The organism is Lyngbya confervoides BDU141951 (genome assembly GCF_000817775.3).
Classification (GTDB): Bacteria; Cyanobacteriota; Cyanobacteriia; order Thermosynechococcales; family Thermosynechococcaceae; genus Lyngbya; species Lyngbya confervoides.
This window is the reverse complement of sequence record NZ_JTHE03000039.1, coordinates 11,492-52,883: the sequence shown is the minus strand read 5'-3', so window position 1 is coordinate 52,883 and position 41,392 is coordinate 11,492. Positions and strand designations below refer to the sequence as shown.

The 41,392-nt window shown below is 53.4% G+C and carries 46 protein-coding genes and 1 pseudogene; 20 read left to right on the top strand and 27 right to left on the bottom strand.

Annotation, left to right across the window (positions count from 1 at the left end):
- Positions 1 to 58 precede the first annotated feature (58 nt).
- The 8 genes from feoB to QQ91_RS06335 all read right to left on the bottom strand — a co-directional run bounded on the left by feoB (position 59) and on the right by QQ91_RS06335 (position 6,602).
- Positions 59 to 1,897, bottom strand: coding sequence for a ferrous iron transport protein B (gene feoB / locus QQ91_RS06370; RefSeq protein WP_166281198.1), 1,839 nt, complete (start codon positions 1,895 to 1,897; stop codon positions 59 to 61).
- 2 nt (positions 1,898 to 1,899) lie between these two features.
- The gene (locus QQ91_RS06365; protein WP_236096096.1) at positions 1,900 to 2,142 is read right to left on the bottom strand and encodes a FeoA family protein; all 243 of its coding nucleotides are present in this window, start codon (positions 2,140 to 2,142) and stop codon (positions 1,900 to 1,902) included.
- Positions 2,143 to 2,278: 136 nt separating this feature from the next.
- Complete coding sequence (locus QQ91_RS06360) at positions 2,279 to 2,818, bottom strand: DUF3122 domain-containing protein (RefSeq protein WP_166281196.1); 540 nt, start codon at positions 2,816 to 2,818, stop codon at positions 2,279 to 2,281.
- Entirely contained in the window at positions 2,818 to 3,441 is a 624-nt protein-coding gene (locus QQ91_RS06355; RefSeq protein WP_166281194.1) for a Tll0287-like domain-containing protein, read from the bottom strand. Before QQ91_RS06355 ends, QQ91_RS06360 begins: the two co-directional genes overlap by 1 nt.
- Positions 3,434 to 3,793 (bottom strand): ArsR/SmtB family transcription factor, encoded by a 360-nt coding sequence (locus QQ91_RS06350; RefSeq protein ID WP_166281192.1) that lies wholly within the window; start codon positions 3,791 to 3,793, stop codon positions 3,434 to 3,436. Before QQ91_RS06350 ends, QQ91_RS06355 begins: the two co-directional genes overlap by 8 nt.
- A gap of 39 nt (positions 3,794 to 3,832) precedes the next feature.
- On the bottom strand, positions 3,833 to 5,170 hold the full coding sequence (locus QQ91_RS06345; RefSeq protein WP_166281190.1) for an NAD(P)/FAD-dependent oxidoreductase: 1,338 nt from the start codon (positions 5,168 to 5,170) through the stop codon (positions 3,833 to 3,835).
- A 224-nt stretch (positions 5,171 to 5,394) separates the two neighbouring features.
- Complete coding sequence (locus QQ91_RS06340) at positions 5,395 to 6,261, bottom strand: CoB--CoM heterodisulfide reductase iron-sulfur subunit B family protein (protein ID WP_166281188.1); 867 nt, start codon at positions 6,259 to 6,261, stop codon at positions 5,395 to 5,397.
- Complete coding sequence (locus QQ91_RS06335; protein WP_201277359.1) at positions 6,258 to 6,602, bottom strand: hypothetical protein; 345 nt, start codon at positions 6,600 to 6,602, stop codon at positions 6,258 to 6,260. Before QQ91_RS06335 ends, QQ91_RS06340 begins: the two co-directional genes overlap by 4 nt.
- Before the next feature lie 236 nt (positions 6,603 to 6,838).
- Here QQ91_RS06335 and QQ91_RS21615 point away from each other — a divergent pair, with 236 nt between their 5' ends.
- Positions 6,839 to 7,897, top strand: coding sequence for a CAP domain-containing protein (locus tag QQ91_RS21615; RefSeq protein WP_284707161.1), 1,059 nt, complete (start codon positions 6,839 to 6,841; stop codon positions 7,895 to 7,897).
- 126 nt (positions 7,898 to 8,023) lie between these two features.
- Here QQ91_RS21615 and QQ91_RS06320 read toward each other — a convergent pair whose 3' ends face one another.
- On the bottom strand, positions 8,024 to 9,145 hold the full coding sequence (locus tag QQ91_RS06320; RefSeq protein WP_166281186.1) for a zinc-binding metallopeptidase family protein: 1,122 nt from the start codon (positions 9,143 to 9,145) through the stop codon (positions 8,024 to 8,026).
- A gap of 121 nt (positions 9,146 to 9,266) precedes the next feature.
- Here QQ91_RS06320 and QQ91_RS06315 point away from each other — a divergent pair, with 121 nt between their 5' ends.
- Both QQ91_RS06315 and bioA read left to right on the top strand, forming a co-directional pair.
- Positions 9,267 to 9,467 carry a hypothetical protein gene (locus tag QQ91_RS06315; protein WP_166281184.1) on the top strand — a complete coding sequence of 67 codons (201 nt, stop codon included), beginning with the start codon at positions 9,267 to 9,269 and terminating at the stop codon, positions 9,465 to 9,467.
- Between the two features lie 43 nt (positions 9,468 to 9,510).
- Positions 9,511 to 10,782, top strand: a complete 1,272-nt coding sequence (gene bioA, locus QQ91_RS06310; protein ID WP_166281182.1) for an adenosylmethionine--8-amino-7-oxononanoate transaminase — start codon at positions 9,511 to 9,513, stop codon at positions 10,780 to 10,782.
- A gap of 20 nt (positions 10,783 to 10,802) precedes the next feature.
- Here bioA and QQ91_RS06305 read toward each other — a convergent pair whose 3' ends face one another.
- Positions 10,803 to 11,270 (bottom strand): nucleoside 2-deoxyribosyltransferase, encoded by a 468-nt coding sequence (locus tag QQ91_RS06305; RefSeq protein ID WP_166281180.1) that lies wholly within the window; start codon positions 11,268 to 11,270, stop codon positions 10,803 to 10,805.
- Between the two features lie 51 nt (positions 11,271 to 11,321).
- Positions 11,322 to 12,494 (bottom strand): aromatic ring-hydroxylating oxygenase subunit alpha, encoded by a 1,173-nt coding sequence (locus tag QQ91_RS06300; protein ID WP_166281178.1) that lies wholly within the window; start codon positions 12,492 to 12,494, stop codon positions 11,322 to 11,324.
- A gap of 393 nt (positions 12,495 to 12,887) precedes the next feature.
- Here QQ91_RS06300 and QQ91_RS06295 point away from each other — a divergent pair, with 393 nt between their 5' ends.
- Positions 12,888 to 14,999, top strand: coding sequence for a caspase family protein (locus tag QQ91_RS06295; RefSeq protein ID WP_166281176.1), 2,112 nt, complete (start codon positions 12,888 to 12,890; stop codon positions 14,997 to 14,999).
- Here QQ91_RS06295 and QQ91_RS06290 read toward each other — a convergent pair.
- Positions 14,988 to 15,377, bottom strand: a complete 390-nt coding sequence (locus QQ91_RS06290) for an MAPEG family protein (protein WP_166281174.1) — start codon at positions 15,375 to 15,377, stop codon at positions 14,988 to 14,990. The genes QQ91_RS06295 and QQ91_RS06290 overlap by 12 nt on opposite strands.
- 126 nt (positions 15,378 to 15,503) lie before the next feature.
- Positions 15,504 to 17,534, bottom strand: a complete 2,031-nt coding sequence (locus QQ91_RS06285) for an ABC1 kinase family protein (protein ID WP_166281172.1) — start codon at positions 17,532 to 17,534, stop codon at positions 15,504 to 15,506.
- A gap of 275 nt (positions 17,535 to 17,809) precedes the next feature.
- On the opposite strand from QQ91_RS06285, the gene petP reads away from it, so the two are divergent.
- The 6 genes from petP (at position 17,810) to QQ91_RS06255 (ending at position 23,005) form a co-directional block, all read left to right on the top strand.
- Positions 17,810 to 18,004: a cytochrome b6f subunit PetP gene (gene petP, locus QQ91_RS06280; RefSeq protein ID WP_166281170.1), complete on the top strand. Its 195-nt coding sequence runs from the start codon at positions 17,810 to 17,812 to the stop codon at positions 18,002 to 18,004.
- Between the two features lie 159 nt (positions 18,005 to 18,163).
- A complete protein-coding gene (locus QQ91_RS06275; RefSeq protein WP_166281168.1) occupies positions 18,164 to 19,267 on the top strand; it encodes a Get3/ArsA fold putative tail anchor-mediating ATPase NosAFP in 1,104 nt (367 codons plus the stop codon).
- Between the two features lie 110 nt (positions 19,268 to 19,377).
- A complete protein-coding gene (locus QQ91_RS06270) occupies positions 19,378 to 20,670 on the top strand; it encodes a dihydrolipoamide acetyltransferase family protein (RefSeq protein ID WP_166281166.1) in 1,293 nt (430 codons plus the stop codon).
- Positions 20,671 to 20,752: 82 nt separating this feature from the next.
- Positions 20,753 to 21,304: an NUDIX hydrolase gene (locus QQ91_RS06265; RefSeq protein WP_166281164.1), complete on the top strand. Its 552-nt coding sequence runs from the start codon at positions 20,753 to 20,755 to the stop codon at positions 21,302 to 21,304.
- A 43-nt stretch (positions 21,305 to 21,347) separates the two neighbouring features.
- Positions 21,348 to 22,304: an MDR/zinc-dependent alcohol dehydrogenase-like family protein gene (locus QQ91_RS06260; RefSeq protein WP_166281162.1), complete on the top strand. Its 957-nt coding sequence runs from the start codon at positions 21,348 to 21,350 to the stop codon at positions 22,302 to 22,304.
- A 32-nt stretch (positions 22,305 to 22,336) separates the two neighbouring features.
- On the top strand, positions 22,337 to 23,005 hold the full coding sequence (locus QQ91_RS06255; protein ID WP_166281160.1) for a serine/threonine protein kinase: 669 nt from the start codon (positions 22,337 to 22,339) through the stop codon (positions 23,003 to 23,005).
- A gap of 65 nt (positions 23,006 to 23,070) precedes the next feature.
- On the opposite strand, the gene QQ91_RS06250 is transcribed toward QQ91_RS06255, so the two are convergent.
- Positions 23,071 to 23,586: a gluconokinase gene (locus QQ91_RS06250; RefSeq protein ID WP_236096095.1), complete on the bottom strand. Its 516-nt coding sequence runs from the start codon at positions 23,584 to 23,586 to the stop codon at positions 23,071 to 23,073.
- Positions 23,587 to 23,595: 9 nt separating this feature from the next.
- Entirely contained in the window at positions 23,596 to 23,787 is a 192-nt protein-coding gene (locus QQ91_RS06245; RefSeq protein WP_166281158.1) for a heavy-metal-associated domain-containing protein, read from the bottom strand.
- Positions 23,788 to 23,801: 14 nt separating this feature from the next.
- On the opposite strand from QQ91_RS06245, the gene QQ91_RS21610 reads away from it, so the two are divergent.
- On the top strand, positions 23,802 to 23,930 hold the full coding sequence (locus QQ91_RS21610) for a hypothetical protein (protein ID WP_284707160.1): 129 nt from the start codon (positions 23,802 to 23,804) through the stop codon (positions 23,928 to 23,930).
- A 5-nt stretch (positions 23,931 to 23,935) separates the two neighbouring features.
- Here QQ91_RS21610 and QQ91_RS06240 read toward each other — a convergent pair whose 3' ends face one another.
- Both QQ91_RS06240 and QQ91_RS06235 read right to left on the bottom strand, forming a co-directional pair.
- On the bottom strand, positions 23,936 to 24,733 hold the full coding sequence (locus QQ91_RS06240) for an SDR family NAD(P)-dependent oxidoreductase (RefSeq protein WP_166281156.1): 798 nt from the start codon (positions 24,731 to 24,733) through the stop codon (positions 23,936 to 23,938).
- Between the two features lie 104 nt (positions 24,734 to 24,837).
- Entirely contained in the window at positions 24,838 to 25,359 is a 522-nt protein-coding gene (locus tag QQ91_RS06235) for a hypothetical protein (protein ID WP_166281154.1), read from the bottom strand.
- A gap of 342 nt (positions 25,360 to 25,701) precedes the next feature.
- On the opposite strand from QQ91_RS06235, the gene QQ91_RS06230 reads away from it, so the two are divergent.
- The 3 genes from QQ91_RS06230 to QQ91_RS06220 all read left to right on the top strand — a co-directional run bounded on the left by QQ91_RS06230 (position 25,702) and on the right by QQ91_RS06220 (position 27,986).
- Positions 25,702 to 26,106 (top strand): hypothetical protein, encoded by a 405-nt coding sequence (locus tag QQ91_RS06230; RefSeq protein WP_201277358.1) that lies wholly within the window; start codon positions 25,702 to 25,704, stop codon positions 26,104 to 26,106.
- Between the two features lie 26 nt (positions 26,107 to 26,132).
- Complete coding sequence (locus QQ91_RS06225; protein WP_166281152.1) at positions 26,133 to 26,945, top strand: TrkA C-terminal domain-containing protein; 813 nt, start codon at positions 26,133 to 26,135, stop codon at positions 26,943 to 26,945.
- Positions 26,946 to 27,155: 210 nt separating this feature from the next.
- A complete protein-coding gene (locus QQ91_RS06220; RefSeq protein ID WP_166281150.1) occupies positions 27,156 to 27,986 on the top strand; it encodes a DUF1206 domain-containing protein in 831 nt (276 codons plus the stop codon).
- Between the two features lie 334 nt (positions 27,987 to 28,320).
- Here the strand turns inward: QQ91_RS06220 and QQ91_RS06215 are convergent, their stop codons facing one another.
- Both QQ91_RS06215 and QQ91_RS06210 read right to left on the bottom strand, forming a co-directional pair.
- The gene (locus QQ91_RS06215; RefSeq protein WP_166281148.1) at positions 28,321 to 28,719 is read right to left on the bottom strand and encodes a helix-turn-helix domain-containing protein; all 399 of its coding nucleotides are present in this window, start codon (positions 28,717 to 28,719) and stop codon (positions 28,321 to 28,323) included.
- Positions 28,703 to 29,002, bottom strand: a complete 300-nt coding sequence (locus tag QQ91_RS06210) for a type II toxin-antitoxin system HigB family toxin (RefSeq protein WP_166281208.1) — start codon at positions 29,000 to 29,002, stop codon at positions 28,703 to 28,705. Before QQ91_RS06210 ends, QQ91_RS06215 begins: the two co-directional genes overlap by 17 nt.
- 109 nt (positions 29,003 to 29,111) lie before the next feature.
- On the opposite strand from QQ91_RS06210, the gene QQ91_RS06205 reads away from it, so the two are divergent.
- Entirely contained in the window at positions 29,112 to 29,480 is a 369-nt protein-coding gene (locus QQ91_RS06205; protein ID WP_166281146.1) for a DUF2834 domain-containing protein, read from the top strand.
- 7 nt (positions 29,481 to 29,487) lie between these two features.
- On the opposite strand, the gene QQ91_RS06200 is transcribed toward QQ91_RS06205, so the two are convergent.
- Positions 29,488 to 30,620, bottom strand: a protein-coding gene (locus tag QQ91_RS06200; protein WP_201277356.1) for an IS630 family transposase whose coding sequence is annotated in 2 segments (ribosomal slippage) — positions 29,488 to 30,194 and positions 30,194 to 30,620 — 1,134 coding nt in all. Because the reading frame shifts where the segments join, the coding sequence is not laid out codon by codon here.
- Between the two features lie 89 nt (positions 30,621 to 30,709).
- On the opposite strand from QQ91_RS06200, the gene QQ91_RS06195 reads away from it, so the two are divergent.
- Positions 30,710 to 30,871 (top strand): hypothetical protein, encoded by a 162-nt coding sequence (locus QQ91_RS06195; protein WP_166281144.1) that lies wholly within the window; start codon positions 30,710 to 30,712, stop codon positions 30,869 to 30,871.
- Positions 30,872 to 31,050: 179 nt separating this feature from the next.
- Here QQ91_RS06195 and QQ91_RS21810 read toward each other — a convergent pair whose 3' ends face one another.
- From QQ91_RS21810 to QQ91_RS06180, 4 genes and pseudogenes are all read right to left on the bottom strand, one after another.
- Positions 31,051 to 31,269, bottom strand: a complete 219-nt coding sequence (locus QQ91_RS21810; RefSeq protein WP_375340940.1) for an Arc family DNA-binding protein — start codon at positions 31,267 to 31,269, stop codon at positions 31,051 to 31,053.
- Between the two features lie 345 nt (positions 31,270 to 31,614).
- Positions 31,615 to 31,729: pseudogene (locus tag QQ91_RS06190) on the bottom strand (IS1 family transposase); the annotation flags it as partial.
- Positions 31,730 to 31,776: 47 nt separating this feature from the next.
- Positions 31,777 to 32,106, bottom strand: a complete 330-nt coding sequence (locus QQ91_RS06185; protein WP_166281142.1) for a type II toxin-antitoxin system PemK/MazF family toxin — start codon at positions 32,104 to 32,106, stop codon at positions 31,777 to 31,779.
- Positions 32,107 to 32,349, bottom strand: a complete 243-nt coding sequence (locus QQ91_RS06180; RefSeq protein ID WP_166281140.1) for an AbrB/MazE/SpoVT family DNA-binding domain-containing protein — start codon at positions 32,347 to 32,349, stop codon at positions 32,107 to 32,109.
- Positions 32,350 to 32,473: 124 nt separating this feature from the next.
- Here QQ91_RS06180 and QQ91_RS06175 point away from each other — a divergent pair, with 124 nt between their 5' ends.
- Positions 32,474 to 32,887, top strand: coding sequence for a Uma2 family endonuclease (locus tag QQ91_RS06175; protein WP_166281138.1), 414 nt, complete (start codon positions 32,474 to 32,476; stop codon positions 32,885 to 32,887).
- A 3-nt stretch (positions 32,888 to 32,890) separates the two neighbouring features.
- Here the strand turns inward: QQ91_RS06175 and QQ91_RS06170 are convergent, their stop codons facing one another.
- Positions 32,891 to 33,733, bottom strand: a complete 843-nt coding sequence (locus QQ91_RS06170; protein WP_166281136.1) for an SWIM zinc finger family protein — start codon at positions 33,731 to 33,733, stop codon at positions 32,891 to 32,893.
- Between the two features lie 12 nt (positions 33,734 to 33,745).
- Positions 33,746 to 36,985, bottom strand: coding sequence for a DEAD/DEAH box helicase (locus QQ91_RS06165; RefSeq protein ID WP_250833273.1), 3,240 nt, complete (start codon positions 36,983 to 36,985; stop codon positions 33,746 to 33,748).
- Between the two features lie 185 nt (positions 36,986 to 37,170).
- Here QQ91_RS06165 and QQ91_RS06160 point away from each other — a divergent pair, with 185 nt between their 5' ends.
- Positions 37,171 to 37,356 (top strand): hypothetical protein, encoded by a 186-nt coding sequence (locus QQ91_RS06160; protein WP_201277354.1) that lies wholly within the window; start codon positions 37,171 to 37,173, stop codon positions 37,354 to 37,356.
- 213 nt (positions 37,357 to 37,569) lie between these two features.
- On the opposite strand, the gene QQ91_RS06155 is transcribed toward QQ91_RS06160, so the two are convergent.
- Positions 37,570 to 38,223 carry a hypothetical protein gene (locus QQ91_RS06155; protein ID WP_166281134.1) on the bottom strand — a complete coding sequence of 218 codons (654 nt, stop codon included), beginning with the start codon at positions 38,221 to 38,223 and terminating at the stop codon, positions 37,570 to 37,572.
- 210 nt (positions 38,224 to 38,433) lie between these two features.
- Here QQ91_RS06155 and QQ91_RS06150 point away from each other — a divergent pair, with 210 nt between their 5' ends.
- Both QQ91_RS06150 and QQ91_RS06145 read left to right on the top strand, forming a co-directional pair.
- The gene (locus QQ91_RS06150) at positions 38,434 to 39,537 is read left to right on the top strand and encodes a DUF4062 domain-containing protein (RefSeq protein WP_166281132.1); all 1,104 of its coding nucleotides are present in this window, start codon (positions 38,434 to 38,436) and stop codon (positions 39,535 to 39,537) included.
- Positions 39,534 to 41,392 (top strand): NACHT and WD repeat domain-containing protein (locus QQ91_RS06145; protein WP_236096094.1); only part of this gene is annotated, 1,859 nt, incomplete at its 3' end. The genes QQ91_RS06150 and QQ91_RS06145, both read left to right, overlap by 4 nt.

Genomic DNA, 41,392 nt, shown 5'->3' with positions numbered 1-41,392 from the left:
ACCCAATCTCCTCCAACAGAAGCCTACCCCTAAAGAATATCAGGTCTGATGACTCACATCAAATCTTGGTCACACCCCCCTGATAAAATAAAAAGCTGGCAATCCATGCCGTACAGAGAGGGATAGCAATGGTTAATAGCGTGTAGCGGATGGATTTAGATTCTCTCCAAATCGCCCCAAGGGTTGTAAGACAGGGCAGATAAATCAGGCTGAACAGACAATAGCTAAACCCCTGCGAAAAGGTAAGACTTGTCCCCAATTCTTGCGTGGTAGCCGCATTGCTGAGTCCATAGAGAACGCTCAGAGCGGCGATTTGAACTTCCTTTGCCACAAATCCAAACACCAGAGACACCGTCAGCAAGGGATTGAGTCCCAGGGGGGTCATGAAGGGTTGGAAGAGGCTGCCAAACTGTCCTGCCCAGCTGTCTAGCCCCACACTTCCTCGGGGAAAGGCAGTTAAAAACCAAATGAGACTACTGCCAATGACCATGAAGAGGGAGAGACGCAGCACAAATTCCTTCATCTCGCCCCAAACTCTGAGAACAATCTGGCGAAGGGTGGGCCATCGGTAGGGGGGAAGTTCCAGGACGAAGGGATCGCGAACTTCAAAGTATTTTAGGCGACTCAAAAGAGCTGCCACGGTAAACGCCGTCACGAAGCTCACGATGTAGAGGAGAAATAGGGCGATCGCTCCCTGATAACCGGGCAGAACTGCCGCCAAAATAAAGATAAAAACCTGTAGCCTTGCCGAACACAGAGAAAAGGGAATCACCAGCATGGCCAAAAGCCGCATACTCCGACTGCGCATTATCCGGGTTCCCATGATTGCAGGGACATTACAACCAAAGCCCATCATTTGCAGCACAAAGGTTCGTCCATCCAAGCCCAACCGTCCCATCAGCGCATCCATGAGATAGGCGGCCCGCGAGAGGTAGCCGCTTCCCTCTAAGCAGCTCATGATCATGAAAAAAATTGCCACTAACGGCACAAAGGAGATCAGCGCAGCAAAACCGGTCCATACCCCATCGAGCAGCAAATCATGCAGCACCACGGGCAGTGGAGAAAGGAGGGGCTCCCATAGGACCCGTTGCAGCCAGCCAGTCACGGCATCAACGACATCTGCACTGGGTAAGCCCACGCTCCAAATTAACCTGAAAATTCCAAACATGGAGGCGAAAAAGATGGGCATTCCCCAAAGGGGATGCAGGAGAATCCCATCAATTGTGTGGGTAAAGGTTTTGGCCGTAACAGAGGGCATGTTCACCACTCCCTGAAGCATGGCTGCAACCTCTGCTGCTTGAAGATTTTGTTCAGCGAGGCCCTGGCGGAGATGAGAAACCTGATAGGCGACGGTTTGTTTTTGAACGCTTTGTGTAATGCCTTGCAAGGCAAGGTGACAGCCCTCGCCATACTTGGCGCTGATGGGATAAATCGGCACCCCGACCCGTTTGCTCAAGGTGCGGGCATCAACCTGCACGCCATAGCGTTTCGCTTCGTCAGCACAGTTTAAGATGGCGATCGCCGGCAATCCCAGGGCTTTAATTTGCAGGAGTAGGCCGAATTGGCGGTCGATTTGGGTGGCATTCAGCACCACTACCACTAAGTTGACGGCATTGCGCTCTAAAAAATGGCAAACCACCCGCTCATCATCGGAATAGCTGTTAAGGTCGTAAATTCCCGGTAAATCCACACATTCGACCACCTCTTGATCTAGTTTAACCACCGCAACCTGGAGGTCGATGGTTAAGCCGGGCCAGTTCGCAATGGCCGAATTTGCCTTCGTGACTCGATTAAAGAAGGTTGACTTACCCGTATTGGGATGACCGATAAAAGCAATCCGTCGGGTCACATCGGATCCTTGGGCACGGATGGGTCTGGGTTGGCAATGCTTGACCATTCTTAACCATCTAAGGTGACCAAAATGTGTTGAGCCTCACTGCGGCGCATCGCCACCTCCGTGGTACTCCCAATTCGTAAATGTAAGGGCCCCCCCAGGATGGCTTTGCGTAGAATTTGAATGGGTTTCTCAGGAATAATCCCCAAGGCCTCTAGCCGGGTAATCAAATTCTGATTCTGGTAATCTCGAAGGATTTCATGCACCGAAGCGATCTGTCCAATCTCCAAATCTAGCAGTGTCATCATTCCCTGCTCCTGATGCAGTATAAATGAGAATAACTCCTACTTGGATCGTTGCATGATTTAAGCCCTGCTGGCAAGAACTTCAGCCATTGAACCTGGGGCAAAATTTCCATCGGGAATTGAAACCATCGGGTAAGGGCTACGCAGCCAATAAATCCTGCCACTCTTGAATGACAAAAGCTGGAATGGGCAAGGTTAAGATTTCTCCGGTTTGGGTAGCAAGTTCCAGTTCCAGGGGGAGTTCTGGACGGAGGTCGGCCACAATCGGCAGAAGATCATATTGCCCCACATAGGGTTCTGGTTGATCGGACTCGGAAAATAGAGTGGCAGAGGTATCTTGGGCGATCAGAGTTTCACCCTGGGGTTGCTTGAGTAGCAGGGGATGATCCCGCAAAATAGACGCAGCGCCAGGAAAGCCTACCAATCTTAACTGAATACTAAGAGCACCTAGGGGGGTAACCCGCTTATAGGCGATGGCTTGCCATTGCTGTCCGCCAGCAGCTTGTAGGGTGCTGCGAGACTGGTAAAGCCATTGACCCGGTTGTTCTTCAAAGGATCGAATGGCCGCATGGGCCTGGGGACTTACCGGGACCGCGAGTCCTAAACCGATCAGCAACATCAGGAGTGCCATCATCAGAACTTGCAAGGGCGATCGCCTTGCCGATTGAGTCAACACCATCAGTTGGCAACTCCTGTATATGCGGGAACTCGATTGGGCTCAAGATCGGGCATAAAGACTGCGTACATCCCCCTCAAGTCCCCCTCTTGAAAGCCAAAGGCCAAGTCCTGGGGATAACGATCTTGAATAAACTGGGGGTGACTGTCCTTGCTGCCATGACAGGCCAGACAACTTGCCTCGACGTTGATGCGGCGATAGTAACGGGTGCCGGACTGATCTGCAACGGTCTCGGGCTCCCAGAACCCCATCAGGTCGGGGTTTGCCCTGAATTTGGCCAGCGCTTTTTTTTCGGCCAGCAGGGTGGGCGCGTGCTCAGGATTTCGGTACTGGCGGGAGATTTGTTTCACCTGCCAGCCATGCTCCTGGCTGATCTGTTTGGCCTTCATCCCCACCGGTTTACAGACCTCCTGCATGGTTTCGGGTGTGGGAGGTTCTGTGGCATCTTTTAGGGTTGCAGCCAAACCACTGCGAAGGACATCCAACTGCTCAATTTCTTGCACCGCCTGGGCTAGACTCTCCGATGGAGCAAGGGCGATCGCTGGGCGGAATAGGCCACTGCTCATGAACCAAGCACTGGCTACCACCAGCAGTCCGAAGAGAAGACTTTGTACTCGCCTAAACATCACGATCCTCCCACTGAAGATTTTGTCCCTTAAGGTGTTCACAGTTCGCGAAGGATTGATGGCAGAGGGCCAATAAATCCTGGTCGATAATTCGGTAGTAATGACAAATACCAACCTTGCGACAGGCAACAATATTGGCAATTTTGAGGATACTCAAATGCCTGGAGACATTCGCCTGCTGCAATCCCGTATATTCACAAATATCACTCACCTTCCGTTCCTGTTGACACAGAGCCGCAAGGATTTGTAACCGACTCGGTTCTCCGAGGAGCTTAAATCGTTCCGCAAGATGTCTAAACGCTGCTTCCTCAAAATAGTTTTGGCCTTTGGGGGGGGAGGGGAGACGGTTCATAAAAGGATGGCTTGGATGTATCAAGTGCTTTTGGAAGAATTAGGTTTTGGAGGAGACTTCGCTTGCCTGGTAAGGGCTGGAAGGGGATAACACTTGTTCGGCCTCGGTAAGATCCCGCTGCAGTCTCAACCCAAAGAAGATCCAAAGACCCAATTTTTCATACCAGGGCATCCCAATTCCCCAACGAATTTTAGCCATGAAATATTTCTCAAACATGGCCTTGACCCACACCACCCAGGCTCCCTGTAAAGCGTAAGAACGATTGCGCTTGCCGGTTTTAGGATCAGGTAGGACAGGAGCGGCGATGTAGGCAATGCCCGTGGGGCCAAATTCTGCAAAACAGAGCGCATCCAGAGTAGGGACCTTCAGACAATCCCGTAGCACGCCCAGGTCAACGCAAATATTGTGGGCTGCTGCAATGGCCATCGATTCTGCCATTTGCCCTGTTTTAGGAATACCAATGGGAACAAGGTTTTTTTCAGGTTGCTCGACATGGGTGACGACCCCTGCGGCATAAATTTCAGGAAAACGGGGATGGCGCTGGCTGGGTAAAACGGGAATAAATCCTTGCTCGTTGGTCAATCCAGGCACCGTTCGAAGAAAGGCCGCACCTCGAAAGGCCGGCAAAATCATGGCATAGGAAAAGGCATAAGTGCGTCCATCGGCCAAAATAATCTGGTGGGGCGCAACCGAGGTGATTGCCGCATTGTCTACGATGGCAATGTTGTGATGCTCTAAAAGGCTTGTCGTCAGGGACTGGGAATGACTAAGGCCAGAGACTCCCAGATGTCCCACGTAGGGCTCAGGCGTGATCAAGGTCATCGGGACCTGGTCTCGAATTCCGTGGCGGCGAAGCTCGTGATCAGCAAGGAGGGCAAATTCATAGGCTGGTCCGAAGCATCCGGCCCCAGGAGCTGCTCCAATCACGAGGGGACCCGGATGGGCTAGAAACTCTGACCAAGCCTGACAGGCTTCGACAGCATGATTCGGCTTACAGACGGAATGGGTAAAGCCCCTCTCAGGGCCAAGACCGGGAACGAGATCAAAGGCTAGGGAGGCACCCGTGGCAATGACCAGATAGTCATAGGGAACAATCTGGCGACTTGCCACGGTGATTTGCCGATGGATGGGGTCAAGGGAGATCACCTTTTCTCCGACCCAGTTTAGTTTTTGTCGCTGCGCCAGGGGCGCTAAATCCTCCTGAAGCTGATCCAAGGGTTTTAAGCCCAAGGCCACCTGAATTAGCCCCGGAATGAAGGTAAACTTTGGCTGATCGCAGATGAGTGTCACTGAATGTCGAGACGGCAGAGCGTGGCGGAGTTCATAAACCGCTGGCATCCCTGCAAGACCCGCCCCGATTACCACAATGTTAGCCATGGACCGGGCCTCTGTGCTGAGCTACCTTGACAGAAGCGATGGAGGCCCAGTGACTGTTCCCTTGCTTCATTCTGTTTGCTTTTCCCATGCCGAACATTTTTACAGACATCTCATTATATAATTATAAAGCCATAAACTAAACTTTAAAATGGAGTCAAGCAGGATCATCCCCAAACCTGGGAAGAGCAAAGTCTAGGGGGCCTTAATCTCGCTAAGGCCGGACTTCAACGTTTAAGCTTTTTTAAAAGGGGCTGGGTAGAAACGAGATGCTTGTCCAGACCCAAATGGATGGGTTGAATCCCTAAGGCCAATCCGATCAGTTCAGTGATGTAAATGACTGGTAGCTTATAGTCCTTGCGGTATTTCACCTCAATATCGGGCTGCCGCAATTCCAAATTGGTTGAGCATAGCGGACAAGCCAGGACAATACAGTCTGCCTCCAGTGCCTGGGCCTCGTCTAGAATCTGTTTGGTGAGTTCCAGCGCCACTGCTTCCTGGGGAACCAAGATTGGCCCACCGCAGCATTTGGTCTTGGAATGAAAATCCGCCACCTCTGCCCCGCAAATTTGCGCGATGCGGTCCATGGCCATGGGAAACCGGGGGGAGTCCCATCCCGTGATATCTGCAGGACGGGTCAGTAGACATCCGTAGTAACAAACAACTCTTAGCCCCGTGAGTGGGGTTTTAATGTGATGGGCCAGGTCGAGGTCATTGGCCAGGACATCCACAATATTTCGCACTTGAATCGGATGATCGGGAATAGAGAGTCCCATGTCTTCTAGGATGGGTTCAATTTTACGGCGCTCTTTTTCATTCCCGAGAGCGTTTGCGGCCCTAGCTGACTTGTTGTAGCATCCTGAACAGGCTGCTAGAAGATCATTTTTTTGCTGTTGGGCCAGTACTACATTGCGTGCTGACAAGGCCATCCCCACCTCATGGGAGACGCTACCTGCCACTGAGCCCCCGCAGCAAGACCAGTCCTGAAGTTCTTCTAATTCAATTCCCAGGGCCTCCATGACGGCCTGGGTGGATAAATCGAACTCTTTGGCAGTGGAATGTAGACTGCACCCTGGATAGTAGGAATATTTCATGGTTTACTTGCCTTGTCTAGTGCTTGTCGAAAGGTGTCAGCATTCTTAATCTGGCTGGGGAAAGGAGACAGCTTCCCCCGCAGGGCTAGTTGTGCGCCTAATTTTGCTTGCTTAACCAGGGCGATCGCGCCGCCATACTGCTGCATTAGTTCTGGTTCAAACAAAATGCCTCGCTTTTTAACGAGTTCAACAAATATCTGGTTAAACCGGGTTGAATCGTTCTGAATTCCCTCGCGGATCGCTTGCGGGATAACGGAACGTCGTAAGGAGCAGCACTCTGAACAGTGTTTAATCGCAAGCAGTTTTTGGGGCGGACACAGGACAAGCCCGAGAGGCCCCAAAGCTTACCTCCCTATCCCCAGTGTTCTGATGACAGTGATTAAAGAGCGATATGGAGTTCAAGCAGATTCTCCTAGAGTTCTAGGAAACTCAGTAAGAAAATGACAGTCCGGCCCAGTGATTTTTCTAGAAGGGAAGCAGCTTGTTAAGATTTTTACGAGTTTCATCACCTCCTGATAATTCCCTAGATAATCGTAGAATTCCCTGGACAATCCGAGGGGAAGGAGAATGTGCAACTATGGCGATCGCCGCAAGAGATCAATTCGACCAAGCTCTGTTGAACCGCGTGAATCAGGCGCGCAGGCAAGCCGGACTGGCTCCGGTTCTCCTGAGTCAAAAGATAGACACCGCCGCTGATCAATTTTCTAGGCGCATGGCAGTGGGTGATTTCTTTGACCTGACCGATCCCGGATCCGGCGAAACCATTCTCGATCAGGTGAAGGACACTAGCTATCGTCCCAGCCAGATCTGGGCCTTGCTGGCAGGCGTATCAAATGCCGCTGATCAGGTTTTCTCTCGCTGGATGGGCAGCCAACAGGGCAGGGACTCGATCTTAGCCCCGAGGGCACAACACCTGGGGGTCGGGTATTACTTTCTGAAATCAGATCCTGGACAGGTCCAGTTTCAGCATTATTGGACTCTCGTGCTGGCAGTGGGCGATCCGAATCCAGGGGTCTATCGACCCGATGGCGAGGATCCCCCAAGCTCCATAATCCTTGGAACCCCACGCCCAGACACCCTCTTGGGAGATGCGGCAGCCAATACTCTTCGCGGACTCGCTGGCAATGATGTGCTCAGAGGAGGCATTGGGCCAGACAAACTATGGGGGGATGGGGGTCAAGATCGCTTATTTGGGGACAGCGGTGCCGACATATTAGTCGGCGGCAGGGGGAATGATGTGCTGAAGGGGGGCGGTGGCCCGGATGTCTTGATGGGGGTTCAACCCAGTGCCAGTCAACCCTGGGTGGGGCAGGGAGAAATTGACCAGCTGACGGGGAATGCGGGTCCCGATCTGTTTCAGCTGGGCGATCGCAACGGCGCTTATTATCAGGATGGTCAAGTTAAAACGCTTGGAGTCACCGATTACGCCTTGATTTTAGATTTTAACGCCCAGGCCGGCGATCGCATTCAGCTTCACGGGCAGCCGGATGATTACCTGCTGGGGTCGAGCACGGGCGGCTTACCCTCGGGAACAGCGATTTACTATCTTTCCTCCCAAGGCAAGGAACTCATTGGGGTATTAAGCCAGATCCCACCGACCAATCTGGGCAACAATGCCTTTAGCTTCGTGATCTGAGGATCGGGTCATCTTTAGGGTCAACCCCTCGAGGGGACCTGACTCTGGGGATCCAGGCAAAGCCAGGTTAGGCATCGGGACACAGCCGAAAACCCAATAACCCCTTTGATCGGAGCAGGGGTGGCCTTACCAGCTCTGCAGGTCAGTCACATAGGACATCAATAGACGGATCACAGCATCCACCGAGGAGAGAGAGGCCGTTTCGTTGGGAGTGTGATAGTCCGTTGTGGGAATTTGGAGAGTTGTACCATTAATCATCCCCGATGTGGCAGTCACGAGTTTGCCCAATTCGGTCCGGCCCAGGGAGTAGGGGCGAGGACGGGTACGATTTTGCTCTTCGATGTAAATATCTTTAAAACTGTAATGAATATCAAGCTGCTGACACCGATCCACGAGTTCGCGGGTCATGTCCGGGGCAAAGGATCCGCTGGCATCGCGATTTCGCAGAACGACCTGCTGGGCATCGGCGGCTTCGCGGGTCGGATAGGGACTGGTATCTAAAACAATCAAGCGCTGGGTTGAGATTTGATGTCTTTGAAACCAAGAGAGAGCATACCGCCAACTCCGTCCAGCCTCCTCCTGGGCCGTGAACAGGGCCGTGCCTTCAAAGCCATTTTGAAACAGATAGACCAAGAGCGCTGCGCTGATCACATTATCAAGCTGCGCTGAAATGTATCCCGCTTCTGTCCGGAGTCGGTCTAAAAAAGCAATGGGGGTGCCCGGTTGCAGAAACTCCAGGCCATCCACTTCAAAGATTAAGTTGCGCCGTTCTGCACAGATATAGGACTTGGTGATCAAGCCTTGGCCAAGGTAGGTGCCCGTGTAGGGAAGATGGGCTTGAACGCGCTGGTTTTGGAAGCGGTGCTCAATCGTTTTTAGCATTTGTTCGGAGACAGAATCTCCGTTGAGTTCGCTTTGATTGCCAGAAATGAAGGCGGCATACTGAAACTCGTTGGGACCGGTGCAGAGCAATCCATGGCGATCAATATGGGCAGAGAGGATAAGGTCATGGGGACGGCTCCCTTGGGCCACCAGCACCCCCTGGTAATACTGCACCGTCGCTCCGGCTTCCTCTAACTCCCGGCTGAGGACTCTAAAGAAGGAATCTTCACATCCCACAACGGCAGGTTCTCGGATAAGGAGCTTGAGAATATCTAGAAAACGCTCTAAATCTGATTCATATTCTGTCTGAGAATTGAGGGGGGTCCATTCAGCCCGTCGATCCGCCACCCATGCACTCGCAACCATTCAGAATACCTCCATAAACGGTCACCCCGACTTGAGGCAGGGGTGAATCAGGATAGGAGTTTAGTGTACTGAAGTTAACGAGCCAAAATCGCTATTCACGATACCAAATCCAGGACATTCAATGCCGTGGGTTCAGGCTATTGGCCTGCACAGCCTTCAGGTTCTCTCGGGGATTGAGGACTCGCCCCCTTCCCCTAGCGCCGTCACCCATCGTTTGGCCCTCCACCCTCGACGCGACTTTTTTGCTACCGCCCAGGCAAATCCGCCTGCGAGGGTTTCCGAGGGAAAGACTGGATTGAGATCCGGCAGCAGTAACCGCTAAACTAGCGGTCTTGTGCCTGATTTTTATTGCTCGGACTGAATTGATGCATCCTAACATTTGGCCCCCCTACACCCAGGTCAAAACCGCCCCGGCACCACTTAAGGTCAAATCTGCCCAGGGCGTTTGGCTTGAACTGGAGGACGGACGCAAAATTATTGACTGTATTTCTAGCTGGTGGGTGAATAACCACGGCCATGCCCACCCTAAAATTGCTGCAGCGATCGCCACCCAGGCCCAGACCCTGGAGCAGGTCATTTTTTCCGGCTTTACCCATGACCCCGCAGAGCAGTTGGCCGAGCGCCTGGTTCAGCATCTGCCCGGCGATCTCAGTCGGGTCTTTTTCTCCGACAACGGATCCACGGCGGTGGAGGTGGGACTGAAGATGGCCTACCAATATTGGGCCAATTGCGGCCAGCCGCGATCGCGGTTTTTAGCCTTTAGCGGTGCTTACCACGGAGATACCTTTGGGGCAATGGCCGTGGGCGATCGCTCGGTGTTTACGGCTCGCTTTGCCGATCTGCTGTTTGAGGTGGAGTTTGTACCCTTTCCAGGAACCTATGTTGGGGATGAAGCCGCAGATCAGCGAGACGCTGAGGTTCTCGCTAAAATCCAGGCCCAGCTGGCAACAGGGCAGTACGCGGGGGTGATTATTGAGCCCTTGATCCAGGGCGCTGGGGGCATGCAGATGTGTCGGGCCTCGTTTCTCCAGGCCCTGCGGCAATTGGCCGATCACGCTCAAGTGCTGCTGATTTTTGATGAGGTGATGACCGGTTTCGGGCGCACGGGTGCCTGGTTTGCCAGCGATCGCGCCGGGGTTGCCCCGGATATCATCTGTTTGTCCAAGGGGATTACCGGTGGGTTTTTGCCCTTTGCGGTCACCGTTTGTACCGAACAAATCTACCAGGCCTTTTACAGCCACGACCCCCTGAAAACGCTTTACCACGGCCATAGCTACACGGCCAACCCCCTGGGATGCGCCGCGGCACTGGCAGGACTGGAGCTGATGCGGGAAAACGAACCCAAATTTCAGGCCATGGAAGCGATCCATCTGCACCATTTGCAGCCGCTGCAATCCCATCCGCGCTGTGAAAAAATACGGGTGACGGGAACTGTGGCCGCCTTGGATGTGGTCAATCCTCAAGCGCCAGGGTACCTCAATCAAGTCGGGCTGGTGATTCGACAAAAAGCCCTGGATCGGGGGCTGCTGCTGCGTCCCCTTGGAAACGTGCTGTACCTGTTGCCGCCGTTTTGTATCACTCCGGCAGAACTGGCCCAGGTCTATGCAGGAATTGTCGAGATTTTAGACTGTCTCTAGGCGATCGCCGGATCTTCCCGTTACGCCTGCAGCCAGGGGACTAAGGCCTTTTGCGGGTTGGCCAGATCGCTCACCTCGGTGTAGTAATACCGCTGCCAGCCCGTTTCCGGCAGGGCTGCAAAGATCATGAGGTTCAGGGGATAGTCTTCACTGTCCGTGCAGCGGCGAAAGTCGTCGCGGAACAGGAATACGGCTTTGTGGAGAGCCATGGCCATGCCCAGTTCCACCATCACCCCCTCATCGGGAGGGGTGCCGTTCACCACCGCAAAAATTCCATCGCTGTTCTCCACATCTTGCCGATCGGCTTGGGCGACGCGGTAGGCCCACCCTGGAGTCGCCAGGTCCATTTGATTATTGCGCTCAAAGGGTTCCCAGACCTGCGCTCCTAGATCCTCAAGGGCCTGCCTCAAGGGCGGCAGCAGTAAGTGACGCTGTTGCGTTGAAAATCCATAGGGATTAGCTAGGTACAGAATTTTGCGCTGACTCACCGGGCACTCCTCTCCAAGATTGGCCACGTTCAGTTTAAAAGCTGAAGGTGCTTAAAAGCTGAAGGTGCGGATTTGCGCCGCAAGATATTGCTGAAACTGCCACACTGGCATTTCCAGGTGGCTCAAGGGACCGGGGCGATAGAAGCTGCTGTTCAATCCAGCCTGGACAGCACTGCACATTTCCAGATCCTCCCGATGAAATTCCTGCAGGCCGGCGATCGCGCTTTGGATCGCACTGTCATAGTGATCCAGGGCCTTGCTCTCCGGACGGACGAGCATTGTGGTGGTTAATTTCATGCGATCCGGCCCTTGGGGCTGCACCTGATACCAATACACGCGATCAGGACCAATAAAGAGCAAAAACGTCGGAACCCCGAGGCAAACCCTGTACTCCCGCAGATCCGGGGGGGCCAGGTGGGGGCTTAAACTAAAGGGAAACAGGGCTTCACGGGCAGCGGCGTCCGCCAAGACGCGATCGGCAATGGGTAAATGGCCCACAATCACATTGCGGAGCTGAACTTCTGTCCAGGTGCGGGCCGCTGGCATCAAGGGCTCAAAGGTGCGATGGTGGGCGCCCAAGTGATGGTAGGACTCCATGAAGTTTTCCACCAGCACCTTCCAGTTGAACGGGCAGTCCCAGTCCAAACTCACCACCAGATCCAGTTCAGCCATGGCCTGTGGGCCTAGAAAGGGTTTTAAATCTGCGTATTGCGTTTCCACAGGATCGAGATCGAGATCAAAGGTGATAAAAATAAATCCTTCCCAAACCTCGGTTCGCACCTGGGGAAGACCCAGGTTCTGGAGGGCAAAGTCGGAGTGCCGGTGCATTTCTGGCGCAGCCTTGAGGCCACCGTCCAGGCGATAGCTCCAATGGTGGTAGGGGCACACCAACGTGCGACAGTTCCCCTGGGAGGCGTGCGCAAACTCTGGCGGCATCACATCCATTCCCCGGTGGACACACACCCGCGAGAGAACCCGCACGCTATCGGCTTCATCGCGAAGGATCACCAAACGTTCCCCCAAAAGCTCTAGATTACGGTAGTCGCCCACCTGGGGAATTTGAGCGACGTGACCCACACAGAGCCACTGCTGCTTGAGCCAATGGTCCACCTCCCAGGCGTAAAAGTCGGGATCGGTGTAGGCGGCAGCCGGAAGGGCGATCGCTCGTTCTAGCGGCCGGTCAGCCGTTTCTATAATTTGGCGCTGAATTGCTGGCAGCGACATGGGGGAAAAACTCGCCGGGGGCATTGATTATTGGGATTGCAACAGTTCTCTTCAAAAACTATAAAGCAAGCGTTGGGTTTTCCTGAGCATGAGGCCAGTGAGGCCAGAGGGATCAGAACCGCTGTCCTGCTTCCGCCTGATTTCCCTATTCCGGCAACATCTTTGGAACTACTGATTTTGGGCTCGGGAGAGCGGGCCGCAGGGGGAGGGGATCTGCAATATTTACTGAAAAGCAATTTAATGGATTTTTCTCGCACAGTATAATTGCCTCTGATAGCTGTGATGCCGTGCCGAGGTACGGCTGCCCCTGCGCCCTGACTCTGGGTCAGGTCCGCCGGGGGCTCCGGGTCAGCGGCTTGAGTTTTGATATCCCCTTGTTGTTCAGAGCCAGTTATGTCCCTTACCGTCGGTCAGCTCCTATACGCTAGCTTTCCCGGAATGGGATGTCGGGTGGTGGCCAGTCGTCAGGTGCCAGCCAACGTTAAGCAAGCCTTTGTGGAAGATGTGGTGCATCAGCATTGGGATGCCGATCGATCGTTTCTGCCCGGCTATCGCGCTGCTTATCTTCACCAGGTTTCGCCGGAGCACACCCTGTTTGGCTGGATGTATCAAGACGACATCCCCACTGAGGTGGGGCGATCTTCCTTTCCCTACTTCGTCTGCTATCACTGTAGCGGCGTCCTTGACGGGGAATCCCTGGAAACTATTTTTCATTGCTTAGAGAAAGGCCCGGTGGACTCGCTGGATACCACCCAGGTGGCTGTGGACCTGGCTCGGGTTGCCATTCCCGATACCCTGGACTACCGTCCTGCCCAGCAGGGGGTGAAGCTACCTTCAAGCAGCTACGCCCGCTGTCGCCTGTTGCTCTATAAGGGGGTTGCGCTGAACTTTTTCTATGCGGTAGAACCGGATTTGAGCAATCTCCATGGGGCACAAGACCCGGCGACCTCAGAGTTCCAGGGGGCCATACCAGACTCTGATCCCGCTCAAGAGAGAGCCTTGGCACTCCGGCAGGAGCAATCGGCGCTGGATCTGTCTCCCGCCGCCGCCCTGATTCCGGCCTCTCAACAAAAGGTGGCGCTTGTCATTGGCGTGAGCGACTACGGGGAAGGATTTAATCCCCTGCCGGGGGTGCTGCAGGATGTGGCAGCCATTCAATCGGTGCTGGAGCATCCGGACATGGGAGGATTTGACCAGGTGCAGGTTTTGATCAATCCGGATCCCCAGGCCATGGCCGAAGCGATCGAAGGGCTCTTTGCCAACCGGGAGTCTGATCATTTGGCGCTGCTTTACTTTTCCGGTTACGGAGCCATCGTTGACGAGCAGGGCAAGTTTTCCCTGGCCACCGGAATTACGCGCAGTAGCGATCAAGGACGTGTGATTCGATCCACTGTCATCACCACGGATTTTTTAGACGACGTGATGCGTTCGAGTCACTCTGAACAGCAGTTGGTGATTCTCGACTGCGCACTACAGCCCTCTGGGGCTGGGGTGGCCCAGGGGTCTTTGCTCGGGCCAGGGCAAATTGCCAAGCAGCTCGGAGGGCCAAAGCGAACCATCTTAACCTCCTCAGCCTTTAGCCATCCCCCGGAGGTCGATAAGGGGAGCGAGGAGATGTCCGCCTACACGTTTTATCTGGTGGAGGGACTCCAGACGGGGATGGCAGACCTCAATAGCGATGGGCACATTTCAGTGCGAGAGTGGCATGAATATGCCAAGTACCGCGTGCGTCAGGCCTCCCCCGCGCTCACGCCCTCCATTTATGGCGATCGCAGTATTGGCCTGATTCAGATTGCCACGGCCCCCACCCACAGCCCTCTACTGCGCTACCGGCGAGAAGTGGACCGCCTGAACCGGCGCGGTCAGCTGCCTCCGGCCCATCGCACGGTCCTGGATGTGCTCAAGGAAACCCTGGGACTGTCGACCTTGGAAGCCGAGCAGATCGAGGTGGAGGTGTTTAAGCCCCATCGGGAATATCACCAAAAGCTCCAGCAATATGCCATCGCCTTTGCCCAGATTACGAAGCAAGGCACGGTGTTGACGGAGCAAACCTATCGTCAATGTCAACAGGCCCAGCGGCGCTTGGGCCTCACCTATGGGGATAAATCTCCCATTGAGGCCGACATGGTGCAGGAGCTGGAAATGATTCGCTGGCCCCAAACTCGGCCTGCCCTACCCACGCAAGATCCAGAAGAGGTGCCCCAAACAGCGGTGAGTAGCCCCTTCGAAAAGCTGCGCCACCAGCTTGAGCCCATTCTGCGTCTGAGTCAGGTGAAGTTGCTGACAAGGGCAAAGCAGCTGACCCAGGCTCGCAGCTTCAGTGCGCAGGATTTACTGCGCCAGCCCTGGATGCTGGTCGGGATGGGGCTGCTGGGCCTGGGCCTGATCCTGCTCATCCTGCTGCGTCCCTGGGAGGGATCACCCCAGCCCTCAGAACCGACGACAAGGGGATCTGAATCTCTTGGCCACCTCGATCAAACAGCCCCGATCCCCCTAGGTCCATAGCCGCCACACCACCGTCAAGAGGGCCGCGATGGAGATCGCATAGGCCCCAGATCGCAAGAGGCCAATGCCCGCTAGATAAAATAGTCCATGGGCAAGGCGGGCAATTAAAATCACCAGGGCCGCAATCTGGGTCACCTGATCGCGCTGACCGGTCACCACGGCGGTGATCAAGACAATGGCAATCAGGGGCAAGTTATCGTGGTGGTTGCGCTGGGCGCGGTCGGCTCGTCCAACCCAGGAGGCTGTTTCAGGCAAGCTTTCGCGGTTGCCCAATCCCCAGGCTACTCCCCCCTTGGCAATGCGGGCGATCGCCGGGAGATGATTGAGCACCAGGCTCCAGAGGGCCAAAATCATCAGACAAGTCAGTTCAGGGGGCATTGGGGCTTCCGTAAAATCACTTCCATAAAATCAACCCGGTAATTGTTCGGTCAAACAACGCCCTGACAAGGATCTCCTTAGCCCATCTCCAGCGGCTGAGGGACAGATCTGGCGAGAAGGGACATCCTAGGTGGCGGGCGGCAGGAGGCGATGGGCCGTCGGCGTCGATTCCACCGGGTCGGGGGCCAGCCATTCCCGCACCAAGCGAGCAATGGCCTTTTGGGCTAGACCGCTGGCCACGCGCTGGCCCAGGCGCTGGGTTTCAGGCCGGTTCATCACCTGCATAAAGGCATTGAGCAGCTTCATGGCGTCAAATCCAGGCGTGTCCTGCAGGAGTTTCCAAATTCTCTTCAGGTGATCCATGTCTTGGGTCTTCATGCCCGCCGGTTGCGAGGAGGGGTGACCCGAATGCTCAGCGATGGGACTCTGAAGCGCGGGGAGGGGAAGGGGAAACTGCTCTAGAAAATTAGACACGGCTCGATATCCCACCTGATCAAGAACCTTAATCAGCTCCTCGGCAATGCGATCGCGGATAAACTCTCCCCGCTCCGAGAACAGAAAATCCATGGCCTGATTCAGGGTGGCGCCAAGATCGTAGTCTTGAATGTTCTGAGCGTTCCGCAGCAGATTCTCCAATCGATTCCAGCGAAAACTGCCATCCTTAAGGAGCAGATCCCGCAGACTCTCGCGCAGCTCTGGCGAGGAATCGGTGAGCAATCGCTTGGCCACGTAGGGATAGGCAGCACTGAGCACCTTAAAATCTGGGTCAACGCCGATGGCAATGCCCTCCATGGACAGCAACGATCGCACAATGAGGGCATAGTAGGCCGGCACCCGGAAGGGATACTCGTACATAATGTCCGAGAGCTGCTCAAAAATGCTGTTAATGTTCAGCTCCGCAACGCTGGCTCCCAGGGCATTATTAAAGACCTGGCTCAAGGCCGGAATAATCGGGGTCAGGTCCACCTCTGGGGTCAGGAACCCCAGCTTGACGTAGTCCTGAGCCAGGGCATCGAACTCACGGTTCACGATGTGCACAATGGCGTTAATGAGGCTGTAGCGTTGCTGAACGCTAATTTCACTCATCATTCCAAAGTCTAAATAGGCCAGCTTGCCATTGGGCATAGCCAGCAAGTTGCCTGGGTGGGGGTCAGCGTGGAAAAACCCATGCTCTAGAAGCTGTCGCAGGGAACACTGAATGCCCGAATCAATCAGCTCGCTTGCATTGATCCCTTGTTCGAGAATCCTTTGGGGGGAGCTCAGCTTGGTCCCTGTGATCCACTCCATGGTCAAGACCCGAGTATGGGTATAGTCCCAATAAATCCGGGGGACATAGATGTTGCGCAGCTGTCCATAGAGCTGGTTAAAGCGCTCTGCGTTACGGCCCTCCTGGGTATAGTCCATTTCCTCAAACAGCCGCCCAGCAAACTCATCCAGGATGCCAACAATGTCGGTGCGGATGCTGTCGTAAAACGTATTTTGAATCCAGACCGCCAATCCCCGCAGCAAGAAAATATCCAGGGCGATTTGCTCAGCCAATCCAGGCCGCTGCACCTTAATCGCCACGGTTTCGCCACTGTGGAGCTTTCCCCGGTAAACCTGACCCAGAGAAGCGGCGGCAATCGGGTGGTCGGAAATTTCGGCAAACAGATGCTCCGGAGGAGCGCCGAGTTCTTCTTCAATGAAGCGATAGGCCACCTCATTGGGGAAGGGTGGGAGCTGATCTTGGAGTTTGGCTAACTCGTCGAGATAGGCACCCTGGAGGATATCAGGCCGGGTTGAAAGGGCCTGACCAATTTTAATAAAGGCCGGACCAAGATGGGTCAGGGTTTCCCGCAGCTGCACCGCTCGCAAATGCTCGTTTTCTTTCTCCTTTCCCCGCTTTTTATCCCACCAGCGTCCCCAAAACAAGGCCAGCAGAGGGCGGGTAATGTCGTACCAGCGGCGTACGCTCTTGCGGCGCTGGTCGCGGTAGGTTTCCCGAATTTTGTCTGGGTCGTAGCGTTCTAACAGGGTGTCTTCCTCGGAGGGTTTTTGGGGCAAAACCCTGGGCATCTCCTGGAGGTCTTCCCGGTGATCCCCAGACCCATGCACATCCCCATGCACATCAAATTCAGGCACGGTGGTAGGAGGCGGTGGCTTAACCAAAGACTTCATGGGATCAGCAAGTGAGGTTTGTTGTAACGCATTGTAACATTTTCGCCCTTGCGGACCGGATCGCGGCAATTAAATCTTGTAACGGATCGCGGCTCAATCCAGGACAATCCGAGCTTGAATCGCAGCGCTGTCAAGAATGGGACGCTCTGCTGATAAACTGAGAAACGGTAAACCTGGGTCTAAGTGGGCTGCTTTAGAAAGCTCCTAGACCCGTGAATGCGGTTGCCATTCTTTGCGTGTCGTGCAGTGATTGTTGGATTGGAGAGCCGTAGTTTATGGACGTGGGACAAAAGGTAAGGGTGTGTCGGATTCGCGATCGCGTTTCAGAGGACGTTGCCGAAAAGCTAGGCCAGGTGGGCACCATCTTGGGCTATAAGATGACCGATGGCAGCGGTGTGGGAGCCGAGGTTGGGTTTGGAGATAACTCAAGCACCTGGTTTTTTGAAGATGAGCTAGAAGTGGTGCAGTAGGCCCCTAAATCAGCGGCCAAGGGAGTGCCAACCCCCAATCCTACCCCCCCGATGCCCATCCCTGGAGCATCTGCGGATGGCGATGCATCCAGAGGGGAATACCCTTAGAATCTGAGATATTCAAATCACAGCCGCGTTGGCACTGAAAGCACGGAAACCATGGCATTTATTCTCTCCTTCCTCGGCAAAGGCGGCACGGGCCGCACCACCGTTGCCCTAGCTGCAGCCCGATCCATGGCGCACCAGGGTAAGCGGGTGCTGCTTGCCAGCCAAGACCTGGGGCTAGCCTTGCGATCGCAGCTCGGCCTGGAGGCCATGGGCATGGATCCCCAACCCATAGAGCCACACCTGGATGGGGTGCAGCTGCAGGCGGCAAGCCTGCTGTCCCAGAGCTGGGAAGAGGCAAAGGCCCTAGAGGCGCAGTATCTTCGGACCCCTTTTCTGACATCGGTGTTTGGGCAGGAGCTGGGAATTTTGCCTGGAATGGGCGATGCGCTGATTCTCTACTGGCTGAAAAATATGGACGCCAGCGATCGCTACGACGCCATTGTGTTTGATGGGTCCGACAGTCAAGCCACCCTGCGCATGTTCGGAATTCCAGAAGTGGGCGGGTGGTATGCCCGTCGATTTAAAAAGGTTTTCGATGAATCCGACTTTGCCCGCACCGTCATGCCGCTTTTGCAGCCCATTGCGGCCACCGTGCTCAGTAGCGCCGATCTGTTTGGGAATAATTTTTCCCAACCGATGAATCAGGTGGATGGCATCCTCGAGCAGGGACAGCGGGCCATTGCCGACCCAACCCGCGTTTCAGCCTATTTAGTCACCACAGCCGATCCGGTTGCCCAACAAACCGCCCAGTGGCTCTGGGGGGGGGCTCAGCAGGTCAACCTGACGGTGGGGGGAGTGATCTTAATGCCGAGCCGCGAAGATCATGCTCTGGGCAGCGGATTTTCGCCACTGCCCATTCATCCCATGCCCCAGATACAGGCCGCCAACGATGCCGCCCTGGTGGCCGCTCTACCCCACTTTGCAGAGGAGGTGAAGGCTGCGCCGCGTCCGCTGATCATTGATGAAGTTCAGCGGCAGGTGAAGGCCTTTTTGCCCGGTTTTACCAAGGCCCAGGTCAAGCTGACACAATACGGCCCAGAACTGACTATTGAGGCCGGAGACCAGCGGCGCAACATTGATCTGCCGCCAACCTTGAGAGGAAAACGGGTCAAGGGGGCAAAGTTTCAAGATTCCTATCTGATCATTTCCCTCTAGAGAGGCTCTTCCCCGCCTATTCCCCATCCTTGGTAGGATAATTAACTGACGTTTCCCTTCAGGGGCAACGCTCGCCCCATTCATCTCTGCGTTTTCGGAAATAGTGCTCCATGATTCGTGAAGTGTTCATGCCTGCCCTCAGTTCCACCATGACTGAAGGAAAAATTGTCTCCTGGGAAAAATCTGCCGGAGACAAGGTCGAGAAGGGAGAAACCATCCTGGTGGTTGAATCCGACAAGGCGGATATGGATGTCGAAGCCTTTTATGAGGGATATCTTGCCGCTGTGACCGTGGGAGCGGGAGAATCTGCCCCCGTGGGAGCCACCATTGCCCTGATTGCGGAAACCGAAGCTGAAATTGAGGCAGCCAAGCAGCAGGCCCAATCCGCGCCCGCCGCCGCCGCTACCCCCACGCCCACTGCCCCCGCGCCCACTGCCCCCGCGCCCACTGCCCCTGCTCCCGCGCCTCAACCCACCACCGCCCAGCAAAATGGCGGGGGCGCGACCGCAGCAATGCCGTCCAGTGGACGTTTGATTGCTTCCCCTCGGGCCAAGAAGCTGGCCAAACAGTTCAAGGTGGATCTGAGCACCGTACAAGGGAGTGGTCCCCACGGGCGCATTACCGCTCAAGATGTGGAGTCAGCAGCGGGCCAGCCCACCAGCGCCGCCGCCGTCGCTCCGCCTGCCCCCAGTCCGGCGGCGGCACCCGCCGCCCCGCCGCCCGTTCAGCCCGGAGAGGTGGCCGCCTTCAATACTCTGCAGCAGGCCGTGGTGCGCAACATGATGGCCAGTCTACAGGTGCCCACCTTCCACGTAAGCTACGCAATTGTGACGGACGCACTGGATCAGCTTTACCAGCAGGTCAAATCCAAGGGCGTGACCATGACGGCGCTGCTGGCCAAGGCAGTGGCGGTGACCCTGCAAAAGCATCCCGTGGTGAATGCCGGCTATACCGACCAGGGCACCCACTACAACGGATCCATTAATATTGCGGTGGCCGTGGCCATGCCCGATGGAGGATTGATTACGCCGGTTCTGCAGCAGGCCGACCAGGTGGATCTCTATTCCCTGTCTCGCAGTTGGAAGGATTTGGTCAGCCGCGCCCGAGCAAAGCAGCTTCAGCCCGACGAATACAGCACCGGCACCTTTACGCTTTCTAATCTTGGAATGTTTGGGGTGGACACCTTTGACGCCATTTTGCCGCCAGGCCAGGGCACCATTTTAGCGGTGGCGGCAGCTCGGCCCACGGTGGTCGCCCAGGCCGATGGCCTGTTAGGGGTGAAGACCCAGATGAAGGTCACCATCACCTGCGACCATCGGATTATCTACGGAGCCGATGCCGCTGCTTTCTTGAAGGATCTGGCGGATCTGATTGAAAATAACCCGCAGTCGTTAACCCTGTAGGAGGCGATCGCCCAGGTTAGGAGAACTACTGGTAACCTTTTGGGTGATTGTTTCCGGTGTAAACCCTCAGGAGCGATAGATTGTGTCGATCTACGGCGAACCTCCAGAACTGTTAGAGCAAGCGTTTTACTATCGCGCTCGCAAGTTCTCCTTTGAAGCCAATCGACTCCGGCTTCCCAACCAATCAGAGGGCCTCTGGGCCTGCGTGCGCCATCCGGGGGGAGCCATGGTGGTGCCCATCACTGCCAGCGGCGAACTGGTGCTGGTGAAGCAATATCGCTTTGCCCTGGCGGGGCGCATTCTGGAGTTTCCGGCCGGCACCCTAGAGGTGGGAGAGGATCCAGCCGTCACCGTGCAGCGGGAACTGGAGGAGGAAACAGGCTACCGGGGCCATCGCTGGACTCCTCTGGGAACCTTTCCCCTGGCTCCTGGCTATTCCGATGAGCTGATCTATGCCTATTTGGCCACAGATCTAGAGCCCCTGGACCATCCGCCAGCCCAGGATGAAGATGAAGATATTGAGGTGGTCCTGATGTCCCCCCAGGCGCTAGAGCAAGCTATCCTGGCAGGGGAGCCCCTGGATGCCAAAACCATGGCAGGGTTCACCTTAGCCCGTCCCTATTTAGCCCTTTAATAAACAACCCTTTAATAAACAGCTCTTTCACGGAAAAATTGCGATGCAGGCCCTCTGGCTGGAAGAACAAACCCTGAGCCTTCGAAGCGACCTTCCTACCCCTGAGCCCCACGCTCAGGAAGCCTTGGTTCGCGTGCTCTGCGCCGGGATCTGCAATACCGATATGGAGCTGCTGCGCGGCTATTATCCCTACCGAGGCATTTTAGGCCACGAGTTTGTGGGCGTGGTGGAGCAGGGGCCAACGGCGCTGTTGGGACAGCGCGTGGTGGGGGAAATTAATGCCTACTGTGGTCATTGTCAATTTTGTCGCAGGGGCATGACCTCACACTGCGAACAGCGCACCGTGCTGGGAATTGTCAATCGGCATGGAGCTTTTGCCTCCTATCTAACCTTGCCCCATCGCAACCTGCATCCAGTCCCCGACACGGTGGCAACGGCGGCGGCCACCTTTACAGAGCCGCTGGCGGCCGCCCTGGAAATCCTAGAACAGGTGACGGTGGAGAGGGGCGATCGCGTGTTGGTGGTGGGCGATGGCAAACTGGGATTGCTCATTGCTCAGGTGCTTGCCCTCACGGGGTGCGACCTGTTCGTGGCGGGGCGACATCCGCAAAAGCTGGCAATTCTAGATCGTCGCGGCATTGACACAGGTCCAGTAACGCAGGTACATCCTCGCACCTACGACATTGCCGTTGACTGCACGGGTAACCCCCAGGGGTTTGACCTAGCGCGCCAGGCCTTGCGTCCCCGAGGAACGCTGGTATTAAAGAGCACCTACGCCGGGAAGCTCAGCCTGGATGCCTCCGCCCTCGTTGTCGATGAAATCACGGTGGTGGGGTCTCGATGTGGCCCCTTCCAGAAAGCCCTGCAGGTTTTAGAGCAAAATCAGGTGGATGTGAGCGCGCTCATTCAGGCCACCTATCCCCTGCACCAGGGATTAGAGGCCTTTCGTAAAGCCCAGGAGCGCGGTGTCCTCAAGGTGCTGCTTGAAATATCAACCTAGAATGCACAACCGTAAAGTTCGCCTCTGGCACCGTGAAATCCCCCGACCTCTCGTCTTTGATCCAAGCCGTCCAGGACTCGTTCCTAGCCAACCTAAAGTTGGCCAGCGTCAGCCCGCACAATCCCGTAGTGGTCTACGATACGCCTCCACCCTGGCAGATCGTGGGCACTGGCAATTATGCCGCCGTCTTTGCCCACCCTGACTACCCGCAACAGGTCGTTAAAGTGTACGCGCCCGGTCGCTTAGGTTGGGAACAAGAGGTCGAAGTCTATCGCCGCCTAGGTTCCCATCCTGCCTTTTCAGAGTGCTGTTATGCCGCCCCTAACTTTCTGGTCTTGAAGCGACTCCACGGCATTACCCTCTATGATTGTTTGATCCAAGGTCTGTCCATCCCCGAACAAGTGATTCTTGATATTGACAATGCCCTTGTCTTTGCCCGCCAACGGGGGCTTTTTCCCCACGATGTTCATGGTCGCAACGTGATGATGGCGCAGGGGCGAGGCCTGGTTGTTGATATTTCAGATTTTCTGAAGCCTGAACCGTGCCAAGCCTGGGATGATATCAAGCGAGGATACTATTGGCTGTATCGGCCTCTGCTGGAGAGAAGATCGATCCGCGTCCCTGTCCTAATTTTGGATCAAATTCGGGCCTTCTATCGTGGCTATCGTGCCTGCAAAAAGTTTTTGCCGCCGTCATCGTAGAGGCAAGCTCCATGCAAGCCTCCGATTCTCAAGGACCTTTCCAATCTTTAGGACCTGCCATTGCCTTAGGAGACGGGAGTCGACTGGGGAAGACTCCGGAGAATTCGCTGCACCATCTCTTCAACGGGAAGGGTAATGCTCAAGAACAGGGCTTCCTCCGGCTCTTCCAGGGAATCTAGCTGACTTTGGAGCAGTTGCGGCCCCATGAAGTGAGTCGGACACAGCACCTGTCGTTGTTCCAAGCGCCTTTGGATCTGGGAGTAGCTGCCCTGCAGATAGACCCACTGAATGGGCACTCCCTCGGGGCTGATTTGCTGCCGATAGGAGGCCTTGAGGGCAGAGCAGGCCAAGACCACCGATGCTCGATGACGATGCCAGGAGATCACCGCTGCCCGCAGATCCGCTAGCCAGGGTTGGCGATCGGCATCGGTGAGGGGCTGGCCCCGCCGCATCTTGGCGATGTTCTGCGGGGAGTGGAACTGGTCGGCGTCCACAAAGGGCCAGTGAAGCTGGCGCGCTAGGGCCTGGCCCACAGTGGTTTTACCCGATCCAGAGACGCCCATGATCATCACAATGGTCATCGGCTTTGACTAGTCAGCAATTTGATGTCCTGTGCCCAGGATCACCTGACGCACCGAGGCTTCGGACATCTGACTTTCCACCGCCACCATTTTCTCCGCTAGATCAATGTGGACCGTTGCGTCTCCATCGGCAACCTTAAGGGCCTTAGATAAGGTGTCTACGCAGCCTTCACAGACCATGCTGGGTACTTTAAATTTCATCACGTGCTCCTTAGATGGATAGGGATCTAGTCACAGGGGATGCCTCCGGTGCCTTGCCCATTGTAGATCTAATTGAGGTAGATCCCATTGAGGTAGATCCCATTGAGGTAGATCCCATTGAGCTAGGCTTCCTTGGCCTGTAGTCTCTCTACATCGTTGCCACCGATCCGCCATCGACCCGATAGTTTGATCCCACAATAAAGCTAGAGAGTTGGGAGCACAGAAAGGCCACAACTGCCGCAACTTCTTGGGCTTTCCCGCGACGATGAAGCTCCAGATGGGGGCGTTTTTGATCTAAAAATGTTTCGATTGCCTGATCAAAACTGATGTCTTTTTCCTGAGCCCGCTGCTCCATCATGGCATCGGTCATGGGGGTGGCAATGTAGGCAGGAGAAACGGAGTTAACCAAAATTCCATCCTTTGCGAAGGCCTTGGAGAGATTTTTCGTCAGGTTCATCACGCCTGCTTTTGCGGCGCAATAGGGCATCTCATCCGGGTAAGGCTGCACCGCATCCTCGGAGGCGAACAGCACAATTCGACCCCAGCCTGCAGCTTGCATGGCTGGGATAAAGGCTCGGCACACCCGCACGGCAATCATCAGATCGACATTCAGGGTCTCCCACCAGTCTTCGTCCGTGAGTTCTAAAAAGGGCTTTGTTGCCCCGGTAATTCCGGCGGCATTGACCAGAATATGAACTTCGCCGTAGTGATCCAGGATGGTTTGCTGAGCCCGCTGCACTTGATCTAGCTGGGTGAGATCGGCGGAGACGCCCATGGCTTTGCCAATTTTGCTGACCTCGGCGATCGCCTGATCTAGATCAGCTTGAGTCTTATCAATCAGGGCAATTTTGGCCCCTTCCGCCGCCAGGATTTTAGCAGTTGCCAACCCCATCCCTGAGTCGCCGCCGGTAATGACGGCTACCTTACCCTGTACACCTAAGTCCATAGTGGTTTCTCTGTATCGATATTCCCTCGCATTCTAGTGAAGGGATCTGCGAGATAAATCTATCAACCTGGAGATGTCTGAGAGTTCAGGTTTCTGCCCATAGACTAGGATGCCTTGGGAAGAGAATATCCTTGCATATTTTCCGGCTGAAATTTTTGAATAATCTTCGTTGCTTGCCGGATCAGGTCATCGGTGCCCTGGGCAACGATTAAGTAGCGACCTAGGTTGAGTCGATTTCGATAGGCGATCGCATCGCCGCTCCCCACGGTCCAGCCCGTAATTTTCCCCACGACCCAAGATCCAAGGCCTCCCGAGGCAGCGCCCAGCAGGCCACCGATCAGATGATTTCCCACCTCGCCAGCCCAGGCAAAGGTTTGAAGTCCAGAGAGGAAACTAAAGGCAGCACCAGCCAAAAATCCAAAGGGAATCACCCAGAGGGCAAGCTGCTGCGATAGCCGCCCTGCGGCTTGATCTGGATTGATTAAATTCACCTCATCGGCGCTGCGATAGCCGGGTCCCACCACTGAAATTTGGTCCATGGGTAGATTGTGGCGACTTAGGGCCTGGTAAGCCTGTTCAACACTGGTGCGGTTGGATAAAACGGCGATTAGATACTGGTTTTGCATGATGGTTGTGAGAAGTTAACGAATGATTGTGCCCTAGGCCCCCTCTTGGGCGGTACGCCCTTGGGCTGAAACTAGCCGGTGCGCTTCCCGAAGGGCCTTTTTATAGGCTAGGGATATTCCTGAGGGACTTGATTCTAGGGTAACGAACCCTTATCCCGGCCGAGATCGGTGATTAGAAGGGGACGAAACTCTATCCAAGGAGAGAGAAGATGCATCGACAAAGCCAGATCTCTACCAAAAGAAGGGGGTCCCCCACCCCTGGCCTCTCTCAAAGGAAGGACGTGGCTTGGGGTCTGATTCCAGTAAATTTTTAGGCAATCGGTGATGCGTCATGAGGATTGAATGATGGACCAATTTTCTCAAGAAGCTCAGGTGTCCAAGGATTCAGCACTCGTTCAAGTGGAGTCCGAGACCCAGGCAATTGTGGAGCAATCCCCCCTTGGGCCTTCCCCAGAAGGGGAAACCGAGGCGCTTTTGGACGCCCTTCGCAAGCGTGCCCAGGCTGAAGTTCAGGCGGCGCAAACCCTCACCCAGGAAACCTATATAGCTGCAGTGCGCCAAGCCCGCGAAGCGGTGGAGCAAACTCAACTGGTGGATCCAGACGAAATTGAAGCGGCTGCCGAGCAGATCATGCAAGATGCCCAGCAAAACTGGCAGTCCGTTCTCGCGGAGATCCAAAGCTTTGGCGATCGCCTTAGCGAAGCAGCCCAGGCGGCTTGGGACGTGCTCACCCGGCCCAAGGCATAGTCCACCGCTGCGCGAGGAGACAACCTTTGGCTGCCCTAGTTTCCGCTTTCATTGCAATCACGCTTTCTCTACTCATTACTCGCATTGCCACCGAAGCCTTAACCTTCACCGGCCTTTCACGCGCCTCTGCTAAGTTCCAGGCTCGATCTGCCTTTACGGGCACCGGGTTTACCACCGCTGAGTCGGCCAGCGTCGTTGAGCATCCTGTGCGGCGACGCATTATTATGTGGCTGATGCTGCTGGGCAATGCGGGCGTGATTACGGTCATGTCCTCCTTGATTTTGACCTTTGTCTCCTCCGGGTCCTTGGGCGATGGGGTGAGTCGGTTCGCGATTCTCACCCTGGGACTGGCTTTAATCTGGGGGCTGGGCACCAATCGAGCCTTTAATCGCGTTCTGACTCGCTGGGTGCGGTGGTCTCTGCGGCGGTGGATCCGGCTCGATATCCATGACTATGCTAGTTTGCTGCATTTAAGAGATGAGTATCAGGTGATGGAGATTGCGGTGGATGAGGATAACTGGATTGCCCACAAGACCTTACAAGAATCCAAACTGCGCGATGAAGGCCTAGTGGTGTTAGGCATTGAGCGCGACGATCAGAGCTATGTGGGGGCTCCCAATGGTCAGACCTATGTTTGTCCAGGGGATTTGCTGATTCTCTATGGCCGGAGAACGGCCCTGATGGAGCTCGATCTGCGGCGCGAAGGCTGGGCCGGAGAGCAGGCCCACCACCAGGCGATCGCGGTTCAAAGGCGTTTGGAGACGGCGCAAGAAGCGCAAGATCCCTATGTAAGCAAGGAGTTGAGCAGGGATTTGAGCCAATCAACCTCGAAGTCCTAGGGGGCTGCGGATTGCCCTGGCTTTCGGGTTCCCCTTTGCCGGTGCAGGCCGCTACAATCGAGGTACGCCAACAGGTCCAACCGCCATGGACCGGAAACCTGATTCTCTTGCGGCGGGTCAATGCTGGGTAAGCGTTGCCCCAGGGGAACCCTGGCGATCCCAGGGTCTCGCGCCGGCCCCCTTCCTCACCCTCTCCCGGACTGCAGCCTCATGCCCCCCCAGCCCCTCCCTCCAGGATTTGCCTACGGCGTTCGCAAACTAGCCCGCCTGGGTTATGCCGCAAAGGGATCTGTTTATTTCACTGCGGGCATTCTTTCGGGGAAGGCAGCGTTTAATTGGGGAGGGCAGGCAGCGAGTTCCGGAGGAGCGATCCGCGCCATGGGTACGCAGTTGCCAGGACGGGCCGTGTTGGGATTTATCGCCTTTGGCCTATTTAGCTATGCACTCTGGCGGCTGGTGCAGGCGCTATTGGATCCAGAATATGGCACCCCTCTGGCCCTTAAAAACCTGGCCCAGCGACTAGGTTATGCGGTTAATGGGTTGATTTATGGTGGGCTGGGCTATACGGCACTGAGGGGGTTTATGGGCCAGGCCAAAGGCGATCGCGGGGATCAGTCTCTCCAGCAATGGGCCTCTTTGATCCTCAGTCATCCCCTGGGTCAGTGGCTGCTGGGAACGGCGGGGGCCTTTGCCATTGGGCTTGGGTTTTACTATTTTTATCGGGCTTTGCAAAAGGAATTCCGCAAGTATCTGCAGTTAGTGCAGCTCAGTCCCCAGCTAGAAAAGTGGGTCATTGAGGTGAGTCGCTTTGGACTGACGGCTCGGGGGATTGTGTTTGTGATGATTGGCACCTTTCTCATTCAGGCAGCCCACTATTCAGACCCCAGCAAAGTGCATTCTTCTGAGGGTATTCTTCAGGTGCTCGACCAAACTTTCTACGGTTCCTGGCTCTTGGGTGTGGTGGCCCTGGGGCTGGTGGCTTACAGCATTTACATGCTGATTCAGGCAAAATACCGCCGCATTGAGATTCAGCATAAGTGATAGGCCGAACTCTAGGGGAAAATGCGTTCAACAGTCCACGGTTGTTTGCTTCTGAAACCTGGTTAGCCAGGCTGTTGCCCTTCAGGGTGCTTCGTCTTTAGTTCAAGTTTTTGTCCTGTACGGAGTCTGGCGGCAGAACAAGACGGCTCCGCTCCAGGCGATCGCGGTGGAGCCGGTGCAGATACTGGGTTGGAGCGGGGGACAGGTGCGACAGGATATGCGCGATGTGCTGCGATCGTTTTTCTGGGGCGATTGGTCAGGAAATTACGGCGGTGGAGACGCTGGTAGAGCATGGACCGGACACTTGTGCGATTGTTGATTGTCCGTTGAGGGACTAAATAAATAAACCGACATCAACACCAAAATATTCAGCTAAAGCTTTCGCCTGGGCTTTGCTGATGGAACGCTTACCATTGACCACCTCAGAAACCACCCCCCGAGAACCGACAATGCCCACCAAGTCTTCCTGTCTGAGGTCTTGTGCTTCCATTAAGTGGTGTAGTACCTGAAGGGGATCACCTTCAGGAATAGGATAATGGGCTTCCTCATAGTGGGTGATCAGCACGGTCAGCAGCTCTAAAAAGGATTCCTCTGCAGGGGTTCGCTCATTTTGGAACTCCAGTCTTTCTGCCAGGGCGATCGCCTCATCACACTCTTGCTCTGACGTCAAAACTTTCGGTTGGTAGCGAGCTAGAAGTTCACCGTAGCTGCTTGGGTTAAAAGTAAGGGTCATTTTTCCACTCATCCTTGTCATAGTCCGCATGGGTCAAAACATATTTGATGTAGATACGCTGGGAACGATAGTTAATGGCAGTGATGAGGCGATCCTTGTTGCCCTTGAGGTTAAAGACCGTAAAATTTCCGACGGCTTCAGCTTTCGGATAAAGAGCCTGAACCTCAATCAGATTCTCCCATTTAGCTTTACTGGAAATTCGGTACCAACTGAATAGGGCTTCACAGGAATCAGCATGGCGATCGCAGAACTGACGTAAGATTCTTCGGCTGATGACATGCACAATTGACAATTATCACACTAATATCATATTCTCATCTTGAGAACAAAACGTTAATCAGGGCCTTCATCAAAAATAGACACAAATGTCAGCATCAGGGAATGAAATAATCATGACTAATCGAGATAAGTTCATTTGTCTGATTTATGGCTTGATTGCATTGCTAGCCTTACCTGCAACCTGGGTAAATAACATTGCCTTTATGACTCAGCCTGATCATGCGTCATTTTCAGACTTTTTTCGGGCAGCCTATGTGAATGCTGCCGCAGCTTCACTCACAAATGATTTGTTCTTGGTTGCGTTTGCGGCCTGCATCTTCATGGCCGTTGAAGGGCGAAGGCTGGCAATTCGATTCGTATGGCTATATATTGCTTTGTCTGCGCTTATTGCCATTAGTGTTACTTTTCCGCTCTTCCTCCTCGCTAGACATATTCGGCTGGCAAAGCAACAAGACATTCTTGAATCTGCTAAAACTGCATAGTACTCTGTCATTCTTCAAATGATGGGTAAAGATGCTTAAGTTTAATCCTTGCATCTTGTGTTGTAAATTGCCAATCGATCTTGTTGGCAGTGTCATTTCGGCGAGTTTCCCACGCAGCAACTTCTATCTTCAGCGTTTCTAGGTCTGGTATTCGCCGATCTAAGCATTGGCGCGATAAAACACTTAGCTCTATTTCTGCCATATTTAACCAACTCCCATGTTTTGGAGTGTAGTGAAAATCTAGCCGCTCCAGGATTCGACGGGCTTCGGGAGCCTCAAACGCCTTATAGAGTGAGGCTTTTACATGAGTATTCAAGTTGTCTTGAACTACCCGAATTTGAAGCGCTCCAGGGAACCCAACATCAACAAGCCATTTCATCTGCTGTGCATAATCGATTTGTGTGCGTTGCTCAGTCACTTCTACATGTCGCCAGCCGAGCAGTGGGGCAGAGAACATAAACAGATTGGCGGTTCCATTGCGCTCATATTGGTAGTCCTCCCGTGCCACCTGTCCGGGTCCTGCTGCCTGTGGGATATGTGTTTCTTTGCTCAGTTGCTTCGAGGCTTCATCAAAACAGACGAGGGGGTAGCTGGGGTCTTCACTTTGGCTGTAAAGGTCTAGGACTTCTTCCATCTGGCAGATAAAGTCTGCATCTTGCTCTGGTGGAATCACCCAGCAGTCTTTTCGCCAAGGCTTAAGTTCATTTTTTTTAGCGTTTGACGCACGGTTTCATGGGACACACTCTCCACATGTCCCAGTTCTACTAATCGCTGCGACAATAGCCGCAGTGTCCAACGACTCTGACCCTCCGGCGGATTGCTACAGGCGATGGCGATCAGGTGTGCTTCTTGATTGCCGTCCAATAGCCTCGTATAAACCCTGGTTTTGCGGCTCAGGCAAGCCTCGAACCCTTCTTCTACAAACTGTTGGCGTAAGCGCTCAACGGTTGCGGTGCCGACATCCAATGCAGCACTGATGTCAGCATCACACCAACCGCCATCAGGCTGTGACGTGTCTGCCTTGAGGAGTATCCGTGCATGAGTGATGACGTATGCGGCAGTCTTTCCGGTTTGAGTCAGTTTTTCTAAGTGTTGGCGTTCTGTTTCAGTAAGCGTCACGATGTATTTCTTGCGAGGCATATGGATGATTAAAGAATTTCACACCCTAATTATCCATCAATTCAAGAATGACGCAACAATAGCTCCTAAAGTTTTTAAACATCGCACTAGTGCTCCAACTCGAACTAAACCTTTGGGATCAGCTCCGTGAAGCCGAAGCAGCACCCACAGCGATCGCCTTCCAGCAGCTTTTGCTCTGCTTCGATGCGAAGCTGGAGCGGATGTCGGCACGTTCTGCTACATGGGGAGGCTACAAGCATGGTATGGCCTGAGTTAGATTGCATATCGCATCGTCAGAAGTTGCGACCAAGATATCCCAGTTTCCACCATCCCTAACCTGACAGCAGAAATAACTATAATGGTGAAACGAACTCGAACAAAATTATGGAGCAACCCACACCGGATCTTGATTGAAGGAGGAGATAGGCAATGACATTCGTATCTACAACAATCATGGCCGTCCGCTATGTTTGGCCTGTTCCAACACTTCATCGGTCAACGGGTGTTTTGCGGTTTTCTGACGCAGCGCCCGCATTCGATCTAAGGTCGCCTGAGCGTTCCGTGGCCGATTTTGCAGAGTTTGCTCAAGGCATATCAAAATCTCGCTATTGAGGCTCCTGCGATTCTTTTGTGCTTGACGTTTTAGATGTTGGTAGAGGTCTTCGGGCACGTTTTTAATCGTTTAGATTGGGCATCGGGCTCGTCCTTTGAATGTCAAAGTACAACCAAAATGGTTGCTATGATTGTAAGTTAAACCTTGAAGCACCCGCAATTCAAAGCATTGACACCCATTGCGAATCGGCAGGCGATCGGGCTAAGACCGCTGCTTTGGCGACGGGGTTGGTGTCAACTTGGGGATGAGAGTACAAGGGAGTGATGCGATCGCCAAGGAGGAACTGCTGGCACTGTCCAGCTAAGGAGTGAAAGTACTCAAGCCCCTATGGGTCAGGATTTCCGCAATCGTGATGGGGCGTTCAACAAATCCCATCGCCATGGCTGGGGTGGTCTGTTTTCCCAGACTCCAGCGACTGTCACGCTCAATGAAGCTCACGGGTCCAGCCCTCAGAGTTCTCGGGGGGAAGATTCTCACCGACTCGGGTGTAGACTTCATCGCCTTCAACGGTGACCTCCCCACCTTCGACGATGACCAGTTTAGGCGTGGGGACGGATTGAATCATCAGAATATGATCGGTTTAATTCGTCTCAGGACATCATTTAAAACTGGCTCGGGACAATCCCCCATATATTCAGCCTTTCGAGCTTTGTAATCGAGCGATCGCAGTTGGTCGGCCATAATCACCCCGGTTACGGCTTCCTCTTCAGGAACAGGAACATAGAAAGGATTCTGGTGCTGGGTATTGCTCACAGGACAGACAAACACACACCCCATCCGCTTATTAAATGCCCCATGACTTAAAACCAAAGCTGGCCGACGCCCCATTTGCTCATAGCCAGATTGAGGATTAAATTGCAGCCAGACAAAATCACCCCGTTTCGGAACGTACACCTACCAGTCCTCCTGACCGACAGGTTCACCCCAGTCCACCTCCGGCTCTGGCTCATCCGTCACCTGTTCCAATAGCTCCTCCAAACTCAACTCAGGCAAAGCCGGTATCGGTTCTAGGATCGCCTTACCATCCTCAACTGTAAAGGCGATCGCATCATTAGCCTGGAGCTGCAACGCCTCAACGATATGCTTGGGAATGCGAACCGCGAGGGAATTCCCCCATTTACTGACCTGAGATTTCACCAAAAGCCTCCTAAGCCCAACGGGCAATCAAGGATATATAAAGTATATTATAGCCTTACTCCAAATAAGACCCATTATCTTGACTTTGACTAAACTTTGGCAAATTTGACTAAACGCGGATTTTGTGATTTGGAACCGACGATACAAGCTGGGATACGTTTTCGATTCGTCAACCTGCTTTCGCTTAAAGGCTTTCGGTGGGGGCGATCGCTCTCCTGATCTGTCATGGGTTGAAAAGTCTCGCTGGGATGCTCTGCCTCCTGAAGATCGCCGCAAGTTTCCACCCATTGCACCAGATTTTGTCTTGGAACTAATGTCTCCTAACGATAGCCTGCATCCTGTACGGGAAAAGATGCAGGAATATCTGGATGCTGGAGTTCGGCTCGGATGGCTGATCAATCCTGAGAATCAGACGGTTGAACTTTATCGGCAAGGACAGCCGGTTGAAATTCTAGAGAAGCCTGAGGCGATCGCCAATGAAGAAGTGTTGCCAGGATTTGAGTTGAGTTTGGATTGGCTCTGGGATTCCCTAGGATAGCGTTCACTCTAAAAACTTTTGATTTTTATCCCTGAACCGCTGATAAAACTCTTCCATCAACGCAATGAATGAGGTTTCCTTATGCCAAAAGGCAGGATAATCTCCTTGTTTTTTGACTAAAAGTGCAGAGACCAAGCTTCTTTTCGAGTTTGGGAGAAGGTTTTGTGAAGGATGTCCTTGCCAAAAGTCTTGATAGCTCAGATCTTTGGGTAACTCTTGAGTCTCAGGTTGTGTGTAGTAACTGTCAACCGCTTCAGGAAACGCTGCATCTTCTTCACTTAAATCATCGACTAAAGTCTGCCCCAAAGGCGATCGCTTCAATTCCTGTTTTAATGCCTCCCGAGAAATGCCCCGTAGCTCAAACAAGAGCAATGGGTCTTGATCAAGTTCCTGGGCAATGCGATAAAAGACACCTGCCACATGCTTACAGGGATTCCCCCAGTCAGGGCAGCTACAACGCCAATCACAATCTTTTTTTGATCTCGGTAAAAAGTTAACGCCCACAGGCTTAAAGCAATCCTCGATATTCTCTGGGATTTCATTGAGCATCAACTTGGACACAAAACTCGCCTTAGAACCAATCTGTTCAATAATACTGCTCCAGTTTTTAGCACTAATCGGTGAGAGCTTGACCGTCGTGTGATAGGTTGGCTCCTTATAAACCCCAAAATACGGGTTGACATTGCCTCGAACGGAGGCGATCGCTTCCCCTTCGTGAATATTGAAACTCTTTAAGCGGTTGGACCCCGAATAAGATCGTCCACGTGACAAGCGGCCTGGATCACAGAAGCCCTCTAAGGCTTCGACAAAAGTCTTTCCCCACCAAGTTTTCGTTTTTTGAGCCATGATGTGAGTCTCCTACTCTAAGATGGCGTTTTTGTTCAAGGCAATGAGCTGTTTGAAGGTTTCATTGTCCAGTTGCGTCAGCCACGATTCATCATTGCCCACCACAGCTCCCGCTAGCTTTTTCTTGTCTTCAATCATTTGGTCAATGCGCTCCTCTAATGTGCCAATGGCCACAAATTTATGCACGAACACATTTTTCGTTTGACCAATTCGAAAGGCACGGTCGGTCGCCTGATCTTCAACGGCAGGATTCCACCAGCGATCAAAGTGGAAAACATGGTTGGCTTTGGTGAGGGTAATCCCAACCCCTCCCGCTTTCAGGGACAAAATGAACACGGAGGGTGGCGTTTCCGGATCTTGAAATTCACGAATCATCGTCTCTCGCTTCGTCCGGCTCGTTCCACCATGAATGTAATAGGTGTTGTAGAACTGTTGCCGTAGCCGATGCTGGAGGGCATCCCCAATCTCTGTAAACTGGGTAAAGATCAACAGGCTTTCGCCTTCCTCAATCACCTCAGCGGTCATTTCCTGGAGTCGGCTCAGTTTATGGGAGCGCTCTGGGGAAAAATCACTATTATCTTGGAGGAACTGCATGGGATGATTACAGATTTGCTTCAGTTTCATCAAGGTCGAGAGCATGATGCCCTGCCGCTGAATCCCCTCACTGTTCTGAAGTTCTTTGATCACGGTTTTGGTAACAGCTTCGTAGAGGGAGGCCTGTTCTTTCGTCAGGTTACAAAAGAGTTTTTGTTCAACCTTATCCGGGAGATCTGAAATGATGTCTGGATCGGTTTTAACGCGCCGCAAAATAAACGGTTCGACTAACGTCTTTAAATGTTGAGCCCGAATCGGATCATTGTTGCGTTGAATCGGGCGCTCAAAGTTGCGGCGAAATTGGGCTTCTTTGCCCAAATAGCCAGGGTTTAGAAAATTGAAGATTGACCACAAGTCTAAGAGACGATTTTCAACGGGGGTTCCCGTCAAGGCCAATCGATGGGGAGCTTTTAACTTCAAAATGGCTTTGGTTTGGGCGGCTTTGGGATTTTTGATGTTTTGGGCTTCATCAATCACAATTCGCTGCCAGTCCATGGCTTCAAACAGCTTGAGATCTTTCCGAATCAGGCTAAAGGAGGTAATCACCACATCTAGAGATTGGCAGATCTTGACGAAGTCTTGCACACTTTGAGGGCGATCGCTGCCATGATGAACAATGGCTCGAAGCTGAGGCGCAAACCGTTCCAATTCCTTCACCCAGTTCCCCAGCACGGAGGTGGGGGCAATGAGGAGGGTAGGCGGAACCTGAGTGGGCTTTGCTTTTTTGCGAGGTTGGCTGGGAGTCCGCTCTAGGACTAATCGGGCAATGACCTGAACAGTTTTCCCCAGTCCCATATCATCGGCCAGACAGCCATTGAGCCCCACACTTTCAAGGTAGCTCAGCCACGCAACCCCTCGGTCTTGATACTCTCGCAAAGTGCCCTTGAAGTCGGGCAGGGGGCCAACGGGCTTCAGCTGACTCTTGTTTTGGAGCGTGCCCAGCAACTCGTCCATGAAGCGATCGCGGGAGGCATCGAGTTCTATGTTGCTGCTAGGGTCAGCCGCAATTTGCATCAAGTCCAACAGGGATAACTTGGCTTCTCCTCCTTGATTGGCTTTCCAAAACTCCAACATCTCTTTCATTTTGCTGGGGTCGAGCTGAAGCCACTCGCCCCGAAACCGCACCAACGATGTTTTGGCATTCACCAACGATTCCCATTCCTGAAGGCTCACGGGTTCATCCCCCATAGCCAATTCGTACTGGTAATCCACCAAGTCTTCTAGGGCGAAGTACCCCTTTCCGGAACTGCTGGCACTGGCTTTTTTGCTTTGGGGCCGTAGGCGCAGTTTAGCCCGACGCTGTCCTTGGGGTGTCCACCACGCAGGAACAATTACCTTAAAGCCGGCATCTTCTAGCACCCAGGCTGATTCCTCTAAAAATTGGGCGGCCTGGTCTAGGCTAAGATAGACGCCTTCTGGGGAAGCAGTTTCCAGTCCTGGCCACAGCTCTGGGCAAATCCGAGACGCATAGCCCAGACCTTTGAGAAGCTGTTGCTCGAAGTTTTGCCCCAATGATTTGAGGGTTTTTGTGCGTTGACTCTTGGGAAACTGCCAATAGTCATGGAGGGCCAGTCGCAGGGAGGGATCGCTCACCGGAGCCACATGAAACATCAAGGCCCAAGGGTCTTCTGCTCTGTTGGGAGCTTCCAACACAAAGTAAAGCTGAAACTGTTGATTGAGTTGACTATGGGCAATTCGATCCCGCCATTGCCACCATGCTGTAAAGGGTGGAATTTTTTCGGGATGTAATCCACTAAGACTCGATTTGAGGTTAATGCAGCTCTCTAGAAGGGTGTCTGAAATTCTTTTGGTAAAAACGTTGGGAAAGTCTGTTTTGGTAATCAGTTGATTCAAAATCACTTCAGAGCAATGGCGCAGCAGGGTTTCTGGGTCATGCAGACCGTCCATCGCTTGAGGTTCCCCAAATCCGGCACAACAGACTAAGGGCATGACGGACAGCGATCGCTCTAGGAGGGTTTCATAGTCATCACTCAGAATTTCCCATTCGGGGTACAGCTCATATTTTGTTGTTTGCTTTTTGCCTGAACCGATGGACTTCTGCCGATAGGTCAGGGATGGAATAAATTGGTCTCGGGCTATGATGGATTTGAGTCCTTGGCAAAAGTGATACCAAAAGAGGATATCCGCCCCTAGTTGAATCTCTTGCAACTGAATGGAGGCAAGAAAATGGAGATCCTGGAACACTTGCAAGCCATAGGCAAGGTTACGATTAAAGCGATAGGACTGTTGATAGATGTCTAGCTTCAGACAGTCAATCTGCCACCATTGCCAGTCGAACTCAGGGGGACGATCTTCTTCGAGGTAGCGGGATAGTTCTGGGGAATGAAGGGGGACATTCTGAGCGCTGGGCAGCAGAAAATATTTGGGGGTGAGTTGGAGGTATTCGCTGACGGCACTGCCACCGCCAATTCCCAGCTCATTCACAAGCACATCCATTAACTCGGCTTCATTGAGCTGATAGGGATGGCCATTTTTGATGCGTCGCTTTTGGTCGGTCTCAATCCATAGATAAAAGCAGCCTTCCTGGATAAAGTCTGCTGCCGGATCGGGAATCCAAGTGCCGTGAATGACTTTCATTCGATGATGCTTGTGAAAGAGAATGGCTAAGCTCAGCGTATGAGATTTACTCAATGGCATCAAGTGTCAAGGATTAAGCCGTTATAAAAGTTCTCATCTGTTCTCTCACAGCACCCTTCACGGAATGAAAGGCTACAATCGTTACAGTCGATGTAACCAAGTGGTGCAACTCACCATGAAACGTGAAAGTTTAACCATTCGTTTTCCTACTGATTTATTAGCCCAGGCCAAGGCGCTTAAGGTGGATGCCGAGTCCTTATAATGATTTGGTCGTGAATGCTTTGGAACAGGAGGTCTCTCGCCGTCAAGCGTTTTCGGCCCATGAGCGCATCCAGCAGCGGCGGCAAGCCATCTTCCAGCGAACTGGAGTTCAGCCTGAATCGACGGAACTTGTTCGGGAGATGAGACAGGGGAAACACCGTCGTGCCTAAGGTTTGGTGTTTAGATTCCAGTGTTCTTATTCCGTACCTTACACCGGAGGCATTATCGGAACAGGCAACGGCGCTAATCCTGGAAGCCATTTCCTCTTCAATAGCGCTGATTAGTCCAAGTTTTGCTTGGGCTGAGGTGGGCTCTGTGTTGCGCAAAAAAGTGCGCCGCAAGTTATTGACTCCAAAAGAAGCTGGGGAGTGTTTTGAAGATTTTCAACTCAGGTCTGGCACCCACCGACATCCCAGGCTCTCCACAGCCAGTTTGAACAGTGCTTTAGCCTGATCACTCACCATTAAGCGGCAGTGAAACTGTTCAAAGGGTAAAGCCGACTGAACTTGCTCCTGCCAGGTCTGGTGCTGGCGATTTGGGGCCTGGGTTTCGATAAAGATAAATCCACTGACCAATTCCAACATCACCAATGTTGGGTCTCCAAAGAACACTTCATCCGGCCCGACACAAATCTCAATGGGCTTATCAGGCGTCTGCTGACAAGATTGCTGCTGCTCATAGGCAATAATGGCGTCCTTGAGTTTGACTTCGAGTTTGCGTAAGCCGTCTGGAGAAACACCCATTCGATGCTCTAAATGAAGCCGTTTGAAGAAGTCACACAGACTATCAGCGCCAATGCCCTGTTTGATCCCGAAACAATAGAGGATGGCCCAGACTAAGCGAGCCAGCCAAGCCAGCCCCTCTTCACTTTCCCACAGCCATGACTCTGGGTAGGTCTGTCGCCTTTCAATAGCCTGCTTATGCCGATGGACGCTACTTTTGGACATCTCAATCCGCCTGGCGGCATTGCGAATAGAACATTTTCCTTGTCCCCAAAGGGCTGCAAACACTTGCGGACAGCGTTGTGCTATTTTCATGGTGAGTGCTCTTGCTGTTGGTATCAGCTCCAGGATCAACCCTGGTTAGAGCACTCTCCCAAAAAATACATTTTTCTCAAAACTGTCCCGCCTTAAATTGGGAGCCCATTTTTTGACATGGCCAGCCAGGAAACGCCATCGCATTGCGCGAATAGGCGACTGTTCAAAGTCTTAAAATATCCCTTATCCCAAGATCAGCAAGAGCCTGAAATGCTCAAGAATCTGTTGGGATATTCGTTTTACAAAATTGATCAAGCCAGTGAAAAGGCCAAAGAGATCCGCCCAGAGTTTGGTCAAGAGATGAAGGCAGAGTATTTGTTACGGGTCGCTGATCTGGCCACTGAGATTACAGACCAGCTTAAAACCTTCCATGCTGGCAATGAAGATTCAAGTTTAAACGGTGCAGAGGAGCTGGATAAACGACGAACGGTGTATCTGGCAGAAACCACTGGAGATTTGCAAGGTCAACGCGATCGCATTAAGCGGGAGTTGGAGCAGATGAACTATCGGGTCTTACCGGATCGCCCTTTACCGGCTGATGCTAATCTGAGGAGCGACGTCAAAAAATATCTAGAGCAAAGTACCCTATCCATTCATTTAGTGGGGGCGCGATACGGCGTCGTACCCGAAGGTGAAGAACGATCATCCATCGTGGTGCAACATGAACTGGCAGTTGATCAAGCCCAACAGGACACCCATTTCCAGCGTGTTGTCTGGCTCAGTCCAGAGGGGCAGAAGCTTGACCCTCGAATTGAAAAAATTAGACAGAACCTGCGTAACGATGCTGAGCTGTTGCAATTGAGCATCGAGGATTTGAAGAGCCATATTCAGGAAAAGCTAAAGCAGCTGCAGCCGATATCGTCTCCTCAATCCCCACCGCCTGAGCTGATTCGGATTTATTTAATTTGTGATCGCAATGACAGAGAGGACATTGCCCCAGTGGAAGATTTTCTGTTTGATCAGGGCTATGAAATCTTAACGCCCATGTTTGGGGAAGAGGCCCAGGAGGTTCGTCGTCAAGAACATGAAGCATATCTGGAGATGTGTGATGCCGTGTTGATTTATTACGGGGCTGGAGATGAACGGTGGCAACGCGAGCAAATCCAATATTTACGCAAAGTTGCAGGATTGACCCATCGGACGCGCCCTTTATTGGCTAAGGCTATTTTGAAGCGGGATCCGTCAACCCAACCCAAACAGCAGTTACGCACTCGTGAGGCAATCGTCTTAGAAAGTTTCGGGGCATTTGAGCCTGAGGTTTTGGCTCCCTTTTTGGATGCAATCGCCCAAGGGCAACGGGGGGCCACACCATGATCACCACCGAGACACTCACCCATCCATTTCCAGGGTTGCGGCCGTTTCAGGAAGATGAAAGCCACCTATTCTTTGGGCGAGAGGAGCAAACCGATGAGTTGATGCGAAGGCTCAAGCAGCATCGCTTTTTGGCGGTGGTCGGGACCTCGGGGAGTGGAAAATCCTCGCTGGTCCGGGCTGGATTGTTGCCCTCTCTCTATCGCGGATTTATGACCCAAGCCGGGTCGCGCTGGCAGGTGGCCATTTTGCGCCCAGGCGATCGCCCGATTGCCAACTTAGCAGCGGCGCTGAGCCAGACGTTTGCGGACCATTCTCCCCTTGACGATCCTGATCTCCACCGTATGGTGACGGAAACAACGTTACGGCGCGGGGCACTGGGAATGGTGGAAGTGGTGCAGCACAACCAGATGCCGACCCCAACCAATTTGCTTGTGGTGGTCGACCAGTTTGAGGAACTCTTTCGATTTAAGCAACGAGCCCAAGGGCAAGACGCGAACCCTAAATTCGACAATGCCGCAGAAGAGACGGCCGCATTTGTGAAGCTATTATTGGCCGCAGTCCAGCAAGAGGAGGTCGAGATTTATGTGGTCATCACCCTGCGATCTGATTTCCTGGGAGACTGTGCCCAGTTCCGGGATTTGCCGGAGGCGATGAATGAGAGCCAGTACCTGATTCCCCGGATGACGCGGGAGCAAAAACGACGGGCAATTGAGGGGCCGGTGGCAGTCTGCCAGGGCAAAATAACACCGTTACTGGTGAATCAACTTTTGAATGATGTGGGAGATAACCCGGATCAATTGCCCGTGTTGCAACATGCCTTGATGCGGACTTGGGAGAAATGGCGCTCCGAGTCCGATCCCCATCAGGCCATCGATCTTCAACATTACCAAGCGATTGGGGGGATGGCCCAGGCGCTTTCCCAGCATGCGGATGAAATTTATCTGGGATTGCCGGACGATCGGGCCAGGAAGATTGCTGAAATCTTGTTTAAGGCTTTGACCGAGATGGGAACGGATAATCGGGGGATTCGACGACCGACAACGTTGAGTCAGATCTGTGCAGTGGCGGCGGCGGAAACCCAGGATGTGATCGCGGTAGTGAATGCGTTTCGGGGACCGGGAAAGTCATTTATTATGCCGCCAGTGGGGGATGCGCTCACGGGAGAGACGGTGTTGGATATTTCCCATGAAAGCTTGATGCGAGTGTGGAAAGAATTGCAAAAATGGGTCGATCAAGAGGCCCAATCAGTCCAAATCTATCAGCGACTGGCCGATACCGCTCGTCGCTTCCAGGCGGGGACGGCCCCGTATCTCCAAGATCCAGAGTTGTCAATTGTGAAGAGTTGGCGCAACGAAATACAACCCAATGAAGCGTGGGGCAAACGATATGACCCAGATTTTGAACTCGCAATGCAGTTCTTGGACGAGAGTGCGATCTCAGCAGACAAGGCGGAACGGCAGCGACGGCGACAGCGGCGTTGGGTTCTGTTGGTCATGGGCGGAGCCACGGTGTTTTCTAGTCTCGTTGCACTCTTTGCTGTCTATCAACTTCAGCAGGCAGAATTTCAACGGATGAGGCAATATGAAGTGACTGCAAAACTGCTGACCCAAACCAATCCGCTTGAAGGATTGAAAAATGGCATTGCTGCCGTGGGGTTAGGACGATCGAATTTTCTTAAATTTCCCAATCTTAAGCAGTCTGATTTAGTTTCAGAGGATATTTTGCTTCAGCCATCTAATCAGGTTTTATCGAAGATTTTGAGAGGCCATGAGGCCAGTGTCGGGTCCGTGGCCTTCAGTCCCGATGGCCAGTCCATCGTCAGTGGCAGTTCTGACCAGACCGTGCGGCTGTGGGA

What these genes read in the sequence shown, in the direction of transcription:
- QQ91_RS06155 (WP_166281134.1), bottom strand. Translation starts at nt 38,223, where the DNA reads ATGAAAATAGCACAACGCTGTCCGCAAGTGTTTGCAGCCCTTTGGGGA.
- QQ91_RS21615 (WP_284707161.1), top strand. Translation starts at nt 6,839, where the DNA reads ATGGCGATCGCCGCAAGAGATCAATTCGACCAAGCTCTGTTGAACCGC.
- QQ91_RS06340 (WP_166281188.1), bottom strand. Translation starts at nt 6,261, where the DNA reads ATGAAATATTCCTACTATCCAGGGTGCAGTCTACATTCCACTGCCAAA.
- petP (WP_166281170.1), top strand. Translation starts at nt 17,810, where the DNA reads ATGGACGTGGGACAAAAGGTAAGGGTGTGTCGGATTCGCGATCGCGTT.
- QQ91_RS06240 (WP_166281156.1), bottom strand. Translation starts at nt 24,733, where the DNA reads ATGGACTTAGGTGTACAGGGTAAGGTAGCCGTCATTACCGGCGGCGAC.
- QQ91_RS06260 (WP_166281162.1), top strand. Translation starts at nt 21,348, where the DNA reads ATGCAGGCCCTCTGGCTGGAAGAACAAACCCTGAGCCTTCGAAGCGAC.
- QQ91_RS06355 (WP_166281194.1), bottom strand. Translation starts at nt 3,441, where the DNA reads ATGTTTAGGCGAGTACAAAGTCTTCTCTTCGGACTGCTGGTGGTAGCC.
- QQ91_RS06160 (WP_201277354.1), top strand. Translation starts at nt 37,171, where the DNA reads ATGCCGAGTCCTTATAATGATTTGGTCGTGAATGCTTTGGAACAGGAG.
- QQ91_RS21610 (WP_284707160.1), top strand. Translation starts at nt 23,802, where the DNA reads ATGGATAGGGATCTAGTCACAGGGGATGCCTCCGGTGCCTTGCCCATT.
- QQ91_RS06220 (WP_166281150.1), top strand. Translation starts at nt 27,156, where the DNA reads ATGCCCCCCCAGCCCCTCCCTCCAGGATTTGCCTACGGCGTTCGCAAA.
- QQ91_RS06300 (WP_166281178.1), bottom strand. Translation starts at nt 12,494, where the DNA reads ATGTCGCTGCCAGCAATTCAGCGCCAAATTATAGAAACGGCTGACCGG.
- QQ91_RS06275 (WP_166281168.1), top strand. Translation starts at nt 18,164, where the DNA reads ATGGCATTTATTCTCTCCTTCCTCGGCAAAGGCGGCACGGGCCGCACC.
- bioA (WP_166281182.1), top strand. Translation starts at nt 9,511, where the DNA reads ATGCATCCTAACATTTGGCCCCCCTACACCCAGGTCAAAACCGCCCCG.
- QQ91_RS06315 (WP_166281184.1), top strand. Translation starts at nt 9,267, where the DNA reads ATGCCGTGGGTTCAGGCTATTGGCCTGCACAGCCTTCAGGTTCTCTCG.
- QQ91_RS06365 (WP_236096096.1), bottom strand. Translation starts at nt 2,142, where the DNA reads ATGATGACACTGCTAGATTTGGAGATTGGACAGATCGCTTCGGTGCAT.
- QQ91_RS06230 (WP_201277358.1), top strand. Translation starts at nt 25,702, where the DNA reads ATGATGGACCAATTTTCTCAAGAAGCTCAGGTGTCCAAGGATTCAGCA.
- QQ91_RS06290 (WP_166281174.1), bottom strand. Translation starts at nt 15,377, where the DNA reads ATGCCCCCTGAACTGACTTGTCTGATGATTTTGGCCCTCTGGAGCCTG.
- QQ91_RS06170 (WP_166281136.1), bottom strand. Translation starts at nt 33,733, where the DNA reads ATGGCTCAAAAAACGAAAACTTGGTGGGGAAAGACTTTTGTCGAAGCC.
- QQ91_RS06270 (WP_166281166.1), top strand. Translation starts at nt 19,378, where the DNA reads ATGATTCGTGAAGTGTTCATGCCTGCCCTCAGTTCCACCATGACTGAA.
- QQ91_RS06360 (WP_166281196.1), bottom strand. Translation starts at nt 2,818, where the DNA reads ATGGTGTTGACTCAATCGGCAAGGCGATCGCCCTTGCAAGTTCTGATG.
- QQ91_RS06350 (WP_166281192.1), bottom strand. Translation starts at nt 3,793, where the DNA reads ATGAACCGTCTCCCCTCCCCCCCCAAAGGCCAAAACTATTTTGAGGAA.
- QQ91_RS06235 (WP_166281154.1), bottom strand. Translation starts at nt 25,359, where the DNA reads ATGCAAAACCAGTATCTAATCGCCGTTTTATCCAACCGCACCAGTGTT.
- QQ91_RS06215 (WP_166281148.1), bottom strand. Translation starts at nt 28,719, where the DNA reads ATGACCCTTACTTTTAACCCAAGCAGCTACGGTGAACTTCTAGCTCGC.
- QQ91_RS06345 (WP_166281190.1), bottom strand. Translation starts at nt 5,170, where the DNA reads ATGGCTAACATTGTGGTAATCGGGGCGGGTCTTGCAGGGATGCCAGCG.
- QQ91_RS06150 (WP_166281132.1), top strand. Translation starts at nt 38,434, where the DNA reads ATGCTCAAGAATCTGTTGGGATATTCGTTTTACAAAATTGATCAAGCC.
- QQ91_RS06320 (WP_166281186.1), bottom strand. Translation starts at nt 9,145, where the DNA reads ATGGTTGCGAGTGCATGGGTGGCGGATCGACGGGCTGAATGGACCCCC.
- feoB (WP_166281198.1), bottom strand. Translation starts at nt 1,897, where the DNA reads ATGGTCAAGCATTGCCAACCCAGACCCATCCGTGCCCAAGGATCCGAT.
- QQ91_RS06295 (WP_166281176.1), top strand. Translation starts at nt 12,888, where the DNA reads ATGTCCCTTACCGTCGGTCAGCTCCTATACGCTAGCTTTCCCGGAATG.
- QQ91_RS06285 (WP_166281172.1), bottom strand. Translation starts at nt 17,534, where the DNA reads ATGAAGTCTTTGGTTAAGCCACCGCCTCCTACCACCGTGCCTGAATTT.
- QQ91_RS06250 (WP_236096095.1), bottom strand. Translation starts at nt 23,586, where the DNA reads ATGACCATTGTGATGATCATGGGCGTCTCTGGATCGGGTAAAACCACT.
- QQ91_RS06245 (WP_166281158.1), bottom strand. Translation starts at nt 23,787, where the DNA reads ATGAAATTTAAAGTACCCAGCATGGTCTGTGAAGGCTGCGTAGACACC.
- QQ91_RS06205 (WP_166281146.1), top strand. Translation starts at nt 29,112, where the DNA reads ATGACTAATCGAGATAAGTTCATTTGTCTGATTTATGGCTTGATTGCA.
- QQ91_RS06165 (WP_250833273.1), bottom strand. Translation starts at nt 36,985, where the DNA reads ATGCCATTGAGTAAATCTCATACGCTGAGCTTAGCCATTCTCTTTCAC.